This is a genomic window from Streptacidiphilus cavernicola, assembly GCF_042510955.1.
Lineage (GTDB): Bacteria > Actinomycetota > Actinomycetes > Streptomycetales > Streptomycetaceae > Streptacidiphilus > Streptacidiphilus cavernicola.
Genome location: NZ_JBHFAB010000005.1, coordinates 137071 through 192303 on the forward strand (window position 1 = coordinate 137071; position 55233 = coordinate 192303).

53 protein-coding genes, 1 pseudogene and 2 riboswitches (1 of these 56 only partly in view) are annotated in these 55233 nt (G+C 72.4%); of the genes and pseudogenes, 30 read left to right on the forward strand and 24 right to left on the reverse strand.

What is annotated here, in order from left to right:
- Positions 1–461 precede the first annotated feature (461 nt).
- Entirely contained in the window at positions 462–1388 is a 927-nt protein-coding gene (locus ACEZDE_RS08780) for a TIGR01777 family oxidoreductase (protein WP_380534231.1), read from the reverse strand.
- Between the two features lie 84 nt (positions 1389–1472).
- Here ACEZDE_RS08780 and ACEZDE_RS08785 point away from each other — a divergent pair, with 84 nt between their 5' ends.
- On the forward strand, positions 1473–1985 hold the full coding sequence (locus tag ACEZDE_RS08785; RefSeq protein ID WP_380534233.1) for a GNAT family N-acetyltransferase: 513 nt from the start codon (positions 1473–1475) through the stop codon (positions 1983–1985).
- 81 nt (positions 1986–2066) lie between these two features.
- Here ACEZDE_RS08785 and ACEZDE_RS08790 read toward each other — a convergent pair whose 3' ends face one another.
- The 7 genes and pseudogenes from ACEZDE_RS08790 to cobU form a co-directional block, all read right to left on the reverse strand.
- Positions 2067–2585 carry a DUF4240 domain-containing protein gene (locus tag ACEZDE_RS08790; protein WP_380534234.1) on the reverse strand — a complete coding sequence of 173 codons (519 nt, stop codon included), beginning with the start codon at positions 2583–2585 and terminating at the stop codon, positions 2067–2069.
- 173 nt (positions 2586–2758) lie between these two features.
- Positions 2759–4525, reverse strand: a complete 1767-nt coding sequence (gene sucB, locus ACEZDE_RS08795; RefSeq protein WP_380534236.1) for a 2-oxoglutarate dehydrogenase, E2 component, dihydrolipoamide succinyltransferase — start codon at positions 4523–4525, stop codon at positions 2759–2761.
- A 58-nt stretch (positions 4526–4583) separates the two neighbouring features.
- Positions 4584–5972 (reverse strand): dihydrolipoyl dehydrogenase, encoded by a 1389-nt coding sequence (gene lpdA / locus ACEZDE_RS08800; protein WP_380534238.1) that lies wholly within the window; start codon positions 5970–5972, stop codon positions 4584–4586.
- Between the two features lie 322 nt (positions 5973–6294).
- Positions 6295–7812, reverse strand: a complete 1518-nt coding sequence (locus tag ACEZDE_RS08805; protein ID WP_380534240.1) for a leucyl aminopeptidase — start codon at positions 7810–7812, stop codon at positions 6295–6297.
- 175 nt (positions 7813–7987) lie between these two features.
- Entirely contained in the window at positions 7988–8833 is an 846-nt protein-coding gene (locus tag ACEZDE_RS08810; protein WP_380534241.1) for an adenosylcobinamide-GDP ribazoletransferase, read from the reverse strand.
- A gap of 2 nt (positions 8834–8835) precedes the next feature.
- Complete coding sequence (cobT, locus tag ACEZDE_RS08815; protein ID WP_380534242.1) at positions 8836–9933, reverse strand: nicotinate-nucleotide--dimethylbenzimidazole phosphoribosyltransferase; 1098 nt, start codon at positions 9931–9933, stop codon at positions 8836–8838.
- A gap of 10 nt (positions 9934–9943) precedes the next feature.
- Positions 9944–10498: pseudogene (cobU, locus tag ACEZDE_RS08820) on the reverse strand (bifunctional adenosylcobinamide kinase/adenosylcobinamide-phosphate guanylyltransferase); the annotation flags it as partial.
- Between the two features lie 202 nt (positions 10499–10700).
- Here cobU and ACEZDE_RS08825 point away from each other — a divergent pair.
- Both ACEZDE_RS08825 and ACEZDE_RS08830 read left to right on the forward strand, forming a co-directional pair.
- Entirely contained in the window at positions 10701–11249 is a 549-nt protein-coding gene (locus ACEZDE_RS08825; RefSeq protein WP_380534244.1) for an Ig-like domain-containing protein, read from the forward strand.
- Positions 11250–11295: 46 nt separating this feature from the next.
- Positions 11296–11502: a hypothetical protein gene (locus tag ACEZDE_RS08830; protein WP_380534246.1), complete on the forward strand. Its 207-nt coding sequence runs from the start codon at positions 11296–11298 to the stop codon at positions 11500–11502.
- 57 nt (positions 11503–11559) lie between these two features.
- On the opposite strand, the gene ACEZDE_RS08835 is transcribed toward ACEZDE_RS08830, so the two are convergent.
- The 3 genes from ACEZDE_RS08835 to ACEZDE_RS08845 form a co-directional block, all read right to left on the reverse strand.
- Positions 11560–12564 (reverse strand): aldo/keto reductase family protein, encoded by a 1005-nt coding sequence (locus ACEZDE_RS08835; RefSeq protein WP_380534248.1) that lies wholly within the window; start codon positions 12562–12564, stop codon positions 11560–11562.
- A gap of 48 nt (positions 12565–12612) precedes the next feature.
- Positions 12613–13383 carry a class I SAM-dependent methyltransferase gene (locus ACEZDE_RS08840; RefSeq protein ID WP_380534560.1) on the reverse strand — a complete coding sequence of 257 codons (771 nt, stop codon included), beginning with the start codon at positions 13381–13383 and terminating at the stop codon, positions 12613–12615.
- A 74-nt stretch (positions 13384–13457) separates the two neighbouring features.
- On the reverse strand, positions 13458–14054 hold the full coding sequence (locus ACEZDE_RS08845) for a DUF3043 domain-containing protein (protein ID WP_380534250.1): 597 nt from the start codon (positions 14052–14054) through the stop codon (positions 13458–13460).
- Positions 14055–14309: 255 nt separating this feature from the next.
- Between ACEZDE_RS08845 and ACEZDE_RS08850 the strand changes: the two genes are divergently transcribed.
- Positions 14310–15077 carry a PspA/IM30 family protein gene (locus ACEZDE_RS08850; protein WP_380534561.1) on the forward strand — a complete coding sequence of 256 codons (768 nt, stop codon included), beginning with the start codon at positions 14310–14312 and terminating at the stop codon, positions 15075–15077.
- Between the two features lie 14 nt (positions 15078–15091).
- Positions 15092–15370, forward strand: coding sequence for a PspA-associated protein PspAA (gene pspAA / locus ACEZDE_RS08855; protein WP_380534252.1), 279 nt, complete (start codon positions 15092–15094; stop codon positions 15368–15370).
- A gap of 58 nt (positions 15371–15428) precedes the next feature.
- On the opposite strand, the gene nadA is transcribed toward pspAA, so the two are convergent.
- Entirely contained in the window at positions 15429–16664 is a 1236-nt protein-coding gene (gene nadA, locus ACEZDE_RS08860) for a quinolinate synthase NadA (RefSeq protein WP_380534254.1), read from the reverse strand.
- Positions 16665–16838: 174 nt separating this feature from the next.
- On the opposite strand from nadA, the gene ACEZDE_RS08865 reads away from it, so the two are divergent.
- The 3 genes from ACEZDE_RS08865 (at position 16839) to ACEZDE_RS08875 (ending at position 20003) form a co-directional block, all read left to right on the forward strand.
- On the forward strand, positions 16839–18005 hold the full coding sequence (locus ACEZDE_RS08865) for a low temperature requirement protein A (RefSeq protein WP_380534256.1): 1167 nt from the start codon (positions 16839–16841) through the stop codon (positions 18003–18005).
- Between the two features lie 35 nt (positions 18006–18040).
- On the forward strand, positions 18041–18496 hold the full coding sequence (locus ACEZDE_RS08870) for an Lrp/AsnC family transcriptional regulator (RefSeq protein WP_380534258.1): 456 nt from the start codon (positions 18041–18043) through the stop codon (positions 18494–18496).
- A 142-nt stretch (positions 18497–18638) separates the two neighbouring features.
- Positions 18639–20003: a pyridoxal phosphate-dependent decarboxylase family protein gene (locus ACEZDE_RS08875; RefSeq protein ID WP_380534260.1), complete on the forward strand. Its 1365-nt coding sequence runs from the start codon at positions 18639–18641 to the stop codon at positions 20001–20003.
- A 43-nt stretch (positions 20004–20046) separates the two neighbouring features.
- Here the strand turns inward: ACEZDE_RS08875 and ACEZDE_RS08880 are convergent, their stop codons facing one another.
- Positions 20047–20925 (reverse strand): GNAT family N-acetyltransferase, encoded by an 879-nt coding sequence (locus ACEZDE_RS08880; protein WP_380534262.1) that lies wholly within the window; start codon positions 20923–20925, stop codon positions 20047–20049.
- A gap of 160 nt (positions 20926–21085) precedes the next feature.
- Here ACEZDE_RS08880 and erpA point away from each other — a divergent pair, with 160 nt between their 5' ends.
- The gene (gene erpA, locus ACEZDE_RS08885; protein WP_123495249.1) at positions 21086–21439 is read left to right on the forward strand and encodes an iron-sulfur cluster insertion protein ErpA; all 354 of its coding nucleotides are present in this window, start codon (positions 21086–21088) and stop codon (positions 21437–21439) included.
- 75 nt (positions 21440–21514) lie between these two features.
- On the opposite strand, the gene ACEZDE_RS08890 is transcribed toward erpA, so the two are convergent.
- Entirely contained in the window at positions 21515–22075 is a 561-nt protein-coding gene (locus ACEZDE_RS08890; protein ID WP_380534264.1) for a hypothetical protein, read from the reverse strand.
- A 135-nt stretch (positions 22076–22210) separates the two neighbouring features.
- Positions 22211–22429 carry a hypothetical protein gene (locus tag ACEZDE_RS08895; RefSeq protein ID WP_380534266.1) on the reverse strand — a complete coding sequence of 73 codons (219 nt, stop codon included), beginning with the start codon at positions 22427–22429 and terminating at the stop codon, positions 22211–22213.
- Between the two features lie 205 nt (positions 22430–22634).
- Between ACEZDE_RS08895 and ACEZDE_RS08900 the strand changes: the two genes are divergently transcribed.
- Complete coding sequence (locus tag ACEZDE_RS08900) at positions 22635–23609, forward strand: carbohydrate kinase family protein (RefSeq protein WP_380534268.1); 975 nt, start codon at positions 22635–22637, stop codon at positions 23607–23609.
- Positions 23610–23721: 112 nt separating this feature from the next.
- On the opposite strand, the gene ACEZDE_RS08905 is transcribed toward ACEZDE_RS08900, so the two are convergent.
- Positions 23722–25092: a cysteine desulfurase/sulfurtransferase TusA family protein gene (locus tag ACEZDE_RS08905; RefSeq protein ID WP_380534269.1), complete on the reverse strand. Its 1371-nt coding sequence runs from the start codon at positions 25090–25092 to the stop codon at positions 23722–23724.
- A gap of 336 nt (positions 25093–25428) precedes the next feature.
- Here ACEZDE_RS08905 and ctaC point away from each other — a divergent pair, with 336 nt between their 5' ends.
- The 4 genes from ctaC (at position 25429) to ACEZDE_RS08925 (ending at position 29892) form a co-directional block, all read left to right on the forward strand.
- On the forward strand, positions 25429–26298 hold the full coding sequence (gene ctaC / locus ACEZDE_RS08910) for an aa3-type cytochrome oxidase subunit II (RefSeq protein ID WP_380534271.1): 870 nt from the start codon (positions 25429–25431) through the stop codon (positions 26296–26298).
- Positions 26295–28070 (forward strand): aa3-type cytochrome oxidase subunit I, encoded by a 1776-nt coding sequence (gene ctaD, locus ACEZDE_RS08915; protein ID WP_380534273.1) that lies wholly within the window; start codon positions 26295–26297, stop codon positions 28068–28070. The genes ctaC and ctaD overlap by 4 nt, the downstream gene beginning before the upstream one ends.
- Entirely contained in the window at positions 28067–28465 is a 399-nt protein-coding gene (locus ACEZDE_RS08920) for a cytochrome c oxidase subunit 4 (protein ID WP_380534275.1), read from the forward strand. Before ctaD ends, ACEZDE_RS08920 begins: the two co-directional genes overlap by 4 nt.
- A gap of 161 nt (positions 28466–28626) precedes the next feature.
- The gene (locus tag ACEZDE_RS08925) at positions 28627–29892 is read left to right on the forward strand and encodes a L,D-transpeptidase (protein ID WP_380534277.1); all 1266 of its coding nucleotides are present in this window, start codon (positions 28627–28629) and stop codon (positions 29890–29892) included.
- 110 nt (positions 29893–30002) lie between these two features.
- Here ACEZDE_RS08925 and qcrB read toward each other — a convergent pair whose 3' ends face one another.
- From qcrB to ctaE, 4 genes are all read right to left on the reverse strand, one after another.
- Positions 30003–31688 carry a cytochrome bc1 complex cytochrome b subunit gene (gene qcrB, locus ACEZDE_RS08930; protein WP_380534279.1) on the reverse strand — a complete coding sequence of 562 codons (1686 nt, stop codon included), beginning with the start codon at positions 31686–31688 and terminating at the stop codon, positions 30003–30005.
- Positions 31689–31690: 2 nt separating this feature from the next.
- Positions 31691–32758 (reverse strand): cytochrome bc1 complex Rieske iron-sulfur subunit, encoded by a 1068-nt coding sequence (qcrA, locus tag ACEZDE_RS08935; RefSeq protein WP_380534281.1) that lies wholly within the window; start codon positions 32756–32758, stop codon positions 31691–31693.
- Positions 32755–33567: a cytochrome bc1 complex diheme cytochrome c subunit gene (qcrC, locus tag ACEZDE_RS08940; protein WP_380534563.1), complete on the reverse strand. Its 813-nt coding sequence runs from the start codon at positions 33565–33567 to the stop codon at positions 32755–32757. Before qcrC ends, qcrA begins: the two co-directional genes overlap by 4 nt.
- A 115-nt stretch (positions 33568–33682) precedes the next feature.
- Positions 33683–34303 carry an aa3-type cytochrome oxidase subunit III gene (ctaE, locus tag ACEZDE_RS08945; RefSeq protein WP_380534283.1) on the reverse strand — a complete coding sequence of 207 codons (621 nt, stop codon included), beginning with the start codon at positions 34301–34303 and terminating at the stop codon, positions 33683–33685.
- Positions 34304–34621: 318 nt separating this feature from the next.
- Here ctaE and ACEZDE_RS08950 point away from each other — a divergent pair, with 318 nt between their 5' ends.
- From ACEZDE_RS08950 to ACEZDE_RS08960, 3 genes are all read left to right on the forward strand, one after another.
- Positions 34622–35035 (forward strand): hypothetical protein, encoded by a 414-nt coding sequence (locus tag ACEZDE_RS08950; RefSeq protein WP_380534285.1) that lies wholly within the window; start codon positions 34622–34624, stop codon positions 35033–35035.
- A 76-nt stretch (positions 35036–35111) separates the two neighbouring features.
- Complete coding sequence (gene trpD / locus ACEZDE_RS08955) at positions 35112–36182, forward strand: anthranilate phosphoribosyltransferase (protein WP_380534286.1); 1071 nt, start codon at positions 35112–35114, stop codon at positions 36180–36182.
- A 58-nt stretch (positions 36183–36240) separates the two neighbouring features.
- A riboswitch (SAM riboswitch) is annotated at positions 36241–36359 on the forward strand.
- 52 nt (positions 36360–36411) lie between these two features.
- A complete protein-coding gene (locus ACEZDE_RS08960) occupies positions 36412–37779 on the forward strand; it encodes an aminotransferase class V-fold PLP-dependent enzyme (RefSeq protein ID WP_380534288.1) in 1368 nt (455 codons plus the stop codon).
- Between the two features lie 33 nt (positions 37780–37812).
- Here the strand turns inward: ACEZDE_RS08960 and ACEZDE_RS08965 are convergent, their stop codons facing one another.
- Together ACEZDE_RS08965 and ACEZDE_RS08970 are read right to left on the reverse strand one after the other, a co-directional pair.
- Positions 37813–38094, reverse strand: coding sequence for an Lrp/AsnC family transcriptional regulator (locus ACEZDE_RS08965; RefSeq protein WP_380534289.1), 282 nt, complete (start codon positions 38092–38094; stop codon positions 37813–37815).
- Positions 38091–38900, reverse strand: coding sequence for a rhomboid family intramembrane serine protease (locus ACEZDE_RS08970; RefSeq protein WP_380534291.1), 810 nt, complete (start codon positions 38898–38900; stop codon positions 38091–38093). The genes ACEZDE_RS08965 and ACEZDE_RS08970 overlap by 4 nt, the downstream gene beginning before the upstream one ends.
- 136 nt (positions 38901–39036) lie before the next feature.
- Here ACEZDE_RS08970 and ACEZDE_RS08975 point away from each other — a divergent pair, with 136 nt between their 5' ends.
- From ACEZDE_RS08975 to ACEZDE_RS09000, 6 genes are all read left to right on the forward strand, one after another.
- Complete coding sequence (locus tag ACEZDE_RS08975) at positions 39037–39318, forward strand: hypothetical protein (RefSeq protein ID WP_380534293.1); 282 nt, start codon at positions 39037–39039, stop codon at positions 39316–39318.
- 115 nt (positions 39319–39433) lie between these two features.
- On the forward strand, positions 39434–40996 hold the full coding sequence (locus tag ACEZDE_RS08980; RefSeq protein ID WP_380534295.1) for an NYN domain-containing protein: 1563 nt from the start codon (positions 39434–39436) through the stop codon (positions 40994–40996).
- A 188-nt stretch (positions 40997–41184) separates the two neighbouring features.
- A complete protein-coding gene (locus ACEZDE_RS08985) occupies positions 41185–42189 on the forward strand; it encodes a C40 family peptidase (RefSeq protein WP_380534297.1) in 1005 nt (334 codons plus the stop codon).
- Positions 42190–42429: 240 nt separating this feature from the next.
- A riboswitch (cyclic di-AMP (ydaO/yuaA leader) is annotated at positions 42430–42605 on the forward strand.
- Between the two features lie 58 nt (positions 42606–42663).
- A complete protein-coding gene (locus ACEZDE_RS08990; protein WP_380534299.1) occupies positions 42664–43644 on the forward strand; it encodes a C40 family peptidase in 981 nt (326 codons plus the stop codon).
- Between the two features lie 306 nt (positions 43645–43950).
- Complete coding sequence (locus tag ACEZDE_RS08995; protein WP_380534301.1) at positions 43951–45024, forward strand: C40 family peptidase; 1074 nt, start codon at positions 43951–43953, stop codon at positions 45022–45024.
- Positions 45025–45036: 12 nt separating this feature from the next.
- A complete protein-coding gene (locus ACEZDE_RS09000) occupies positions 45037–46380 on the forward strand; it encodes a hypothetical protein (protein WP_380534303.1) in 1344 nt (447 codons plus the stop codon).
- 12 nt (positions 46381–46392) lie between these two features.
- Here ACEZDE_RS09000 and ACEZDE_RS09005 read toward each other — a convergent pair whose 3' ends face one another.
- Positions 46393–47625: a glycosyltransferase 87 family protein gene (locus ACEZDE_RS09005; protein ID WP_380534305.1), complete on the reverse strand. Its 1233-nt coding sequence runs from the start codon at positions 47623–47625 to the stop codon at positions 46393–46395.
- A 182-nt stretch (positions 47626–47807) separates the two neighbouring features.
- On the opposite strand from ACEZDE_RS09005, the gene ACEZDE_RS09010 reads away from it, so the two are divergent.
- Positions 47808–48938, forward strand: a complete 1131-nt coding sequence (locus tag ACEZDE_RS09010) for a glycosyltransferase family 4 protein (protein ID WP_380534307.1) — start codon at positions 47808–47810, stop codon at positions 48936–48938.
- 22 nt (positions 48939–48960) lie between these two features.
- On the opposite strand, the gene ACEZDE_RS09015 is transcribed toward ACEZDE_RS09010, so the two are convergent.
- Positions 48961–50757, reverse strand: coding sequence for an AMP-dependent synthetase/ligase (locus tag ACEZDE_RS09015; RefSeq protein ID WP_380534308.1), 1797 nt, complete (start codon positions 50755–50757; stop codon positions 48961–48963).
- 173 nt (positions 50758–50930) lie between these two features.
- On the opposite strand from ACEZDE_RS09015, the gene ACEZDE_RS09020 reads away from it, so the two are divergent.
- The 6 genes from ACEZDE_RS09020 to ACEZDE_RS09045 form a co-directional block, all read left to right on the forward strand.
- Complete coding sequence (locus tag ACEZDE_RS09020; RefSeq protein ID WP_380534310.1) at positions 50931–51698, forward strand: metallophosphoesterase family protein; 768 nt, start codon at positions 50931–50933, stop codon at positions 51696–51698.
- Between the two features lie 77 nt (positions 51699–51775).
- Positions 51776–52249 carry an SRPBCC family protein gene (locus ACEZDE_RS09025; protein ID WP_380534312.1) on the forward strand — a complete coding sequence of 158 codons (474 nt, stop codon included), beginning with the start codon at positions 51776–51778 and terminating at the stop codon, positions 52247–52249.
- Positions 52249–53469 carry an ArsA family ATPase gene (locus tag ACEZDE_RS09030; protein WP_380534313.1) on the forward strand — a complete coding sequence of 407 codons (1221 nt, stop codon included), beginning with the start codon at positions 52249–52251 and terminating at the stop codon, positions 53467–53469. Before ACEZDE_RS09025 ends, ACEZDE_RS09030 begins: the two co-directional genes overlap by 1 nt.
- 91 nt (positions 53470–53560) lie before the next feature.
- On the forward strand, positions 53561–53971 hold the full coding sequence (locus ACEZDE_RS09035; protein ID WP_380534315.1) for a DUF5304 family protein: 411 nt from the start codon (positions 53561–53563) through the stop codon (positions 53969–53971).
- Positions 53972–54126: 155 nt separating this feature from the next.
- Positions 54127–55068: an ROK family glucokinase gene (locus tag ACEZDE_RS09040; RefSeq protein WP_380534317.1), complete on the forward strand. Its 942-nt coding sequence runs from the start codon at positions 54127–54129 to the stop codon at positions 55066–55068.
- Positions 55069–55199: 131 nt separating this feature from the next.
- Positions 55200–55233, forward strand: the beginning of a protein-coding gene (locus ACEZDE_RS09045; RefSeq protein ID WP_380534319.1) for an endonuclease/exonuclease/phosphatase family protein. 722 nt of this gene lie beyond the right edge of the window; 34 of the gene's 756 nt are visible here — the first part of the coding sequence; it begins with the start codon at positions 55200–55202; its stop codon lies beyond the right edge, outside the window.

Sequence of the window (55233 nt, forward strand, 5' to 3'; positions counted from 1 at the left end):
TGGAATCCGCGCGTCCGCGCACGGGGGGTGACGTCAGCGCGGTGCTGGGGCGCGAGCGGGCGCGGAGGGTGAGGATCGCCCGCGCGTGCGCCCCCTCCGTGCGCCTGTACGCCTCGGTACCCGCCGTCTGCGCGGGTACCGAGGCGTACAGCGCCCGGCGTCCGTGTCCGGCGCCCTACTGTCCGCCGCCAGGTACCAAACGCTGGCGCCCGGCGTCCAGCGCCCCGGTGTCCAGCCCAGCGCCCAGGGGACAGCCCCGGCGGTCCGGCACCCTGGTGTCCGGTGCCCGCTACCGGGGACCGCCGCAGGTGGCTGCCGCCGTCCCCCCGGGTGTCCAGCCCAGTGCCCAGCGCCCGCTGCCGGGGACCGCCGCAGATGGCTGCCGCCGTTCCGTGCCCTCTGGCCCAGCGCCCTGCGCCCTGCGCCTCAAAGGCCCGCCGTCAACGCTCGCCGCAGGCGGGTTATCCCAGGGCGGCTTCGATGGCGTCGTCGATGGTCGGGTGGGTGTAGCGGAACCCTGCCTCCAGCAGGCGGGTCGGGAGGACCCGGTGGCTGCCGGTCACCTCGACGGCCATCTCGCCCAGGGCCGCCTTCAGGGCGAACTCCGGCACCGCGGCCACCGTCGGTCGCCGCAGTGCCCGGCCCATCGCCGCGGTGACCTCGGCGTTGGTCACCGGGGTCGGCGCGGTCAGGTTGAACGGCCCGCTCAGGGTCTCGGTCTCGTCGTCGATCAGGAACCGCAGCGCGGCGACCTCGTCCCGCAGCGAGATGAAGCTCCAGTACTGCCGCCCGTTGCCGAGCCGGCCGCCCAGGCCCACCCGGAACAGCGGGAAGAGCCGCCCCCACGCCCCGCCGTTCCCGGCGACGACCAGCCCGGTGCGCGCGTGGGCGACCCGGACGCCGGCCTCGGCTGCAGGCGCCGCGGCCTCCTCCCACTCCACGCAGACCCGGGCCAGGAAGTCGCCCCCGGCCGGGGCGGTCTCGTCGATCACCTCGTCGCCGGTCTGCCCGTAGATGCCCACAGCTGAGCCGCTGACCATCACCTTCGGCGGCTGGTCGAGCCCGGCGACGGCTGCCGCCAGGGTTCCGGTGCCCTGCACCCGGCTGGCGTGGATCTCCCGCTTGTACGCGGTGCTCCAGCGCCGGTCGGCGACCCCCGCGCCGGCCAGGTGCACCACGGCGTCCAGCGGGGCCCCGTCCGGGCCCTCGGCCAGCCCCTTGCGGTCGATCTGCCGGAGCCGGGGGTTCCAGCGGACCTCGGTGCTCCCGTCCAGCTGCGGCGCGGGTGGCCGCCGGACCAGGCGGACCACCTGGTGGCCGTCGTCGAGCAGCGAGCGGACCAGGGCGGAGCCGATGAGGCCGGTCGATCCGGTGACAGCGATGCGCATGCCTGACATCCTCTCAGGCCCGCCCGTCCACGTCCGTCAGGCGTGGCTTCCGGCGGCCTTCGGGCACGGCCTAAGCTGGGCGCCATGTCCAGTGCCGCCGCTGCCCTCCGCCCCGTCATCCGCACCGCCGAGCCGACCGACGGCCCGGCCCTCGCCGAGCTCGACCACCGCTGCTGGTCCTGGCTCAGCGATGTACGGGAGCGGTCCGCGCCACCCGGACCCGACACGGTCTTCTTCGACGAGCGGCACCAGTCCGAGGACTACCAGCTGGCCCTGCTGGACGGCGAGCTGGTCGGCTACATACGCCTGGTGCGGCCGACCTCGCTGCTCAGCAATGCGCATATTCGCATGATCCAGGGCCTGGTGGTGGACCCCTCCGCGCGCCGCTGCGGGGTGGGCCGGACCCTGGTCGAGGCCGCGGTCACCCGGGCCCGCCGGATCGGCGCGCGCCGGGTGACCCTCCGGGTGCTGGGCCACAACGCCCCGGCCCGCGCGCTCTACACGTCGCTGGGCTTCGCGGTCGAGGGCCTGGCTCCCGACGAGTTCTACCTCGACGGGAAGTACGTGGACGACGTCAGCATGGGCCTGACCCTGTGACCCGGTGACCGGTGACCCCGTGAACCGGTGCCCCCCGCCACCGCCACCGCCCCCGCCCGTGAACGACGAACTGCCGGCCCGTCAGGAGCCGTAGCGCTCCCACAGGCGGGGGAAACGTTCCTCCATGATCCGCGCGTTGTCGAAGTCGATGGTCTCGCCCCCGGGCTCGCCCGACTTGGTGCGGATCCCCAGCTCCGGCAGCGGCAGACCGGTCAGCTGCTCGTAGGCCTGCGCGGCGGCGTCGCCCAGTTCCTCGGCGTCGCCGTCGTCCTCCTCGTCGAAGTCCGGGACCAGGTCCGCCAGCTCGTCCGGATCGGCGAGCGCGCCCTCGAAGACCTCGCGGCCCTGGCCGACCAGCCAGCAGCAGAAGTAGTCGAAGGCGTCGTCGCCCGCGCCTCCGAGCAGCAGGTCGGCGGCCCCCCACAGCTCCCAGCGCCAGGCCCGGAGCAGCCGCGCCTCGAACAGCCGGGCGAAGTCGATCACCTCGTCCGGCGTCCGCTCCACGAGCCGCTCGACCAGCAGGTCCGCGTGCTCGACCGGGTCGCCCTGGGCCCCCTCGCGTGTGTCGTCGATCAGCTGCCAGAAGTCCGTCTCGTCCATGACCTGATCCTCGCAGGTATTTCAGGCCATTGCTGACAACCCCTTCCCGGTGGCATGAACCGCCGCTGCCCCGGCCTCCGCCGAAGCGGGGACCGGGGGCAGCGGGGTTGGCAGCGGGCTTGCCCGCGGGCAGCGGGGCTGCCGGCGGACGGTGCCGGTGGAGCAGCCTGCGGCTAGAGGCCGAGGTCACCCTCGAAGGCGCCCTCTTCCAGCCGGGCCTTGACGGTGCCCAGGAACCGGGCCGCGTCGGCGCCGTCGACCACGCGGTGGTCGTACGACAGGGCCAGGAAGACCATGTCGCGGACGGCGATGGTCTCGCCCAGCTCCGGCGTGGTGACGACCACGGCGCGCTTGACCGTCGCGCCGATGCCGAGGATCGCGACCTGCGGCGGCGTGAAGATCGGGGTGTCGAACAGCGCGCCGCGCGAACCGGTGTTGGTGATGGTGAAGGTGCCGCCGGACAGCTCGTCCGGCTTGACCTTGTTGTCCCGGGTGCGGGCGGCCAGGTCGGCGGTCTTCTTGGCGATGCCGGCGATGTTGAGGTCGCCCGCGTCGTGGATGACCGGGACCATCAGGCCCTTCTCGGTGTCCACCGCGATGCCGACGTGCTCGGCGGCGTGGTAGGTGATCGTGCCCTCGGCGTCGTTGACGGTGGAGTTCACGATCGGGTGGGCCTTGAGCGCCTCGGCCGCGGCCTTGACGAAGAACGGCATCGGCGAGAGCTTGACGCCCTCGCGCGACTGGAAGCCGGACTTGGCCTGGTTGCGGAGCCGCATCACCTTGGTGACGTCGACCTCGACCACCGTGGTCAGCTGCGCGGTGGTCTGGATCGCCTTCAGCATGTTGTCGGCGATGACCTTGCGCATCCGGGTCATCTTGACGGTCTGTCCGCGCAGCGGGGACGCCTCGGCGATGGTCGTCGGCGCCTTGGCGGCCCCGGCCGAAGCGGCCGGTGCGGCAGCGGCGGCGCGGGCGGCCTCGGCCGCGGCGATGACGTCCTGCTTGCGGATCCGGCCGCCGACGCCGGTGCCCTGCACCGAGGCCAGGCTGACGCCCTGCTCGGCCGCGAGCTTGCGGACCAGCGGGGTGACGTAGGCGTCAGCGGACTCGGCAGCGGGCTGCTGCAGCGGGGCCGCGGGCGCGGCGACCGGAGCGGGGGCGACCGGAGCGGGGGCAGCCGGGGCGGCGACCGGCGCCGGGGCGGCAGCCACCGGAGCCGGAGCCGCGGCGGGAGCAGCCGGAGCCGGAGCAGCGGCAGCCGGAGCCGGGGCGGCCACCGGGGCCGGAGCCGCGGGAGCGGGGGCAGCCGGGGCGGCGGCACCGGGGGCGCCGATGACGGCCAGCTCGGCGCCGACCTCCACGGTCTCGTCCTCGGCGACGGTGATCTTCAGCAGCACGCCGGAGACCGGGGCCGGGATCTCGGTGTCGACCTTGTCGGTGGAGACCTCGAGCAGCGGCTCGTCGGCCTCGACGGTGTCGCCCTCGGCCTTGAGCCAGCGGGTGACCGTGCCCTCGGTCACGCTCTCGCCCAGCGCGGGCAGCAGCACCGGGGTGCCGGAGACCGCGCCGCCGGCGGGGGCGGCCGGGGCCGCGGGCGCCGGAGCGGCCGGAGCCGCGGGGGCCTCGGCGACCGGGGCGGGGGTCGCGGCGGGCGCGGGGGCGGCAGCAGCCGGGGCCGCAGCAGCGGGCGCCGGCGCCCCGGTGCCGTCGTCGATGATCGCCAGCTCGGCGCCCACCTCGACGGTCTCGTCCTCGCCGACCTTGATCGAGGCCAGGATGCCGGACGCGGGCGCCGGGATCTCGGTGTCGACCTTGTCGGTGGAGACCTCCAGCAGCGGCTCGTCGGCCTCGACACGCTCGCCCTCGGCCTTGAGCCAGCGGGTGACGGTGCCCTCGGTCACGCTCTCGCCGAGAGCGGGCAGTGTTACTGAGACTGCCATGAGTTCAGGTACTCCTACTTGGTGCGTACGGATGGATGGCGGCGTATACCGGGGGAGGTCAGTCGTGATTGTGCAGCGGCTTCCCGGCCAGCGCCAGGTGCGCCTCGCCGAGGGCCTCGGACTGGGTCGGGTGGGCGTGGATCAGCTGGGCGACCTCGGAGGGCAGCGCCTCCCAGTTGTAGATCAGCTGCGCTTCGCCGACCTGCTCGCCCATCCGGTCGCCGACCATGTGCACGCCGACCACGGCGCCGTCCTTGACCTGGACCAGCTTGATCTCGCCGGCCGTCTTGAGGATCTTGCTCTTGCCGTTGCCGGCCAGGTTGAACTTGGCGGTGACGACCTTCTCCGCGCCGTAGAGCTCCTTGGCCTTGGCCTCGGTGATGCCGACCGAGGCGACCTCGGGGCTGCAGTACGTCACGCGCGGCACGCCGTCGTAGTCGATCGGGACGACCTTGAGCCCGGCCAGCCGCTCCGCGACGAGGATGCCCTCGGCGAAGCCGACGTGGGCCAGCTGCAGGGTCGGCACCAGGTCGCCGACGGCGGAGATGGTGGGGACGTTGGTCTGCATGTACTCATCGACCAGGACGTAGCCGCGGTCGGTGGCGACGCCGGCCTCCTCGTAGCCCAGGCCCTGCGAGACCGGGCCGCGGCCGACGGCGACGAGCATCAGCTCGGCCTCGACCTGCTTGCCGTTCTCCAGCGAGGCGCGGACGCCGGTCGCGGTGTACTCGACACCGGAGAAGCGGGCGCCCAGCTCGAACTTGATGCCGCGCTTGCGGAAGGCGCGCTCCAGCAGCTTGGAGGAGTTCTCGTCCTCCAGCGGGGCCAGGTGCGGCAGCGCCTCGATGATGGTGACCTCGGCCCCGAAGGACTTCCAGACCGACGCGAACTCGACGCCGATGACGCCGCCGCCGAGCACGATCACGCTGTTCGGCACCCGGTCCAGGGTGAGCGCGTGGTCCGAGGAGATGACCCGGTCGCCGTCGATGGCCAGGCCCGGCAGCGACTTCGGCACCGAGCCGGTGGCCAGGACGATGTGGCGGCCGGTGTAGCGCTCGCCGTTGACGTCCACGGTGGTCGGGGAGGAGAGGCGGCCCTCGCCGGACACGTAGGTGATCTTGCGGCTGGCCACCAGGCCCTGCAGGCCCTTGTAGAGGCCGCCGATGACGCCGTCCTTGTAGGCGTGGACGCCGTTGATGTCGATGCCCTCGAAGCTGGCCTTCACGCCGAAGCCCGCGCTCTCGCGGGTCTGGTCGGCGATCTCGGCGGCGTGCAGCAGCGCCTTGGTGGGGATGCAGCCGTTGTGGAGGCAGGTGCCGCCGAGCTTGCCCTTCTCGATGAGGGCGACCTGGAGGCCCAACTGGGCCGCCCGCAGCGCCGCGGCGTAGCCGCCGCTTCCGCCTCCGAGAATGACTACGTCGAAAACGGTGCTGGCGTCGTTCGCCACGTCACGTCCTCCATACACATGGGTGCGGATCGTCCCGGTCGATACCCGGCCGGGGAGCGGTTCCCCCTTGTGGGGAGAACCAGTCATGCCGGAGATACATCCTCGCACTTGTTCCGGGCGACTGACGTCCGGGGCCGCTGTGTGGACATACCGGGATCGCCCGATGATCCGCGCGACGGCTCGAATAAAGGTCCGGTTGCGCTCATGGCGAACGCCGGGGTGCCCACCTCCTCAACGGAGACGGGCACCCCGGCGTCACGGTCCTGCGGTCGGTCGGCGGTCGTCCGGCGGTCGGCCGGTCGGTGGTCGCCGACGTCGGGCGTCAGGCCTTGAGCGCGCCCTCGGCGGCCGTCTCGGCCAGCCGTACCAGGGTGCGGACGGCAGTGCCGGTGCCGCCCTTGGGGGTGTAGCCGAACGGCGCGCCCTCGTGGAAGGCAGGCCCGGCGATGTCCAGGTGCGCCCAGGGGGTGCCCTCGGTGACGAACTCCTGCAGGAAGAGGCCGGCCGCCAGGCCGCCGCCCATCCGGTCGCCGACGTTGGCGAGGTCGGCGGTCGGCGACTCCATCGCCTTCAGCAGCTCGGCCGGGAGCGGCATCTGCCAGGCGGGCTCGCCGGTCGCGGTCGCGGCGGCGTGCACGGTCTCCCGGAAGCCGTCCTGGTTGGACATGATCCCGTACAGGCGGGGGCCGAGCGCGACCACCATGGCGCCGGTCAGCGTCGCCACGTCGACGATCGCGTCCGGGTTCTCCTCGCCGGCCCTGACGATGGCGTCGGCCAGCACCAGTCGGCCCTCGGCGTCGGTGTTGAGGACCTCGACGGTCTTGCCGCCGTACATCTTCAGCACGTCGCCCGGGCGGGTCGCCGAGCCGGAGGGCATGTTCTCGGCCAGCGCCAGCCAGCCGGTGACGTTGACCTGCAGCCCGAGCCGGGAGGCGGCGACCACCGAGGCGAACACCGCGCCCGCGCCGGCCATGTCGCACTTCATGGTCTCGTTGTGGCCGGCCGGCTTGAGCGAGATGCCGCCCGAGTCGTAGGTGATGCCCTTGCCGATGAAGGCGAGGGTCTGCTTGGCCTTGGGGTGCGTGTAGGCGACCCGGACCAGCCGCGGCGGGCGCTGCGAGCCGACGCCGACGCCGAGGATGCCGCCGTAGCCGCCCTTGGTCAGCGCCTTCTCGTCCAGCACCTCGACCTTGAGCCCGTGCTCCTTGCCGACCGCGGTGACCAGGTCGGCGAAGGACTTGGGGAAGAGGTCGTTCGGCGGGGTGTTGACCAGGTCGCGGGTGCGGTTGATCTCCTCGGCGAGGACGGTCCCGCGCTCGACCGCGGCCTTGCCCGCCTTGTCCGCGCGCTTGGCGCCGACCAGGGCGACCTCGGCGACCGGCGCCTTGGCGGCGGCCTTGGCCTCGTCGCCGCGGAAGGCGGTGAAGGCGTAGGCGCCGAGGAGCGCTCCCAGGGTGACCGCCTCGACCGCGTCGGCGTCGGCGAGCGGCAGCGCGAACGCGGCCTTCTTGGTGCCCTGCAGGGCACGGGCGGCGACACCGGCCGCGCGGCGCAGGGCCTCGGCCGGGTACACGCCGTTGTCGGCGGCGTCGCCCAGGCCGACGGCCAGGACCAGTGCGGCCTTGACGCCCGCGGGGGCGGGGAGCTTCACGGCCTCGCCCTCGGCGCCGGTGGCGCCCAGGGTGGCGAGGACGTCGGTCAGCTTGCCGTCGAACGCTTCGTCGACCGTCTCGGCGCCCGGGGCCGGCACGAGGCCCTTGGGGCCCTTGGCCACGGCCACGACGACGGTGTCCGCGCGCAGCGCGTTGGCCGCGGAGGTGCTCAGAGACACTGATGTCACGTAATGCGTCCTGTTCTGTATGCGGTCCTCGGCCGGGTGCCGAGAAAGGCGAAAAAGTGCGGGGAACGTGGAAAGCACAGGCCCGTTGAGCATCGTAGTCCGCATGTCGGACTCCCGCGCCCCTCTGGGCCGGGTTAGTCACCCCGGCTTGTGGTGGCACCCTCGGAAACCCTGCTCAGGCGGCTGCGAACAGGGCCCACAGCACCAGCGCGGCGGTCGCCGAGGTTTCCACCATGGCACCCAGCACGTCTCCGGTGATGCCGCCGAACCGGCGCACGCAGTGTCGGAGCAGCAGCGCGGCGCAGCCGGCGCCGCAGCCGAGGGCCAGCACCGCGCCCGCGGCGAGCCGCAGCCCGTCCGCCCCGGCGCCGCCCGCGGGGAGCACTCCGACGGCCCAGCCGCCGCCCGCCGCCGCGGCGGCCAGGAGCAGCGCCGCCAGTAGGCCGGGACCGGGCCGTACGGTCCCGGCGACGGTCGCGCCCAGCCCGTCCGGACGGGCCGAGGGGGTGCCCGCGAGACAGCCCCTGAGCAGCGCGGCCCGCCCGGCCACGGCCGCCAGCACCACTCCGGCGCAGCCGGGCCCGAGGCCGCACGCGAAGGCCCGCTCCAGTGCCGCCACCTGGGTGAGCAGCACCAGCAGCAGCACCAGTACGCCGAACGGGCCGATGTCCGAGGCCTTCATCACCGCCAGCGCGGCGGCCGGGGGCTTGTTGCTGCCGAGGCCGTCGGCGACGTCGGCCAGGCCGTCCAGGTGCAGCCCGCGGGTCAGCGCGGCGAGCGCCGCCACGCCCGCCACCGCGGCCAGCAGCGGACCGCCGTGCAGCCACCGCAGCCCGCCGCCGAGCAGCGCGGCGAGCAGCCCGAGCACCGCGCCGACCAGCGGCGCGCAGAGCATCGCCCGGCCTGCCGTCGGCCGGTCCCAGCGGCGGACCCGGACCGGTAGCACCGACAGCGTCCCGAAGGCGAAGCGCAGCCCGTCCGCCGCCGCGGCCCGGGGCGCCGGGTCCGGCGGTCCCGGCACCCTCAGTCCTTGCCGGGTTCGGGCGCGGGCTCGGCGGACGCCGCCGGGGCGGCCAGCGGCAGTTCCGCCAGCAGTGTGGACGCGGCCTGCAGCATCGGCAGCGCCAGCAGCGCGCCGACCCCCTGGCCCAGACCCACCCCCTGGTCGAGCAGCGGTTCCACGCTCATCCGCTCGTACGCCTTGGCCTGGGCCGGCTCGCCGCTGGTCTGCCCGGCCCGCCACCACTCCGGCGCGCGGAACGCGATCCGCTGCGCCACCAGCGCGCAGGCGGCCGAGACCACGCCGTCCAGCAGCACCGGGGTGCGCCGGACCGCGGACTGCAGCAGGAAGCCGGTCATCGCGGCGAAGTCCGCGCCGCCGCTGGTCGCCAGCAGGTCCATCTGGTCGCCGAGCACCGGGCGGGCCCGCCGCAGCGCGTCGCGGACCGCCGCGCACTTCACCATCCAGACCCGGTCGTCGATGCCCGAGCCGCGCCCGGTCACCGCGGCGGCGTCGGTCCCGCACAGCGCGGCGACCAGGACCGCGGCCACGGTGGTGGAGCCGGTGCCGAGGTCGCCCAGCACCACCAGGTCGGTGCCCGTGTCGGCCTCCTCGTCGGCCAGCGCGACCCCGGCCCGGAACGCGGCCTCGGCCTCGTCCCTGGTCAGCGCGTCCTCGGTGTCGATCCGGCCCGAGCCGCGGCGGATCCGGTGCCGGACCACCTCGGCCGGGAAGTCCTCGGGGTCGGCGTCCACGGCCAGGTCGACCACCCTGACCTGGGCGCCGTACTGCCGTGCCAGCAGGCTGACCGGGGCGGTGCCGTCCAGCGCGGAGCGGACCCGGCGGGCGGTGCTGCCGGCCGGGAGCACCGAGACCCCCGCCCCGGCGATGCCGTGGTCGGCGGCGAACAGCAGCACCTTGGCCCGGCGCACCGGCGTCGGCGGGCACTGTCCCTGCACCGCGGCGAGCCAGCTGCCCAGCTGCTGCAGCCCGCCGAGGGCGCCGCGCGGCAGGTCCAGCGCGGCCCAGCGCTCCTCGGCCGCCAGCCGGTGCTCGTCGTCGGGGCGCGCCACCAGGGCGGAGAACTCGTCGAGGTCGATCGCACTGTCGAAGGTACTCACCGGCGGAACGTTACCGTCCCGGCCCTTTCAGCCGCACCGGTTGCCCGGCCACCACCAGCAGCACCTGCTCCGAGGCGGACGCCACCGCGGCGTTCAGCCGCCCCAGCTCGTCCCGGAACCGCCGCCCGGACACGGTCGCCGGGACGACGCCGCTGCCCACCTCGTTGCTGACGCCGACCACCGGCCGCGGGCTGTCCCGCCAGGCCGCGACCAGGCCGGCGGTGCGGTCCCTGAGCCGCTGCTCGCCGCGGGCGGCCCACTCGGCGTCGTCCCAGGCGCCGACCTGGTCCATCGCCGCGGTCAGCCACAGCGCCAGGCAGTCGACCAGCAGCGGCGCCCGGTCGTCCGGGTCCCCGAGCAGCGGCTCCAGCGCGCAGGTCTCGGCGGTGCGCCAGCCGGCCGGGCGCCGGTCGCGGTGCAGCCTGACCCGCTCGGCCCACTCGGCGTCGCCGTCCCTGCTGCCGCCGGTGGCGACGTAGAGCACGTCCTGACGGTCCGCCAGCAGCCGTTCGGCGGTGACCGACTTGCCCGACCGCGCGCCGCCGAGCACCAGCGTCCGCCGGGGGGTCCGGGCCCGGCGTCCGAGTTCGAGGCCGAGGCGCCGGGCGCCGGTGGGGGAGAGCTCGGTGAAGATCCGCATGGCGTCATTCTGCCGGGACGGTGGAGTCGGGCCGTCAGATGGGCATAAAAGTGTGATTTGGTACGAGCGGATGCTCCTGAGAGGTTGGTATCCAGCCAGTCCTGGATGCCCGGGAAAGGGGACCCGTATGAACGCAGTCACCCGGCAGCGCCGTACCAACGCCCGCAGGATCGCCCAGGCCACCGCCGCCACCGCGGCCGTGGTGGTGCTCAGCGGCGGAGTGGCGCAGGCGAGCACCTCGACCGACCTGCGGGCCCGCCCCGGCAGCGGCAGCAGGGCGGAGAACGGCCGGCCCGGCAGCGCCCGCCCGGACCTCGCCGTGCGGGCCGCCACCGCGCTGCCCTCGGCCGCCGCGGTGCTGAGCCTCCCGGTCACCGCGGCGGACCGGCTCGACGCGGTCTCCGGCGTGACCGCCACCGTCGACCTGCTGAGCGGGGAACTGCCGACCGACCGCGCGCTGGTGGCGCTCACCGCCACCCCGGCGCACGGCCGGGTGGTGCTGTACGACGACGCCACGGCCGGCTACACCTCGACGCCCGGCTACACCGGCCCCGACTCCTTCGGCTACCGCTTCACCGACGAGCGCGGCCGGACCTCCCGGGTCACCGTCGCGGTGACCGTCTCCCACGGCACCGTGCCGGCCGACCGCTACGCCGCGCCTGCGCACGCGGCCTGACGGGTAACCTGCGCTGGGACGAGTCAGCGCGGTGAAGGGAGCCAGCATGGTGTGGACGTGGCGGTTCGAGAAGGCCGACGGTTCGTCGGTGCCCGCCCCGGACGGGACCGAGGAGTTCCCCACCCAGGGCGACGCCGAGTCCTGGATCGGCGAGTTCTGGAAGGGCCTGCTCGACGCCGGGATCGACCAGGCGGTCCTGCTGGACGACGGCGAGAAGGTCTACGGCCCGATGAGCCTGCACGACGCCGAGTAGCGGCGGAACGCCGGAGCGGGCGGCCCCCCGACCGGTGGACCGCCCGCTCCGGTACTGCTACGGCCGGGCCTTCGGCGAGTTCTCCGCCGTCTTCGCCGGGTCGAACTCGGCGACCGGGGCCAGGATCGCGTCCATCTGCTTCAGCAGCTCGGCGTCCAGCTTCACCCCGGAGGCCTTCACGTTCTCGGTGACCTGCTCCGGGCGCGAGGCCCCGATGATCGCCGCCGAGACGTTGCTGTTCTGCAGCACCCAGGCCACCGACAGCTGGGCCAGGGTCAGCCCGGCCTGCTCCGCCAGCGGCTTCAGCTGCTGCACCCGCTCCAGCACGTCGTCGCGCAGGAACCGAGTGACGAAGTTGGCGCCGCCCTTGTCGTCGGTCGCCCGCGAGCCCTGCGGCAGCGGGGCGCCGGGCAGGTACTTGCCGGTCAGCACGCCCTGCGCGATCGGGGACCAGACGATCTGGCCCAGCCCCAGCTCCTCGCAGGCCGGCACGACCTCGGCCTCGATCACCCGCCACAGCGCGGAGTACTGCGGCTGGCTGGAGACCAGCGGGATCTTCAGCTCCACTGCTAGCGCGTGCGCGTTGCGGATCTGCTCGGCGGTCCACTCGGACACGCCGATGTAGTGCGCCTTGCCCGCGTGCACGATGTCGGCGAAGGCCGTCATGGTCTCCTCCAGCGGGGTGGAGACGTCGTAGCGGTGGGCCTGGTAGAGGTCGACGTAGTCGGTCTGCAGTCGGCGCAGCGAGCCGTCGATCGACTCCATGACGTGCTTGCGGCCGAGGCCGCGGTCGTTGCGGCCGGGCCCGGTGGGCCAGTAGACCTTGGTGAAGATCTCCAGGCCCTCGCGCCGCTCGCCCTTGAGCGCGCGGCCCATGACCGCCTCGGCCCGGGTCTCGGCGTAGACGTCGGCGGTGTCGAAGGTGGTGATCCCGGCGTCCAGGGCGGCGCGGACGCAGGCCGTGGCGGCGTCCTCCTCGACCTGGGAGCCGTGGGTGAGCCAGTTGCCGTAGGCGATCTCACTGATGATCAGGCCGCTGCGGCCCAGATGACGAAACTCCATGTCGCAGACCCTACGCCGCCCGCGGCCCGGCCACCGCCCGGACCCGGCTCAGGGCCTGGTGCCGACCAGGTGCAGCAGCGCCGCGACCGCCCGGTACGGGTCGGTGCGCCCGGCCTGCTCCTCGGCGTCCAGCAGCTGCGCCAGCTGCCGTCCGTCGGCCGGCGGCGGCGCGTGCTCGGGGGCCTGCTCGGTGAACACCCGGACCCCGTACCAGCGGCGCAGCGGGACGTCGATCTCGGCGAGGGTGCGGGTCAGCGGTTCCAGCCGGTCCGCGCGGGTGGGCTGGCCCCGGTGGTCGGTGTAGCGGTCGCCGTGGAACGCCGCGGCGGCCCCGGCCCAGTCCCCGGCGCAGCCGGGCCGCATCGCCAGCGCGTCCCCGTTGCGGACCACGACGGAGAGCATCCCGCCGTGCGCGAGCACCCGGGCCAGCGAGGCGAGCATCGGCTCGGCCTCGGGCAGGTACATCAGCACGCCGTGGCAGAGCACCACGTCGAAGGTGCCGGGGCCGAACCAGCGCCCGCAGTCGCCGCCCTCGCCGGTCAGCAGCGAGACCCGCTGCCGCACCTCCGGCGGCTCCTGCTCCAGGGCGGCCTGGGCGGCGCCGAGGGTCGCCGGGTTGGGGTCGAGGCCGGTCACCAGGTGCCCGGCGCGGGCCAGCCGCACCGCCTGGACGCCCTGGCCGCAGCCCACGTCCAGCACCCGCAGCGGCGGCCCGGTGATCCGGCCGGTGGCGTGGAAGTGCTCGGTGACCTGTTCGGCCAGCTGCCGCGCGACCAGCTCCTGGCGGACGATGCCGCGGACCCCGACCGGGCCCGACAGCCAGCCGCCTCCGGCCGCGCCGAACGCCGCCTGCCGTTGCTCCGGCAGTCGGCCGCGGTGCGCGAAGGTCTCGATCAGGGCTTCTGCCCCCGCTTGACCTGGGGCTTGGGCAGCCGCAGCCGACGCATCTGCAGGGTGCGGATCAGCATGTAGGCGATCGCCCCCTTGTGGCTCTTGTCCGGGAAGCGCAGCCGGAGCTGCTTGCGCAGGCCGAAGGCGAGCACGAAGGAGTGCACCACCATCACCGCGATGATCAGGACCCAGAGCACCAGCGACAGCGACTGCATCGCGCTGTTCCTGGTCACGCTCAGCAGCAGGATGACCACGGCGAACGGCAGGAACCACTCGGCGGCGGTCCACCGGGAGTCCACGTAGTCCCGGGCCAGCCGGCGGACCGGGCCCTTGTCGCGGGCCGGCAGCCCGGCCTCGTCGCCGGACATCAGCGCGGCGCGGGCCTTCTCGCGGGCGGCGCGGTCCCGGGCCCTGGCGTCCTTGGCGGCCTCCTTGCGGTCCTTGGGCACATAGGCGCGGCCGCGGCGGTTGGCCTCGGCCTCGCTGCGCTTGGGGGTGGGGCGGCCCTTCTTCGCCTCGGCGTCGGGTCGCTCGGGCGCGTCAGGCTTCTCGAGCGTGACGGCGTCTGCGGGGGCATCCTGGGAGCTTCGTCGGAACACACGGTAAGAGTACGTGGTCAGGGCGACTATTCCCTAGCCCCACCGGGAACACTCGCTCCTCGGGGTCCTGCTCCGCCCTGGGAGCGAGGCCGCCGCGGAGCGGATCCCCCGCACGGATGACGTTGTCGCGGCGCGGCTGTAGCACTCTTGTTGCAGGCAGGTGCGCTGCGGTGGACGCCCCGAGCCCCGTAGTCTTGGGTACGAGAACCGGCAGGCCGGAGAAGGGGGCGCGCGAGGCCCATGAGCGACGGAATCATGAAGCGGATGTCCTTGATCTTCCGCGCCAAGGCGAACAGCGCCTTGGACCGTGCGGAGGACCCACGGGAGACACTCGACTACTCGTACCAGAAGCAGCTCGAACTGCTGCAGAAGGTGCGTCGTGGGGTGGCCGATGTGGCGACGTCCCGCAAGCGCCTGGAGCTCCAGCTCCAGCAGCTTCAGAAGCAGTCCTCGACGCTGGAGGAGCAGGGCCGCAAGGCGCTCTCGCTCGGCCGCGAGGACCTGGCCCGTGAGGCGCTCACCCGCCGCTCCGGGATCCAGCAGCAGGTCTCCGACCTGGAGACGCAGTACCAGGCACTGCAGGGCGAGGAGGAGAAGCTCACGCTGGCCTCCCAGCGGCTGCAGGCCAAGGTCGACGCCTTCAGGACCAAGAAGGAGACCATCAAGGCCACCTACACGGCCGCGCAGGCGCAGACCCGGATCGCCGAGTCCTTCTCCGGGATCTCGGAGGAGATGGGCGATGTCGGCCTGGCGATCCAGCGGGCCGAGGACAAGACCGCGCAGATGCAGGCGCGGGCGGGCGCGATCGACGAACTGCTCGCCTCGGGCGCGCTGGACGACCCGTCCGGCATGCGCAAGGACGACATCACGGCCGAGCTGGAGCGCATGTCCAGCGGCTCGGACGTGGAGCTGGAGCTCGCCCGGATGAAGGCGGAGCTCTCCGGCGGCGCTGCCCCGACCCCGGCGATCGAGCCGGGCCAGCCGGGCAGCACCCCCACCGACCAGCCCCGTTTCGACAAGTAGCCAAGGAGAACCACGTGATCGTCAGGATCATGGGGGAGGGGCAGTTCGAGGTCCCGGACAGCCTTGTGGACCGGCTCAACGAGCTGGACAACGCCGTGCTGGCCGCCCTCGACTCCAGCGACGAGACCGACTTCCGGGTCAGCCTCGCCGCGTTGCTCGCCGCGGTGCGGGCCGGCGGGACGGCGGTCGACCACGACACGCTGGTGCCCTCGGACGCCACGCTGCCGTACGACGAGGCGACGGTGGACGAGGTCAGGGCGCTGCTGCGGGAGGACGGGCTGATTCCGGGCTAGCGCAGAGGCTGTGACGACGATGAGGGGCGCCCCGAGGGGCGCCCCTCATCCGTTCGGGCTACGGCAGGGCCAGCATCTGGTCCAGTGCCAGTTTGGCGAACTTCTCGGTCTCCGGGTCGACCGTGATCACGTTCGGGACCCGGCCCTCGACCAGCGACTCCAGCGTCCAGACCAGATGCGGCAGGTCGATCCGGTTCATGGTCGAGCAGAAGCAGACGGTGCGGTCGAGGAAGACGACCTCCTTGTCCGGGTGCGCCTTGGCGAGCCGGCGGACCAGGTTCAGTTCGGTGCCGATCGCCCACGTGCTGCCGGGCTCGGCCGCGTCCAGGGCCCGGATGATGTACTCGGTCGAGCCGACCAGGTCCGCCGCCTCGACCACCTCGTGCTTGCACTCGGGGTGCACCAGCACGGTCACGCCGGGGACCCGCTCGCGGACCTCGTTCACCGAGTCCAGCGAGAAGCGGCCGTGCACCGAGCAGTGGCCGCGCCAGAGGATCATCTTGGCGTCCCGCAACTGCTCGGCGGTGAGGCCGCCGTGGGGCTTGTGCGGGTTGTAGACCACGCACTCGTCCGGGCTGATGCCCAGGTCGCGGACGGCGGTGTTGCGGCCCAGGTGCTGGTCCGGCAAGAACAGCACCTTGCCTGCCCCCCGCCCGCCACCGCCCTTGTCCGAGGCGCTGCGCGCCGCCCCTGCTGTCTGCTCGAAGGCCCAGGTCAAGGCGCGCTCGGCGTTGGAGGAGGTGCAGATGGTGCCGCCGTGCCGCCCGGTGAACGCCTTGATGTCGGCCGAGGAGTTCATGTAGGCGACCGGGACCACGGTGTCGGCCACGCCCGCGTCGGTGAGCACGTCCCAGCACTCGGCGACCTGCTCGGCGGTGGCCATGTCGGCCATCGAGCAGCCGGCCGCCAGGTCCGGGAGGATCACCCGCTGGTCGGCGGAGGTGAGGATGTCCGCGCTCTCGGCCATGAAGTGCACGCCGCAGAAGACGATGAACTCGGCGTCAGGACGGTCGGCGGCGTCCCGGGCCAGCTTGAAGGAGTCGCCGGTGACGTCGGCGAACTCGATGACCTCGTCCCGCTGGTAGTGGTGGCCCAGGATGAACACCCGGTCGCCGAGGGCGGCCTTGGCGGCGCGGGCGCGGGCGACCAGGTCCGGGTCGGAGGCGGCGGGCAGGTCGCCGGGGCAGTCGACGCCGCGCTCGCTGGCGGTGTCGGCCTCGCGGCCGAGCAGCAGCAGGGCCAGCGGGGTGGGCGCGGGCTCGGCGAGAGTGCCGTTCAAAGGCGTGGTGGTCACGGGCGTACTGCCCTCCTGTGGGGGCGGGGCAGCGGCGCCTCGCCCTTTTCGTCTATCTGACGTTATCTATCATAACGCCCTTGCCCTGCGTTGACGACGGGGGCTGTGGGAGTGTGACGTACACCGCTCTGTGTCAAGGTCGCAGGTGGGGGCGCACGGGAAGGGTACGCGGACGTGAGCGACAGGTCGATCGCGGTACGGCGGATGGTGCACCGGGAGCGCGACGAGGAGCACCGGGCGTCCACCCCGCTGGAGTGCTTCTTCGACCTCTGCTTCGTGGTCGCCGTCGCCCAGGCCGGCAGCCAGCTGGCGCACGCCCTCGCCGAGGGGCGGCTGTGGGGCGCGCTGCCGCACTACTTCTTCGTGTTCTTCGGGATCTGGTGGGCCTGGGTCAACTTCACCTGGTTCGCCTCCGCCTACGACACCGACGACGTCCCGTACCGGCTGGCGACCTTCGTCCAGATCACCGGGGCGTTGATCTTCGCGGCCGGGGTGCCGCGGATGTTCGCCGGGCACCTGGCGATCGGCGTGCTCGGCTACGTGGTGATGCGCACGGCCATGATCACCCAGTGGCTCCGGGTGGCCGCGGCGGCGAGCGGGACGGAGCGGACCATGGCGCTGCGCTACGCCTGCGGCGTCGCCCTGTGCCAGTCGCTGTGGGTGGCCGCGCTGTTCCTGCCGTTCCACCTGCAGCAGTGGGCGCTGCCGGCCATCGTCCCGCTGGAACTGCTGGTCCCGGCGTTCGCCGAGCACCACTACAGCACCACCTGGCACCCGGAGCACATCGCCGAGCGCTACGGCCTGTTCACCCTGATCGTGCTCGGCGAGACGGTGGCCGCCGCGACCGTCGCGGTGCAGTCCGGGGTGAACGGTCACGACGAACTGGCCCGGGTGCTGCCGATCGCCGCGGGCGGCCTGCTGGTCTGCTTCTCGGCCTGGTGGATCTACTTCGCCCGGCCGATCCACGGGTACCTGCGGTCCAACCGGCAGGGCTTCCTCTGGGGCTACGGCCACTACCTGGTGTTCCTCAGCGCGGCGGCGATCGGCGCGGGCCTGGAGGTGGCGGTGCAGTACGCGGTCGGCGAGACCCGCCTCTCGGCGGTGGCCGCCGCCCGGGTGGTGACCGTGCCCGCAGCGGTGTTCCTGTTCACGGTCTGGGCGATCCACGCCCGGCACAACAAGCACGGCGCGGCGCAGGCGGTGCTGCCGCTGGCCGCGGTCGCGGTGCTCGGCGCGACCTTCCTCGGCGGCGGGGCCGCGGTGCTGGCGGCGGGCCTGGTGTGCGCGGCGGCGGTCGGCGTCGGGCTGCTGCTGCACCTGCGCGAGGAGGCCGCGGGCTGACCGGTCCGGCGCCGCGGTGTGCTAATCCTGTACCCGTGCCCGCACCGCTGAACTCCGCCGCCCGCCTGGACGAGACCGACCACCGGGTCCTCGAACTCCTCGGCCGGGACGGGCGCGCCTCCTACGCGGAGATCGGGCTGCTGGTGAACCTCTCCGCCACGGCGGTCCGGCGCCGGGTGGACCGGCTGCGGGAGCGTGGCGTGGTCCGCGGCTTCACCGTGGTGCTCGACCCGGACGCGCTGGCCTGGCGCACCGAGGCCTTCGTCGAGGTCTACTGCCGCGAGCGGACCTCCCCGGAGGAGATCCTGGCGACCCTGCGGCAGTTCCCCGAGGTGGTCGCCGCCTGGACGGTCACCGGCGACGCCGACGCCCTGGTCCACCTGCGGGCGGCCGACACCGGCCACCTGGAGGCCGTCATCGAGCGCATCCGCAGGGAACCGGGCGTCCAGCGCAGCCGCAGCCAGGTGGTCCTGAGCCGGTTGATCGGCTAGGGCCGACGGGCTGCGACGGCTTCCTGCGCGCGGGGTGGGAAGACGCACGAAAGCTGCGTGCGGGCTGCGGTTCGGACAGGGCCGGGAAGGCCCCCGCTGCCTAGGGTTGATCGTGCCGTCAGCCCTGCGAGAGGACCCTCCCGTGACCCAGAGCATGCACCGCTACGACGCCCGCACGGTCGACCTGGTCTTCGACTACATGCGGGAGCGGCTGCAGTACGACCCGGTCCCGCTGGACCACCCCGGGGACGGCGAGCGGCTGTCCGGCGCGCTGGACGGGCTGCTCAACGCCGTCGGCAACGACCCGGCGGACGTGCTGAAGCTCTACGACCACGAGCTGTCCCGCGCGGTGATCTCCGCCGACAGCCCGCGCTACCTGTCCTTCATCCCCTGCGCCCCGACCAAGGCCGCGCTGCTGTTCGACATGGTGGTCTCCTGCGCCTCGCTGCAGGGCATCTCCTGGCTGGAGGCGGCCGGGGCGATCGCCGCCGAGAACCAGGTGCTGCGGCTGATCTCGGACCGGGCCGGGCTGCCCGACACCGCCGGGGGCTGCTTCGTCTCCGGCGGCTCGGCCGGGAACCTGTCCGCGCTGGTGGTCGCCCGCGACACCGCCCGGCACCGGCGCGGGCTCGCCCCCGGGGCCCGGCTGCGGATCGCGGTCAGCGACCAGACCCACTCCTCGGTCACCAATACCCTCAACATCATCGGGGTGGACAAGCTGCTGGTCCCGACCACCGGGCACCGGCTCACCGGCGCGGCGCTGCGGGCCGCGCTGGAAGCCGACGGCGACCCGGGCTCGGTGATCGGCGTGGTCGGCACGGCCGGCACCACCAACGCCGGGATCGTCGACGACCTGGCCGGCCTCGCCGAGGTCGCCCGCGCGCACGACCTGTGGTTCCACGTGGACGGCGCCTACGGCGGTGCGGGCCTGTTCGCCCCGTCCGTCCGGGCGAAGTACGACGGCATCGAGCACGCCGACTCGTTCGTGGTGGACCCGCACAAGTGGCTGTTCGCGCCGTTCGACTGCGCCGCGCTGATCTACCGCAGGCCCTGGCTGGCCAAGGGCGTGCACACCCAGGACGCCTCCTACCTGGACGTGCTGCACACCGACGACAACGACGGCTGGAACCCCACCGACTACGCCTACCACCTCACCCGCCGGGCCCGCGGCCTGCCGCTCTGGTTCTCGCTGGCGGTGCACGGCACCGACGCCTACAGTGCGGCGGTCGAGGCCGGGATCGCGTTGGCCGCGGACACCGCCGCGCTGATCCGGGCCGAGTACCCGGAGCTGGAGGTGGTCCGCGATCCCGAGCTGTCCTGCCTGGTCTACCGGCGTCGGGGCTGGGCCGCGCAGGACTACTACGCCTGGTCGCAGCGGCTGCTCGCGGAGCAGACCGGCTTCGTCACCCCGACCGGCTGGGAGGGCGAGGTGGTCGCCCGGTTCGCCTTCCTGCACCCGGGCACCACCATGGACATGGTCAGGGAGATCCTCGACACCATGCGCTGAGCGGGCCGGAGGTAGCTGAGCAGGCCAGAGACAGCCGAGCAGGTCAGAGGTAGGAGCCGGACGGCAGGTAGGGGGCCGGCGGGCGCATCCCGCGCAGCGCCAGGAAGCCCCTGGTCCGCACGCTCAGGCCGCCGGCCAGGGCCACGTCCACCGCCCAGTCCTGCTCGGCGGTGGCGTGCCCGACCACCGCCTCCCGGTCCGGCGGGATCCGGGCCAGCACCCCGGTCAGCAGCCGCCCGGCCAGCCGCTTGGAGGTGGCCGCGAGCAGCACCACCTCGCCGCCGTCCCGGTAGCAGTAGCCGCTGCCGCTGAGGGTGTCCACCACCAGCAGCTCCTCGGTGGTGCGCAGCAGCGCCTCATGGTCCGGGCCGCGCCCGGCGCCCCGGGTGGCGCGGTCCACCGAGTCCAGCAGCGGACGGTGCGAGGCGTCGCCGAGGTGCACCGGGATCCCGCCGGGATCGGGCAGCGCGGCGACGTCCACCCGGCCGGTCAGCGCCATCGTCGGGTGCAGTCTGAACCCGGCGGCGTGGTAGCGGCGGGCGGCCCTCGGGTCCCGGGAGACCACGATCATGCCGCGCAGGCAGCCGTGGCCGTGGGCGAGGGCGTGGTCCAGCAGGGTCCGGCCGACCCCCTTGCCCTGGGCCGAGGGCAGCACGCAGAGCAGGGCGAGCCCCCACAGCCCCTCCCGCCGCAGCGACAGCGCCGCTCCGACCGCCTGGCCGCCGTCCTCGGCCAGCCAGCAGCCGCCGGGGTCGGTCCTGGCCAGATGCCGGGTCCTGGCCAGGTGCCCGGCGATCCGGTCCTGGTCCCAGGGGCGCGGCGGTTCCCCCAACTCCCGTTCCAGCGCGCCGAACGCGGCGCGGTGCAGCTCCCTCACGGCGTCGGCGTCGGCGGCTGAGTCACGTACCGGGCGCAGGATCATCGGGCCAGTCTTCCGTCCCGTACCGGCTGGGAACAGTGACCCTGGTCGGGCGGTGTGCGAGCATGGGAGGCGATACGAGTGAGGTTCCGGAATACTCCGGGACCGCCGCCGGTTAGCCGCTGGTAGCAGCAGTACGTCGTCACAACCCGGGAGTATGCAGATGACCGTCCAGGACGAGACCAACGTCGAGAGCGGACTTCTCCTCAGCGATTCCGCCGCGGCCAAGGTCAAGAGCCTGCTGGAGCAGGAGGGCCGCGAGGACCTCGCGCTGCGCGTCGCCGTGCAGCCGGGTGGCTGCTCGGGCCTGCGCTACCAGCTGTTCTTCGACGAGCGCTCGCTCGACGGCGACGTGGTGAAGGACTTCGACGGCGTGAGCGTCGTCACCGACCGGATGAGCGCCCCGTACCTGGGCGGCGCCACCATCGACTTCGTCGACACCATCGAGAAGCAGGGCTTCACGATCGACAACCCGAACGCCACCGGGTCCTGCGCCTGCGGCGACTCGTTCAGCTAGTCGCACCACGACGGTCCCCCTGCCCGGAGCTCCGGGCAGGGGGACCGTCGTCGTGTCCGGCTGCTGGTCGTCCGACTACTGGGTGACCGGGCCGTGGGTGACCTTGCCGCCGCCGGACACCGGGATCTGGGCCGGGAGCTTCTGGCCGCCGGCGGTGTCGACCACGCTGCGGCTGCCCAGCGGGGAGCCCAGGTCCGTGCTCACGGTCTGCTCCTTGACCAGCATCGGGCAGACCTGCCGGGCCGGTCCCTTGGGCGCCTCCAGGATGGTCACCTGGACCGTCCCCGGGGTGGACTGGTTCGCCTCCAGCGAGTAGACCGCGCAGATGCCCGCGACGAACTGCACCGTCAGGGTGTTTCCGCTGGTGGAGTAGCTGTCGGCCTTGATGCCGCTGGCGCGGGCCGAACCGGTGCCGGTCGGACCGGCGGGGCCCGCGGGGGAGGACGGGGCCACGGTGGGCGTGCCGGGCGAGGGGAGCGGCACCAGGGTCGGGGTGGGCGTGGCGCCCGCGCTCGGCGAGCCGGCCGTCGAGCCCGCGCCGACCGGGGTGGTCGCGGAGGACGCGCACGCGCTGGTACCGCCCAGGGCCACGAGTCCGAGGACCGTGAGCGCGGCCAGTCCCCGCGCCGACGACACCCGGACCGATGCCCTTGCTGATGGACTGCGAGTCATTGCTGCTGCCTCCAGTGCTGTCCTACATCTGAACGACGATGGGACGCGGAGGGCACGCTGCCGGTTCCCGGAACTGACAGGTTAGCTTCAAAAGCTGCGTCAGGAACCGTACTCGGAGAGGTCCCGGACCAGCGAGGCGGTGTGCGCGCTCACCGGAAAGCCCAGGTGGTCCGGGGTGGGCGCGGGCTCGGACGACGCCAGCAGCGGCCAGAACAGCCCCAGCCGCCGGGAGGTGCGCACCAGACCGTCCAGGGTGTCCTGGTCGGCGTCCCCGCGCAGGTGGGAGGGGATCTGGATCGGGTTGCTCCTGGGCATCATCGGGGGCTCCACAAGGTGAGAGGGCGGTAGGAGAACCGCCCGTCTTTCGACCCTAGGTCCGGATTCCGGCGCATTCCAGTCCTACCCCACGGTAACCGTCGACCCCTGATGCGGTCACCCTGTGCGAGGGGCCGGTACGGTAGGCCGGTAAGCCCCGGTTCGCATCCCTTCCGCACCCGTTCGTGCATTCCCTAGGAGCCTTCCCGTGCGCATTGCCGTCGCTGGATCGATCGCCACCGACCACCTGATGACCTTCCCCGGTCGTTTCGCCGAGCAGTTCGTGGCGGAGCAGCTGCACACGGTGTCGCTGTCCTTCCTGGTCGACACCCTGGACGTCCGGCGCGGCGGGGTCGCTCCCAACATCTGCTTCGGCATGGGCCTGCTCGGCCTCAACCCGGTGCTGATCGGCTCGGCCGGCGAGGACTTCGCCGAGTACCGCTCCTGGCTGGACCGGCACCACGTGGACACCCGCGCGGTGCGGATCTCGGAGACCCGGCACACCGCCCGCTTCGTCTGCACCACCGACACCGACCACAACCAGATCGCGTCCTTCTACACCGGTGCGATGAGCGAGGCCAGGAACATCGAGCTCAAGCCGATCGTCGACCTGGTCGGCGGACTGGACCTGATCCTGATCGGCGCGGACGACCCGGACGCGATGATCCGGCACACCCAGGAGTGCCGCACCCGCGGCTACGCCTTCGCGGCCGACCCGTCGCAGCAGCTGGCCCGGTTGGACGCGGAGGACATCAAGACCCTGGTGGACGGCGCGCAGTACCTGTTCACCAACGAGTACGAGAAGGCGCTGATCGAGTCCAAGACCGGCTGGACCGAGGAGGACATCCTGGACCGGGTCGGCGTGCGGATCACCACGCTGGGCGCGAAGGGCGCCCGGATCGACCGCAAGGGCGAGCCGCCGATCCTGGTGTCCTGCCCGGCCGAGACGGTCAAGGCCGACCCGACCGGCGTCGGCGACGCCTTCCGGGCCGGCTTCCTGGCCGGGCTGACCTGGGGCCTCGGCCTTGAGCGGTGCGCGCAGGTCGGGTCGATGCTGGCGACGCTGGTGATCGAGACCGTCGGCACCCAGGAGTACGAGCTGCGCCGCGGGCACTTCCTGGACCGCTTCGCGGGGGCGTACGGCGAGGAGGCCGCGGCGGAGGTGCGGGAGCACCTGCGGTAGCGGGTGCGTGCGGGTCGGTGGGTGGTTGCTGTTCGCGCAGTTCCCCGCGCCCCCAGGTGTTGCCTGGTCGCCCAGGTGCAGCACCCCGGGGGTAAGGGGGACTGTGCGGAGCTCAGCTGAGACGGCGGATCAGGTACCGGTGCGGCTCGGGTTCGCCGACGTACTCCTGCTCGCGCATCTCGCACCAGGCCGGGATGTCCAGCCGGGCCGCCTCGTCGTCGGAGAGCACCGCGATCAGGCTCCCGACCGGCACCGAACCGATGTGCTTGGCCAGTTCGATCACCGGGATCGGGCAGCGCCGCCCCAGCGTGTCCAGCACCAGCGGCCCCGACGTCCCGGCCGGCTCCGTCGACGGCGGGTCCAGCCGGGAGCGGACCTCCGCCACCGCCCGGGGCAGCACCTCCAGGAATCGGTCGAGGTCCGCGTCGCTGCTGCCCCGCGGCAGCGACACCCGGACGTTGCCCTCGGTGAGCACCCCCATCGCGGCCAGCACATGGCTGGGCGTCAGCGTGCTCGACGAGCAGGAGGAGCCGGAGGAGACCGCGAAGCCGGCCCGGTCCAGCTCGTGCAGCAGCGCCTCGCCGTCCACGTAGAGGCAGGAGAAGGCGAGCAGGTGCGGCAGCCGCCGCTCCGGGTCGCCGAGTACCGCCAGATCCGGGACCAGCCGCGGCAGTTCGGCCCGCAGCCGGTCGATCCGGCTGCGCTGGACCGGGTTCAGCGCGGCAGCCTCCTGCCGGACCGCCCGCAGCGCCACCGCCGCCGCGACCACCGCGGGGACGTTGACCCGCCCCGGCACTCGCCCGGCCTCGCGCTCGTCGGCCGGCAGCGGCGAGCGGTAGCGGACGCCCTTGCGCACCGCCAGCACGCCGACCCCGGGCGGGCCGCCCCACTTGTGCGCCGAGGCGGTCAGCAGCGACCAGCCCGCCGGGACGTCCAGCCGTCCGGCCGACTGCGCGGCGTCGACCAGCAGCGGCACCCCCGTCTCCGCGCACAGCGCGGCGGCCTCGGCGACCGGTTGGAGCGTCCCCACCTCGTGGTTCGCCGACTGCAGCGCGGCCAGCGCGGTGCCGGGACCGCGCACCGCCTCGGCGAACGCCTCGACGGAGACCCGTCCCTGACGGTCCACCGGCACAGCCGCGACCGTCCCGCCGGAGGCCTCGTGCTGCTCCGCGGCATGGAGCACGGACGAGTGTTCGACGGCGGAGTGTACGAGGTGACGCCCGTTCCGGTGATTTCCGGCGAGTGCGCCCAGCACGGCGAGGTGGTTGGCCTGGGTGCCCGAGGCGGTGAAGGAGACCTCGTCAGGACGCGCGCCCAGCTCGGCGGCGACGGTCTCCCTGGCCGCATCCAGCAGCATCCGGGCCCGGCGGCCGTCCCGGTAGAGCCTGGCCGGGTCGGCCCAGCCCTCGTCGAGCGCGGAGAGCAGCGCCTGCCGGGCGAGCGGGTGCAGCGGGGCGGTCGAGGCGGCGTCGAAGTACGGCACCTGCCCACGGTAGTCGGCGCCCGGCTGGCGAGTCGTCAGGGGGCGGCCCGAAGGGTGATCGTTTGGTGGCTTATGGTGTGTCAGCCGGGTGGTTCCGGCGTGTCGCCCGGAGGTCGGCCAGATGGCTGAAGTGCCCATCTGACCTGCGATTCCATCCTTTCGGGGGCCATCCGGGGGCCAGTTCGGCGCGTTAGTCGGACCTGCCCGCGAAGCGCCATCACGGCTGGAGTAGGGTTTGGCCCGCATAAACATCCAAACCCTGCCCGCTGACCGGGCCACCGGGACCACGGTTACCCGAGTGGCGCGTGAGCGGGCGAGACTTCGGGAAGGCGCTACGTGAGTCCCAACGGCTCCGACCGCTCGCCGCGGCGCTCGATGCGGCGGATGCTGCTCTCAGCGCTGACGCTGGGCCTCGTCCTTGCCACCGCCACCGGCTGCACGTCCTCGCAACTGCCCCGGCTCGGCCTGCCCACTCCGCGTGACGAGCAGGGCAAGACGGTTCTCTTCATCTGGCAGAGTTCGTGGATCGCGGCTCTGGCGGTCGGCGTCCTCGTCTGGGGGCTGATCCTGTGGAGCGTGTTCTTCCACCGGCGCAGCCGCTCCAAGATCGAGGTGCCGCAGCAGTTCCGCTACAACATGCCGGTGGAGGCACTGTTCACGGTGGTTCCGCTGATCATGGTGTCGGTGTTCTTCTTCTACACCGCGCGTGACGAGAACTACCTGCTCAAGAACGACAAGCCGCAGCACGTCATCAACGTGGTGGGCTTCCAGTGGAGCTGGGCGTTCAACTACGAACACCAGGTCGACCCGCAGAAGCAGTCCTCCACGGCGGGCCCCGCGGACGGCGCCTACGACGTGGGCACCCCCGAGGCGGTTCCCACGCTGTGGCTTCCCAAGGGTGAGTCGGTCGAGTTCGAGCTCACCTCGCGCGACGTGATCCACGGCTTCTGGCCGGTCGACTTCCTGATGAAGATGGACGTCATCCCGGGCGTCGTGAACAAGTTCACGGTGACCCCCACCGAACTGGGCACCTTCCGCGGGAAGTGCACCGAGCTCTGCGGCGTGAACCACTCGCAGATGCTGTTCAACGTCAAGGTGGTCACGCCGGCCGAGTACCAGGCCCACCTCGCCGACCTCAGGGCGAAGGGCCAGTCGGGCTTCGCTCCCGCCGGCATCACGACCACCGGAGTGGACAACGCCAAATGACGATCCTCAACGAACCCCAGGGGTCGACCGTCGGGGCGTCCCGCACGGTACGGAAGCCCGCGCTGGAGCGGAAGTCCGGGACCCAGATCATCAAGTGGATGACCACCACTGACCACAAGACGATCGGCACCCTGTACCTGGTGACGTCGTTCGCGTTCTTCATCATCGGCGGCATCCTGGCGCTGACGATGCGTGCGCAGCTGGCCCAGCCCGACGGCGGCGTGCTGACGAACGAGCAGTTCAACCAGGCGTTCACCATGCACGGCACGATCATGCTGCTGATGTTCGCCACCCCGCTGTTCGCCGGCTTCACCAACTGGATCATGCCGCTGCAGATCGGCGCGCCCGACGTGGCGTTCCCGCGGCTGAACATGTTCGCCTACTGGCTCTACCTGTTCGGCTCGCTGATCGCGGTGGGCGGCTTCCTCACCCCGCAGGGCGCGGCCGACTTCGGCTGGTTCGCCTACTCGCCGCTCTCGGACGCGATCCACTCGCCGAGCGTCGGCGCCGACATGTGGATCATGGGTCTGGCGCTCTCGGGCTTCGGCACCATCCTCGGCTCGGTGAACTTCATCACCACCATCCTCTGCATGCGCGCCCCCGGCATGACCATGTTCCGGATGCCGATCTTCGTCTGGAACGTGCTGCTCACCGCGGTTCTGGTGCTGCTCGCGTTCCCGGTCCTGGCAGCCGCGCTGCTGGCACTGGAAGCGGACCGGAAGTTCGGTGCGCACATCTTCGACCCGGCCAACGGCGGGCCCATCCTCTGGCAACACCTCTTCTGGTTCTTCGGCCATCCAGAGGTGTACATCATCGCGCTGCCGTTCTTCGGCATCATCTCCGAGATCGTCCCGGTGTTCTCGCGGAAGCCGATGTTCGGCTACCAGAGCCTGATCGCGGCGACCATCGCCATCGCCGGCCTCTCGGTGACGGTGTGGGCCCACCACATGTACGTGACCGGCGCGGTGCTGCTGCCGTTCTTCTCGTTCATGACCTTCCTGATCGCGGTGCCCACCGGGGTGAAGTTCTTCAACTGGATCGGCACGATGTGGAAGGGCTCACTGAGCTTCGAGACACCGATGCTGTGGACCGTCGGCTTCCTGGTGACCTTCCTCTTCGGCGGTCTCACCGGGGTGCTGCTGGCCTCCCCGCCGATCGACTTCCACGTCTCGGACTCCTACTTCGTGGTGGCGCACTTCCACTACGTGGTGTTCGGCACGGTCGTCTTCGCGATGTTCGCGGGCTTCCACTTCTGGTGGCCCAAGATGACCGGCAAGATGCTGGACGAGCGGCTCGGGAAGATCACCTTCTGGATGCTGTTCGTCGGCTTCCACACCACCTTCCTGGTCCAGCACTGGCTGGGCGCGGAGGGCATGCCGCGCCGCTACGCGACGTACCTGCCCACCGACGGCTTCACCACGCTGAACCTGATCTCGACCATCGGCGCCTTCGTGCTGGGCGCGTCCATGCTGCCGTTCTTCTACAACGTGTGGAAGACCGCCAAGTACGGCGAGAAGGTCGAGGTGGACGACCCGTGGGGCTACGGCCGCTCGCTGGAGTGGGCCACCTCCTGCCCGCCGCCGCGGCACAACTTCCTCACCCTGCCGCGGATCCGCTCGGAGTCCCCGGCGTTCGACCTGCACCACCCGGAGATCGCCGCGCAGGACTACCTGGAGAACCACGGCGAGGTGCCCCCGCACCTGACCGCGGTCCTCGAGGCCCGCGCCGCCGCGAAGTCCGGCGAGACCACCGAGAAGGAGGGTGACCGATGAAGGAACAGGGCAAGATCTTCGCGGGCTTCGCGGTCTTCGTCCTCGGCATCGCCATCTGGTACGGCATCTGGTCCAAGGACCCGACCGGCACCACGGCGCTGTTCATGGCCTTCGGACTGGGCGCCTTCATCGCCTTCTACCTGCTGTTCACCGCCAAGCGGGTGAACACCGGCGCGGGCGACAACCCGCAGGCCGAGGTGTCCGACGACGCCGGCGTGCAGGGCTTCTTCAGCCCGCACAGCTGGCAGCCGCTGGCCCTGGGCATCGGCGGGGCGCTGGCCTTCAGCGGGGTCATCTTCGGCTGGTGGCTGCTGTTCTTCTCGCTCCCGATCATCGGCATCGGCTTGTTCGGCTGGGTGTTCGAGTACTACCGCGGCGAGAACCAGACCCAGTGACGGTCTGACAGCGGGGACCGAAGGGGTCGGACACGGTGTCCGGCCCCTTCGGCGTACCCGCGTCACCCGTCCGCGCGTGCCGGAATGTGCGGTTTGCGAGTTCTTCCTAGGATGTGACGGTACGTCGGTACACGACGGGGCGGCCTTGGAAGGACACGGCAATGAGGATTCGGTTTCTCGCGGCGGCAGTGGCGCTGACGGCCCCGCTGGCGCTCTGCGGATGCAGCGGGGGCTCCGGCAGTGACAACGGTGCGCCGGGGCCGGAGACGCCCGTCGACACGGCTTCCATGGTCAGCGTGAGCGCGGCCGGGAAGACAGCGGTGGACCCCTCCGTCCCGCTGGTGGTGACCGCGGCCAAGGGCACCCTCACCGACGTCACGGTGACCGCGGCCAACGGCCGGATGGTCGGCGGCGCGGTCGCCGCCGACGACCGCAGTTGGAAGTCCACCACCCCGCTCAGCGCCGGCCAGCACTACACCGTCCGGGTGAGCTCGGACGACGGCGACGGCGGGCGCGGGACCACCGTGGAGCAGTTCTCCACCCTCCCGGCCAGCAAGACCCTCACGGTGACCCTGGCGCCCGGCAACAAGACCGTCTACGGCGTCGGCGAGCCGATCACCGCGACGCTGAACCTCCCGGTCCACGACAAGGCCGCGCGGCAGGCGGTGGAGCGCGGACTGACCGTCAGCTCCAGCCCGTCCGTGCTCGGCGGCTGGTACTGGGTGGACGACAAGACGCTGCACTTCCGCCCCGAGGGCTACTGGCCCGCGCACGCCCAGATCAGCGCCTCCTTCGACATGGAGGGAGTCCAGGTCGGCAACGGCGTCTACGGCGGCGCCCCCAGCACCGTCTCCTTCGGCACCGGCGACTCGCTGCTGGCGCTCACCGACGCCGGCTCCGACTACATGACGGTCTACCGCAACGGCAAGGTGCTGCGGAAGATCCCGATCACCACCGGCAAGCCCGGCTTCTCCACCCGCAACGGCATCAAGGTGGTGCTGGAGCAGGCGCAGACGGTGTTCATGAACTCCAGCACGGTCGGCATCGCGGCCGGCAGCTCCAACGCCTACGCCATGAACGTCTACTGGGACACCAGGGTGACCTGGAGCGGCGAGTACGTGCACGCCGCGCCCTGGTCCGAGGGCTCGCAGGGGGTGTCCAACGTCAGCCACGGCTGCACCGGGATGAGCACCGACAACGCGCACTGGTTCTATGACACCTTCCACGTCGGCGACCTGGTCCAGGTGATCAACAGCCAGGGCCACGAGATGGAGCCGTTCGGCAACGGCTTCGGCGACTGGAACCTGTCCTGGAGCGCCTGGCAGAAGGGCAGCGCGCTGGGCAAGCCGGTGCAGACCTCGGCGCTGAAGGCGGCCGTGGGCGCGCCCGGCAGCATGCAGGTCGGCCTGATCCGCCCGCAGGCCTGACCCGGCCTCAGCAAGCCCGCTCAGCGGCCCGCGCGGCCCCTCCGCGGCCCGGAGCCCGGAGACGGGCCCCCAGCCTAGGCTGGGGGCCCTTCTCCGGTGGAGCGGGTGGATCAGTGGTGGCCGTGGCCGCTGGTGATCTCCGCGTGCTCCTCCGGGGTCGGCTTGGGGATCTGCGCCGCCTCCCCGAAGTAGCTCTGCGACAGCTTGGCCCTGACCTTGGTCAGCACCGGGATCTTGGCCTTGACGCCGTTCTCGTCCACCGCGGCCGGCAGCTCGATCGGCTTGAACTGGTCGTGCGCGGTGATGGTGTGCAGCGCCGCCGCGTCGAGCGGGGCGTGCACCTCGATGAACTCACCGTGCGGGAGCCGCTTGATGGTGCCCGACTCGCGGCCGTGCAGCACCTTCTCGCGGTCGTTGCGCTGCAGGCCGATGCACCAGCGCTTGGTGATCGTGAAGGCGATCACCGGGCCGACGAAGAAGAGGATCCGGCAGGCCCAGGTGATGGTGTTGATGGACAGGTGGAAGTGCGTGGCGAACAGGTCGTTGCCGCCCGCCACCAGCAGGATGATGTACTCCACGATCCAGGCGACGCCGAACGCGGTGCGCATCGGCGCGTTGCGCGGGCGGTCCAGGATGTGGTGCTCGCGCTTGTCGCCGGTGATCCAGCCCTCCAGGAAGGGGTAGACCGCGATCACGATCATCACCAGGCCGAACACCGTCAGCGGGATGAAGACGCCGAGCACCAGAGTGTGGCCCCAGGCCCGGATCTCCCAGCCCGGCATGATCCGGATCAGCCCCTCGGAGAAGCCCATGTACCAGTCCGGCTGGGCGTCGGTGGACACCTGGTCGGGGCGGTACGGGCCGTAGGCCCAGATCGGGTTGACCGAGGCGACCGCGGAGACCATCGCGATGACGCCGAACACCAGGAAGAAGAACCCGCCGGCCTTGGCCATGTAGATCGGCATCAGCGGCATGCCGACGACGTTCTTCTCGGTCCGGCCGGGGCCCGCGAACTGGGTGTGCTTGTGGTAGAAGACCAGGATCAGGTGGGCCACCAGCAGGCCCAGCATGATGCCCGGGATCAGCAGCACGTGGATCGTGTAGAAGCGCGGGATGATGTCGTTGCCGGGGAACTGGCCCCCGTACAGGAACATCGCGATGTAGGTGCCGACCACCGGGGTCGCCAGGATGGCGCCCTCCATGAAGCGGATACCCGTGCCGGAGAGCAGGTCGTCCGGGAGCGAGTAGCCCATGAAGCCGTCGAACATGCCCAGGAACAGCAGCAGGAAGCCGAACAGCCAGTTGATCTCGCGGGGCTTGCGGAACGCGCCGGTGAAGAAGACGCGCATCATGTGCACCAGCATGGCCGCCACGAAGACGATGGCCGCCCAGTGGTGGATCTGACGGATCAGCAGGCCGCCGCGGACGTCGAAGCTGATGTCCAGCGTCGACTTGTAGGCCTCCGACATCCGGATGCCGTTCAGCGGCACGTAGGAGCCGTGGTAGACGACCTCGCCCATGCTGGGCTGGAAGAACAGCGTCAGGTAGACGCCGGTCAGGATGATGATGATGAAGCTGTAGAGGCAGATCTCGCCCAGCATGAAGGACCAGTGGTCCGGGAAGATCTTCCGCATGTTGGCCTTGGCCAGGCCGTAGATGCCGAGGCGTCCGTCGGCCCAGTCCGCGGCCTTCTCGCCGATGTGGGCCTGCTCGACCCCGGCCTCGCTGTGGCCGATCTGCTCGTGGCCGTCGTGCGCGTCGCCGGCGGAGTGCGGGGTGTCCGCGTGAATGGTCATGGTTAGCTGCGCTCCCAGAAGCCGGGGCCGACGGGCTGGCTGAAGTCGCCGAGTGCCTCGAAGTAGCCCTGGTCGTTCACCGAGACCCGAAGCTGCGGCAGCGGGTGGCCGGCCGGACCGAAGATCACTCGACCGCCGTCGGACAGGTCGAAGGTCGACTGGTGGCACGGGCAGAGGACGTGGTGCGTCTGCTGCTCGTAGAGGCTGATCGGGCAGCCGACGTGGGTGCAGATCTTGGAGAAGACGAGGACGCCCTCGTAGCCCCAGGACGCCGACTTCTTGTCCTTGATGTCGTCGGGCTGCATCCGGACCAGCATCACCGCGGCCTTGGCGATGACTTCCTGGAAGTCCTCGTCGCTCTCCTTCACGCCCTCGGGCATGGCGAAGGTCAGCGAGCCGACGGTGATGTCCGAGGCCTTGATCGGCTCGGTGGTGTTCATGTTGACCAGGAGCTTGCCCTTGGCCCAGTCGGTGCTGTCGAGCTTCTTCTCCGGCAGCGGACCGAGGTCGCGGAACAGCACCACCGCGGACAGCGGGACCATCGCCATGGCGCCGATCATCGTGGTGCGGATCAGCTTGCGACGGCCGAAGCCGCTCTCCTTGGCGCCCTGGCGGAAGTCCGCGAAGACCTGCTCGCGCACCTCGGGGGTGGACTCGATCGGGTGCCGCTCGGCGATGTGCTCCTCGTCCGACATCAGCGTGCGGGCCCAGTGGACCGCGCCGACGCCGATGCCGAGCAGGGAGACGCCCAGGCACATGCCCAGCGCGAAGTTGAGCTTGCTGACGTGCCCGATCGGCCAGATGTAGACCGTGTTGCCCAACTCGGGCCCCGGCTTGAACAGCACGTAGGACGCGATGAAGCCGATCGTGGCGACCATCGACAGCAGGAACCAGAACGCCACCTGGCGCTCGGCCCGGGCCGCGGCCCGCTCGTCGATGTCGGTGCGGCGGGGCTCGTGGTGCGGCAGCCCCGGGTCGGCGAAGGAGGCGCCGACATGGGCGACCTCTCCGCCGTGGGCCCCGTGGGGCACCGGCAGGTTCTCTTCAGACATGTTGTCCTGGCTCGTCATGACTTCTTGGCCTTGGGGGTGCGGGCGGCGATCCAGATCGCGATGCCGATCAGGGCGCCCAGCGCGAAGATCCAGCCGAACAGGCCCTCGGTGACCGGGCCGAGGGCGCCCAGGGTGAGGCCGCCGTAGCTGGGGTTCTTCGCCGGGTTCGTGGTGTGGGTGACGTACGCGATGATGTCCTGCTTGTTCTGCTGGGTCATCGTGCTGTCGGGGAAGTTCGGCATGCTCTGCGGGCCGGTCTGCATGGCCTCGTAGATGTGCTTCGGGCTGACCCCGTCCAGCGGGGGCGCGAACTTGCCCTCGGAGAGGGCACCGCCGGAGCCTGCGAAGTTGTGGCACATCGCGCAGTTGGTCCGGAAGAGCTCTCCGCCGCGGGCCACGTTGCCGGGTGCGTACTGGTCGGCGGTGGGGATCAGCGGGCCGGCGCCGAGCGAGCCGACGAAGGCCGCCATGTGGTCGATGTCGGCCTGCGAGTAGATGACCTTCTTCGCCGGGATCTGGGCTCCGGGCTGCTGGGCCGGCATCCGGCCGGTGCCCACCTGGAAGTCGACGGCGGCCTGGCCGACGCCCACCAGCGTGGGGCCGTCCTTGGTGCCTTCGCCGTTCAGGCCATGGCAGCTGGAACAGCCGACTGCGAACAGCTTCTTGCCCTGCTCGATGGACAGGGACGTGCTGGAGTCCGCCTGCGCACTGCTCGCCGGAGCGAAAGCAGCGTAGATCCCTCCCGTCGCCGCCAGCGCAAAGAGGAGGACGACGATCGCTGCCAGCGGGTGGCGTCGTCGTGAGGAGAGCTGCTTCGGTTGGAAGATCTGGAGCACGGATTAACCCCGGTGTGAGGATCTGGAGCGTCTGGAGTCTGGTTGACCGTCAGGTCGGTCTGCGGGGACCGCCCGGCGGTGAGCCGAGAGGACGGTCCGACCCTGCCTACTTGATCAGATAGATGGTCGCGAAAAGGCCGATCCAGACCACGTCGACGAAGTGCCAGTAGTAGGACACGACGATCGCCGCGGTCGCCTGCTCGTGCGTGAACCGCTTGGCGGCGTACGTCCGGGCCAGGACAAACAGGAACGCGATCAGACCACCCGTCACGTGCATGCCGTGGAAGCCGGTGGTCAGGTAGAACACCGAGCCGTACGGGGAGGAGGACAGGGACAGGCCGTCGTTCCTGACGAGGTCCGTGTACTCGAAGATCTGACCGCCGATGAACATCGCACCCATGATGAAGGTGACGATGAACCAGGCCCTCAGCTTCTTCACGTCGCCGCGCTCGGCGGCGAAGACACCCATCTGGCAGGTGAACGAGGAGAGCACCAGGACGGTGGTGTTCACCGACGCGAAGGGGACGTTGAGGGCGTCGTTGAGGGAATGCCAATAGTGCGTCCCGGTCACCGAGCGGAGCGTGAAGTACATCGCGAAGAGGGCCGCGAAGAACATCAGCTCGGATGCGAGCCAGACGATGGTTCCGACGCTGACCAGGTTCGGCCGGTTGACCGATCCGTGAGCGTGTCCGGTTTCTACTGCAGTTGCTGTCGCCACGACCGTCATTATGTCGGTCGCTTATTCCGTCTTCACTCCGGGGGGTGTTCCTCGGTGTGTCCGCACCGTGACGTACCCTCCGCCGACCGGCGGACCCCTGACGACCAGGCAGGTAGCCCGAATGGCCGGACCGCCCCCGGCCCGTGCCCCGCGCGCGACAGGCCGGGGGGTCCCCCTAAATGGTGAACCGCTCGCGCCCGTACGGCTGCCCAGTGGATCTCCGCGGTACGCACCGGTGCTGCCGGGCCCCCTTCGGGAGTAGCATCCGCGGAAGCGAAGTGACGCCGATCACCTGCACGCCTGACCACCTCCCAGGGGGACACGACGATGGCACTGAACGTCCTGGTCTACAGCGACGACCGCAGCACCCGCGAGCAGGTGCTGCTGGCGCTGGGGAAGAAGCCCGCCGCGGATCTCGCGGAGCTCCAGTACCTGGAGTGCGCCACCTCGCCCGCCGTGGTCAAGGCCCTGGACGCGCACGCCGGGGGCGGCCGTCGGATCGACCTGCTGGTGCTGGACGGCGAGGCCGCCCCGGTCGGCGGGATGGGCCTGTGCCGCCAGCTCAAGGACGAGGTCTACGGCTGCCCGCCGGTGCTGGTGCTGATCGGCCGGCCGCAGGACTCCTGGCTGGCCGCCTGGAGCCGGGCCGACGCCGCGGTCGCCGCGCCGGTCGACCCGGTGGCGCTGGCGGAGACCGCGACCGCCCTGCTGCGCAGCGGAACGGCACATCTCGTCGGTTGAGATCCGGGCTCTCGGCGCCGCCGCCGGTCGCTAGGCTTGGCCTCTTCCCGACCACTCCGGCGAGAGGCCCACGGCCATGGCACACGTGTTTCCTGCGAACGGCGGCGGCGACCCCGTGCAGGCGCGCTCCTGGCCGGACGTCCTGACCGCGCTGCTCGGGGGGGCCGACCTGTCGGCCGCCGAGACCGGCTGGGCGATGCAGCGGATCATGACCGGGGAGGCCACCCCGGCCCAGGTCGCCGCGTTCATGGTGGCGCTGCGGGCCAAGGGCGAGACGGTGGAGGAGATCACCGGCCTGGTCGAGGAGATGTACCGGCACGCCGCGGTGATCGAGGTCCCCGGACGGGCCGTGGACATCGTCGGCACCGGCGGGGACCGGGCCAAGACCGTCAACATCTCCACCATGTCGGCGATCGTGGCGGCCGGGGCCGGCGCCCTGGTGGTCAAGCACGGCAACCGGGCCGCCTCCTCGGCCAGCGGCGCCACCGACGTGCTGGAGCAGCTGGGCGTCAATCTCGGGCTGACCCCGAAGCGGGTGGCCGAGGTCGCCGCGGAGGCCGGCATCAGCTACTGCCCGGCCCCGGTGTTCCACCCCTCGATGCGGCACGCCGGCCCGGCCCGGAGCGAGCTGGGCATCCCCACCTTCTTCAACCTGCTCGGCCCGCTCACCAACCCGGCGCAGGTCCGGGCCAACGCGGTCGGCTGCTTCGACACCCGGATGGCCGGGCTGATCGCCGGGGTGCTGGCCAGGCGCGGCGCGTCGGCGCTGGTCTTCCGCGGCGACGACGGCCTGGACGAGCTCACCGTCACCGGGACCTCCACGGTGTGGCGGGTGCGCGACGGCGAGGTCGAGCGGACCAGCTTCGACCCGCACGACGTCGGCATCGAGTACGCCGGGATCGAGGCGCTGCGCGGCGCCGACTCCGCCTACAACGCCGCGGTGGCCCGCCGGGTGCTGGCCGGGGAGCACGGCCCGGTCCGGGACGCGGTGCTGCTCAACTCGGCCTCGGCGCTGGTCGCCCTGGACCAGACCGCGGCCCCGCTGGCGGAGCAGCTCGCGGCGGCGATGAAGCGGACCGCGGAGTCGATCGACTCGGGCGCCGCGGAGGCGGTGCTGGCCCGCTGGGCTGCGGCGACGCACGCGTAGTTCCAGATACTGGACAGGTGTTCGCTCAAGGGGCGGACCCCTGTCATACTGCTGTCCAGGTCACGAGTGACAGCGTGAAAGCCCCGGCTTGCTGTCCGGCAACCCTCCTTCCGTGGCGGGGTGCTTCCGGGTGACGACCAGGCCCTTCGGCAGACGCCGCGAGGGCAAGCGCGGATCCTCATGACGTTCGGGCGAGCCCCGGGGATCCACTGGATGCCCTGGAGGCGTTATGTCCACGTACCCCGCTGTCGCCGTCTGCGCTCCGCTGCCCGTCCTCGGCCGTGACGTCGAGGTGCCGCTGGTCGGCGGCGAGAAGGTGACCTACGCCGCGCTGGACTACGCCGCCAGCGCCCCGGCGCTGCAGCGGGTCTGGGACGACGTCGCCGCCTACGCCCCGTACTACGGCAGCGTGCACCGCGGGGCCGGGTACCTGTCGCAGCTGTCCACCGACCTGTTCGAGCAGAGCCGGGCCACCGTCGCCGAGTTCCTCGACCTGCGCGACGGCGACCAGGTGGTCTTCACCCGGGCCACCACCGACTCGCTGAACCTGCTGGCGAGCGTGCTCCCGGCGGGCACCCGGGTGTTCGCCTTCGAGACCGAGCACCACGCCTCGCTGCTGCCTTGGCGCCGGGACGACCTCACCGTCGGCTACCTGCGCGCGCCGCGCTCGCCGGAGCAGGCGGTGGCGGCGCTGGAGGAGGCGCTGGCCGGGTCCGGGGACGGGCCGAAGCTGGTGTGCGTGACCGGGGCGTCCAACGTCACCGGGGAGATCTGGCCGGTCCGCGAGCTGGCCGCGGCGGCGCACCGGCACGGCGCCCGGATCGTGCTGGACGCCGCCCAGTTGGCCCCGCACCACCCGGTGTCGGTGCGCGACCTGGACGTGGACTGGGTGGCCTTCTCCGGGCACAAGCTCTACGCCCCCTTCGGCGCGGGCGTGCTGGCCGGGCGCGGTGACTGGCTGGACGCGGCCGAGCCGTACCTGGCCGGCGGCGGGGCCAGCCGTACCGTCGCCCGGGAGCTGGACGGCTCGGTGGCGGTGGAGTGGCAGCAGGGGCCGGCCCGGCACGAGGCGGGGTCGCCCAATGTGATCGGCGCCTACGCGGTCGCCTCGGCCTGCCGGGCGCTGACCGAGGCCGGGTTCGACCGGCTGGTGGACCGCGAGCAGTACCTGATCGAGCGGCTGCGGGCCGGTCTGGCCGGGATTCCGCAGGTGCGGGTGCTGACCCTGTTCGGCGAGGAGCACCCGCGGGTCGGGGTGCTGTCGTTCGTGGTGCGGGACTGGAACAGCTCGCACTTCTCCGCCGCGCTGTCGGCCGAGTACGGCATCGGCGTCCGGGACGGGCTGTTCTGCGCGCACCCGCTGGTGCGGACGCTGCTGGGCGGCGAGACGGCCGCGCCGTCCGAGTGCGGGGCGCCGGAGGCGTCGCTGCCGGGGGAGCGCAGCCTGAACGCGATCCGGGTCAGCTTCGGCGCGGGCACCCCGGACGAGCACGTGGACCGCTTCGTCGCGGCGGTGCGCGAGCTGGTCAGCGACGGCGCGCAGTGGGCCTACCGGACCGAGGGCGGGCGCTGCGTGCCCGACACCCGGCGCCGGTAGGCCAAGGGGGCCTCCGGCGCCTCCGGCGGGCGCTCAGTCGTCCAGGCCGATGGCGAAGGCCGCATCCAGGTCGTGGCGGGAGTAGGTGCGGAAGGCGATGTGGGTCTCGGTGGACTCCACCCCGGGCACCTTGTTGACCTGACCGGGGATCACCTCGGCCAGGTCCTCGTGGGCCCGCACCCGGACCATCGCCACCAGGTCGTGCTGCCCGGTCACCGAGTACACCTCGGTGACGCCCTCGATCGCGGCGATCGTCTCGGCGATCTCGGGGATCCGGTCGACCTGGGTCTTGATGAGCACGATCGCGGTGATCACGGGGGTTCTCCTGAGGGGAGGACGGACGGCTGGGCACGGCCAGGGTATCCACGCCCGCGGCAGTACAGCAGCCAGGCGAACACGAAGCCGCCGGCGAAGCCGATCAGGTGCGCGGTGTAGGCCACTCCGGTGACCGCCGCGGAGGGGGCCCCGACGGAGGCCCACTGGATCGCGAACCACAGCCCCAGCACCACCCAGGCCGGGAAGCGCAGCGGCAGGAACAGCAGGAACGGCAGCAGGCTGGTCACCCGGGCCTTGGGGTAGAGGCAGAGGTACGCGCCGAGCACCCCGGCGATCGCGCCGGAGGCGCCGACCAGGGTCTGCGTGCCGCTGCCGCCCCCGCCGTGCACGGCCAGCAGGGCGTAGCCGTAGGTGGCCAGGTAGCCCAGGCCGAGGTAGCCGAGCAGGTAGCGCAGCCGTCCCATCCGCTCCTCGACCATCGCGCCGAAGACGTAGAGGAACAGCATGTTCCCCAGCAGGTGCAGCCAGCCGCCGTGCACGAACATCGCGGTCAGCACCGACAGCGCCGGGATCTTGGGGAAGCCGTCGCTCGGGGCGGGGCAGCCGGGGGAGGCGACGGCCGGCAGCGGCCGGTTGTCCACCAGTTCGCCGGGGATCACCCCCCAGTGCTGGTAGTAGGCCAGTTCGGCGCAGGCCCGGTCGTTGCCGGAGCCGTAGAGCGGGTCGAGTCCGGAGACCGGGCCGACCAGGAACACCAGGGTGCAGAGCGCGATCAGCGCCCAGGTCGCCACCGGGACGAACGGGGCCGGACAGTCGTCGCTTACCGCGCGTACCGGGTTCACCATGGACTTAGCATTCCTTGCTGGGGCAAATCTGACACCGGCCGGTCGGTCCGTACGGGGGACGGTGTTCCCGCCGGTCAGCGAGGCCCTAGGGTTGACGGCGCAGGAACTTCAGCGGAACGAGCCGAGAGGACCGCCCATGTCAGTCCCGCTTCCCACCGAGGCGACCCGGTGGCGCTGCCAGCTGTGCGGCAACCTGACCCGCTTCGACGTGACCCGTTCCTCGCGGGTGGTGGAGTTCATCCACCTGGACCTGGCGGGGGAGCCCCGGGTGGAGGAGCGGGAGGTGCTGAGCGAGGCCGTGGAGTCGGTGCGGTGCCGCTGGTGCAACGCGGTGGACCAGGTCGAGCTGGTGGACCGTCCGGGCGCGGAGGCCGAGGCGGCTGCGCAGGCCGCGCGGGCGGCAGTGGCCGAGGGTTGACCGGCGGGGCTGATGGCGTGGTGACGAGGTAGGGGGAGGCGCGGCGGGCGAGAATGGCCTTCCGGAGTCTTGAGGCCGGGCGAAGAGGGCCGGGGACCGGATCGGAGCACAGGACATGGTGGAGCGAGACGACAGGCCGAACGACGCCGAGCTCCCCTTCGCCACGCCCGCCGACGCCTCCGAGGCCGAGCCCGCCGCCGCTCCTGAGGCCGACGCCTCCGGGGGCGAGCCCGCCGCCGCTTCTGAGGCCGCGCCTGCCGACCCCGCTGAAGGCGAGTCCGCCGACGTTCCTGAGGGCGAGCCCGCCGACGTGTCTGAAGCCGAGCCCGCCGCCGACGCCGACCCCGCCGCCGTAGGCGGCTCCGCGGAGCGGTTGGGGCGGCCCCTCCCGGAGGGCGTGCGGCGGCGGGTGGTCGGGTTGGCCGCGGACGGGCTGACGGCCGTGCCCGCCGGGGAGCTGCCGCACCGGCTGCGGCCGTATGCCAAGTTCACCCCGGTGCAGCGGGCCCGTCGCGGGGCCACCGCCATCGCCGCCGCGCTGGAGACCGAGCCCGGCTTCCGGTCGCGGATAGCGGAGCGGGTGCGCCTGGGCCAGCCGGACCTGGTCGCGGCGCTGGAGAGCGGCCAGGTCCCGGCCGCCGCCGACCCGCAGGACGTCGCCGCGGTGGCGTACCTGCTGCGTCCGCCGGGCTGGAGCCGCCTGGTCGGCGACGCGGGCGACGAGGTCGAGCGGGCCGAGTCCGAGGGGGCCGCGGCCGAGGCGGCCCGGCTGGTGGAGAAGCTGCAGGCGGAGCTCGCCGCGCTGCGCGAGACCAGCAGGACCGAGGCCGAGCGCGGCCGGGCCGAGCTGGACGAGGTCAAGAAGGAGCGGGACTCGCTCCGCCGCAGGCTGCGCAGCCTGGAGGCGGACACCAAGCGCGCCGAGGCAGCGACCCGCAAGGTCGGGGCCGAGCTGGAGGCGCTGCGCTCGGCCGGCGCGACCGAGCGCGGCGCGGTGGACAGCGAGGTGCGCCGGCTCAAGCACCGGGTGACCGAGGCGGAGGCGGCGCTGGAGACCGCCAGGCGGGCGTCCCGGGAGGGCCGCAGCGCGGAGGAGATGCGGCTGCGGCTGCTGCTGGACGTGGTGCTGCAGGGAACCCAGGGCCTGCAGCGCGAGTTGGGTCTGCCGCCGCTGTCCGGGAGCCGCCCGGCCGACGCGGTGGAGGCGGTGCTGCCGGCCACGGCGTCCCCGCACGACGTGGCCCGGCGCGCGCTGGACGCGGACGACCCGGCGCTGCTGGACCAGTTGCTCGCGCTGCCGCACACCCATCTGCTGGTGGACGGCTACAACGTGACCAAGAGCGGCTATCCGACGCTGCCGCTGGAGAAGCAGCGGGCCCGGCTGCTGAACGGCCTCTCGATGCTGGCCGTGCACAGCCGCGCCGAGGTCACCTGCGTCTTCGACGGCAAGGACCTGGACGCGCCGGTGCCGATGGCGCCGACCCGCGGGGTGCGGGTGCTGTTCAGCCGATCGGGGGAGACCGCCGACGAGTTGATCCGCCGTCTGGTCCGGGCCGAGCCGGAGGGGCGTCCGGTGGTGGTGGTCTCCACCGACCGCGAGGTGGCCGACGGGGTGCGCAAGGCGGGGGCCAGGCCGGTGCCCTCGGCGATGCTGCTGAAGCGGCTGATCCGCACCTGAGTAGCCGCTTCAAACCTCTTACCTGCACCAGACATTGAGGACAATTCCGCCCAGCACCCCCGGCGGGGGCGACAAGTTCACGGATTCATCACTAGTGTCTCCCTTCGAACTTCTGTACCTGGCCTGCCCGAAGGGAACCCGGCTCCGTGGTCTCACACCGTCGTACGAAGCAGCCGAGCCGTGCACGCGTGACGATCCTCACGGCAGCCGCCGCGACCGCGGTGGCGCTCTCGGCGCAGACCGCGGCCAGCGCGGCGCCCACCACGACCGGCCAGGCCAAGGCCGAGGTGAACGCGGACCGCACCGCCGCCGCGGCGGCGTCGGAGAAGTACGACGGCGCGCAGGCCCAGGAGCAGGCGCTGCAGCACCAGGTGAACATCCTCCAGGACGAGATAGCCCGGCAGCAGGCCGTGATCAACACCGAGACCACCACCCTCGGCGCGGTGGCCAGCGCGCAGTACCGGGACGGCTCGGTCGACCCGACGGTGAAGCTGATGCTCTCCGCGAACCCCACCGAGTTCCTGACCCAGGCGTCCTCCGAGAACCAGGTGGACAGCAACCAGGCCGCGCTGATCGCGCAGCTGGTGGCCCAGCAGCACACCCTGGCCGCCGAGAAGGCCCAGGCCGCACAGGAGTTGAAGGCCCAGCAGGCGCTGCTGAAGCAGATGCAGCAGGCCAAGGCCTCCATCAACGCGAAGCTCAAGCACGCCCAGGGCATCCTGGACGCGCTCACCCCGGCCCAGCGGGTGGTGGTGAACGCGCCGGCCGGCGGTGGCGGCTACACCCCGCCGTCGTCCGGCAGCAGCTACATGTCGGTCTCGCAGATCGACCTCTCCGGGATCTCCGCGGCGGCCCGCACCGCGATGCTGGCCGCGATGAGCAAGGTCAACGTCGCCCCGTACGTCCCCGGCGGCTCCGGGCCGAACCAGTTCGACTGCTCGGGCCTGGTGATGTGGGCCTACGCCCAGGCCGGGATCTCGCTGCCGCACTACTCCTACTCGGACGAGACGGTCGGCACCGCGGTGCCGTTCTCGCAGATGCGGGTCGGCGACATCGTGGTGAACGAGAGCGGCGACCACGTCGGCCTCTACGCCGGCAAGGGGATGCTGCTGAGCGCGCCGCGGCCGGGCCTGACCGTGGATATCCAGCCGCTGTCCTACTTCGGCACGATCGTGGCGGTCCGGCGCTTCTGACGCCCCGTCTCGACCATCTGTGACTCACGTCACACGGGCCCCGAAAGCCTCGGGCGTATGTCCGATTTGAGCGCCATGTCGATCTGATGCGGTCATCCAATGACTACGTTCGGTCGTGCAGTTGATGCATCATCGAAACCTAAAAGAGTTTTTACTTACAGGGATTTGAATAGATCACGTTCGGGTCACTAGTGTCATCGATCGAACCACCGCGAAGTCGATCACCCACCAGGGTGGCAGCGGAGGTTTCCGCCGAGTCCGACCGTACGGCCCCCGGCCGTCAGTTCGGAGCCGGGGAACCATGTTTCCTCGGGGTGAATCGACGCCAGGCCGGCCCCCGCCGGTGAAGCGCCGTAGGGCACGTCTTCCAGCCCGAACCCGTCAGCTCACCCGGTAGGCGGCCGTAGGAAGAAGGAGCTCGCCTTCGTGGCGTCCCATCGTCGACCGAAGAGTCCGACCCGTGCACGGATAACCGTGCTCACCGCCGCCGCCGCCACGACCGTCGCGCTCGCCGCGACCGCTACCCAGTCGGCGCAGGCAGCCCCCACCCAGACCACGGCTCAGCTGAAGGCCCAGATCGACAAGCTGAACCAGGACGCCGACGCCGCCGTCCAGAAGTACGACGCGGCCCAGTCCCAGCAGCAGACCCTGCAGAAGCAGGTGACCACCCTGCAGGACCAGGTCGCGCGCCAGCAGGCCTCGGTGACCGCGAAGTCCGCCGTGCTCGGCCAGGTCGCCAGCGCGGAGTACCGCAGCGGGTCGATCGACCCCTCGGTGCAGCTGATGCTCTCCGCGAACCCCACCGAGTACCTCAACCAGGCCTCCACCATGGGCCAGGTCACCGACAGCCAGGCCGCCCTGCTGGACCAGCTCAGGTCCGACCAGAAGACCCTGGACCGGGAGAAGGCCGACGCCGAGGGTAAGCTGAAGCAGCTCGACGCCACCAGCAAGCAGCTCTCCGCCTCCAAGGCCGACGTGCAGAAGAAGCTCGCCGCCGCCAAGGCCAAGCTCGCCTCGCTGACCGCCTCCCAGCGCGCCGCGGTCACCCACGCCGAGAACAGCGGCTCCAGCAGCAGCTACCACCCGGGCTCGGTCAAGGCCGGTTCGGCCGCCGAGGCCACCGCCTTCGCCGCCGCGCAGACCAAGCTGGGCGACCCCTACGTCTACGGCGCGACCGGCCCGAACTCCTTCGACTGCTCCGGTCTGATGCAGTGGGCCTACGCCCAGGCCGGCGTGTCGATCGGCCGCACCACCTACGACCAGGTGGACGTCGGCACCGCGGTCGCCTCCACCGCTGACCTCCAGGTCGGCGACCTGGTCTTCTTCAACAACGACTCGCACGTCGGGATGTACGCCGGCGGCGGCGAGATCCTGCACGCCCCGCACACCGGGACCGTCGTCAAGTACGAGAAGATGAGCGAGATCGGCTCGATCTACGCGATGCGGCACCTGTAGGCCGATAGGCCCGCAGCCACTCAAACGGCCGTACGGGCCCGACCCCTGACGGGGGGTCGGGCCCTTCGCGTTGTCCGGCGCCACCCCCGGCGACATGCCCTTTCGTTCAAATGTGCGTAATTGGTCCGAATATTCGTCATATCAGGGGTTTGGACTCGGTGTGTCCGACTCGCTAACGTCTGCGCTCGGCCCTCCGCGCCGTCGACCGCCCTCCCGGGTGGCACCGGAGGACCGCCGGACATCCTGGGCCGACGCAGCCGGCGTCGCGCGGGCGGGACCGGCACCGGACGAATGGAGTCCGCCCTCGTGGCGTCTCACCGACGGGCCCGACCACTGGGCCGGCACTCCGCAGTGACCACGCTCTCCCGCAGCGCCGCGACCGTGCTGGCGGCCACCGCCGCCGTCCTGGCCGGCGGCGGCAGCGCCCTGGCCGACCCCGCCGCCCCCGCCACCGCGGACCAGGTCCGGCAGCAGGTGCAGAGCCTGTACGCCAGGGCCGAGGTCGCCGGGCAGCAGTACGACGGGGCCAAGGAGCAGGAGCAGGCGCTGCTGCGCAGCTCCGGCCTGCTGCAGCAGCGGGTCGCGGTGGAGCAGCAGCACATCAACACCATGGAAGCGGGCATGGGCGAGCTGGCCAGCGCCCAGTACCGGCAGGGCGGCGGGATGGACCCGCTGGTGCGGCTGCTGTTCAGCGCCCACCCGGACCAGTACCTGGCCCAGGCCAGCAGCGCCGACCAGGTGGACGCCTCCACCGCGCAGACCCTGCACCAGGTCGAGGCCGAGCAGCGGCAGCTGGCCCAGGACCGCACCGAGGCGGTCGGCGAACTGGCCCGGCTGGAGTCGCTGCGCCGGTCCATCGCCGGCAGCAAGGCGCAGGTGCAGCAGCAGCTCGGCCACGCCAGGGCGCTGCTGGCCGGGCTGGACGGCGCCCAGCGCAGCGCGCTGGCGCAGGCCGAGCAGCAGGTCGAGGACGTCTCCGCGCAGGCCGCGGCGGCGGCCGAGTCGGTGCTGCCGGTCGGCGAGGGGCCCGCGTCGGCCAGCGCGGCGGTGGCGCTGGCCGCCGCCCGCAGCGCGCTGGGCCGCCCGTACGTGTACGGGGCGACCGGGCCGGGCTCGTTCGACTGCTCCGGGCTGATGTACTGGTCCTGGCAGCACGCCGGGGTGCGGCTGCCGCGGACCTCGCAGGAACAGATGTACGCGGGGCGGCTGGTCCCGCTCTCCCAGGCCCGCCCGGGAGATCTTGTGATCTACTACAGCGACCACCACCACGTCGGGATGTACGCGGGCAACGGCATGGTCATCCATGCGCCCTACCCCGGCGCGAGGGTGCGCTACGAGCCGGTGGACTCCATGCCCGTGGCGGGGGTGGTCCGGGTCTGAGGGAGTGCGGTGATGGCGGCAGGCAGGAGGACGGTCCTCGCGGGCGGCGCCGTCGCGCTGCTCGCCGCCGGGGGCCTCGGCGGCGCGGCGTGGCACGACCACCGCCGCGACCAGGAGGAGGACGCGTCGGCCGCCGCGTCCGGTTCCGCGGCGTCGGCCGGGAGTTCCGGGAGCGCCGCCGACGCCGAGGCCCGCGCCGGCATCCAGCGGCTGCTGGACGCCCGCGCCGCCGCCGTGCTGGCCAGGGACCAGCAGGCGCTGGCCGACACCGTCCCGGACGCCGCGCAGGCGCTGCGGGACAGCCAGGCGGCGATGCTGGCGAACCTGGCCCAGGTGCCGGTCGCGAGCTGGAGCTACACGGTCCAGCGGCTGGACGCGTTCCCGCTGCCGCCGGTGCTGACCGGCGTGGGCGGGACCGACCCGCGGCGGGCGGTCCAGGTGGAGTTCGGCTACCGGCTCTCCGGCTTCGACTCGGTGCCGGTCACCGCCACCCAGTACCTGACCGCCGTCCGGCAGCCGGACGGCGGCTGGCTGCTGTCCTCCGACAGCGACCGCCCCGGCGGCGCGGTCCAGCTCTGGGACCTCGGCCCGGTCACCGTCGTGCACGGCCGCAGCTGCCTGGTGCTCGGGCTGCGCGGGCAGAGCACACTGCAGGCGGTCGCGGACCAGGCGGACCGCGCGGTACCGGCGGTCAGCGCGGTCTGGGGGCGGTCCTGGGGCGAGCGGACGGTGCTGCTGGCCCCGCTGGCCTCGGACCAGTTCGGCCGACTGCTCGGGGTGGACCCGCTCGCCTACGCCTCCATCGCCGCCGTCACCACCGGGGAGCTGGGCCCGGCCGAGGCCGGGCGGACCGAGCGGATCACCCTCAACCCGCAGGTCTGGGACACCCTCAACGCGCTCGGCCGACGGGTCGTCACCACCCATGAGACCACCCATGTGGCGACCAGGGCGATCACTGAGCAGTGGACCCCGCGCTGGCTCTCCGAGGGCGCGGCCAACTGGACCGGCTACCTCGGCACCGGCCGGACGCCCCGTCAGATCGCCCCCGAGCTGTTCGCCGACCTCGCGGCCGGGCGGGTCCCCGACGCGCTCCCGGCCGACGCCGCCTTCGACGGCTCGGCCACGGGCCTGCCGCAGGCCTACGAGCAGGCCTGGTTCGCCTGCCGCAGCGTGGTGCAGCGGCACGGCGAGCCGCGGCTGGTCGCCCTGTACGCGGCGGTCGCCGCGGCCGGCGGCAGCGGCGGCCAGGACGCCGCGGTGGACTCCGCGCTGCGCCGCACCATCGGCCTCGGCCTCACCGCGTTCACCGCCCAGTGGCGCGGAGACCTGCTCACCGCGGCCAGGGCGAAGGCCTGACGTTCCGGGCGGCTACCGGCCGTCGGCGCGGACGGTCTCCCGCCAGAGCCTGCGGCAGGAGACCGCCGTGGCGGTGGCCAGCAGCAGGTTCCGGACGCACAGGACGACCACGCCGAGCGGTCGGAACTCCGCCAACTGACCGAACAGCAGCGGGAACTCCAGGTAGGTGCACAGGGTCGCGGCGGCGATCAGCCAGGCCGTCGGCCGCTGCGTGGTCCGGGCCGAGGTCAGGCACACCGCCGCCGCGCCGATCAGCCAGAGCAGGTACTGCGGGCTGATCACCCGGCTGGTGACGGTGAACAGCAGCAGCGCCGCCAGCGCCGCGTCGAACGGGGTGGCCGCGGTCCAGCGCCGGGCCCGGACCCGCCACAGCAGCAGCCAGCCGAAGCCGGCCACCGTGCACAGCACCATCAGCCGGCCGACCGTCGGCACCCCGGTGCCGAGGAACTCGGTGGAGCCGTAGTGCATCTCGGCCCGGCCGCCCCAGCCGAACAGGTGCGCGAGGTAGAACGGGAGCGCGCCCAGCGACTCCACCTCGACCCCGCGGTTCTCCTGGAAGCCGAGGAAGGAGAACGCGCCGACCATGGTCACCGCGTAGCAGAAGCCGACCGCCAGCGCGGACACCGCCGCCGCGGCCCAGGCGTCCCTGGTCCGCGGGCCGCGCGGGGCGCCCAGTACGGTCAGCGCGGGCCACACCTTGAGCATCGCACCCAGCCCGGCCAGCACCCCGCCGAGCCGGGGCCGCGCGGCGGACGCCAGCAGCCCGGTCACCGCGACCGCGGTCACCACCAGGTCGAACCGGCAGTACGCGGTCGGCCCGAGCAGCGGCACCGCGCCGGCCCAGAGCCAGGCCCCGGCCAGCGGCCCGCCCCGGCGCGAGGCACGCAGCAGCAGCCCGAGCACCAGCGCGTCGCTGACCGCGACCAGCACCAGGAAGCCGGTGAAGTAGGACCACGGCAGCCAGTGCGGGACGACCATCACCAGCGCCGCCAGCGGCGGGTACTGCCAGGTCACGTCGTCCAGCGGGAAGGTGCCGGTGGACAGCAGCTGGGCCCAGCCCTGGTAGATCACCTTGACGTCGCTGCTGACGTCCTGCCGGGCGAACGGCAGCAGCCCCAGCACCGCCGCCAGCACCAGCGCCCGGCCGAGGGTCCAGGCCACGACCGGCCCGGCCCAGTCCCGCCGGAACGCGGGCCGCCCCGGGCGCAGGGGCTGCGGCGTCCGCCGCCCGGACGGCGCGGGCACGGACCCGGCGGGGGAGCGGGGGAGCAGGGAGTGCGGAGTGCTGATGGAAACCTCGCCCGGGACGGGAGATGGGCAGGGGCGCGCCCGCGGGGACGCCGATACCCGTGCGGCTGCCGCACTGGCCTATCGTACTGAGCAAGTACCGCCGCACCGAGGACGCCGGACCGAGGCCGAAGAAGGCAATGAACAAGACGCTCATCGTCACCAACGACTTCCCGCCCCGGCCCGGGGGGATCCAGACCTTCGTACACAGCATGGCGCTGCGGATGCCCCCCGAGAAGATCGTGGTGTACGCCTCGACCTGGCGCGACGGCGCCGAGGTGGCCAGATTCGACGCCGAGCAGCCGTTCCCGGTGGTCCGCGACCGGACCACGATGCTGCTGCCCACGCCCGGGGTCACCCGGCGCGCCGCGGAGGTGCTGAAGGCGGAGGGCTGCGGCTCGGTCTGGTTCGGCGCGGCGGCCCCGCTCGGCCTGGCCGCCCCGGCGCTGCGCCGGGCCGGGGCGGAGCGGCTGCTCGGGATGACGCACGGTCACGAGGCGGCCTGGGCCCAGCTCCCGGCCTCGCGGCAGCTGCTGCGGCGGATCGGCGCGGGCACCGACACCCTCACCTACCTCGGCGAGTACACCCGGTCCAGGATCGCCGCGGCGGTCGGCCCGGCGGCGGCGGCGCGGATGCGCCAGGTCCCGCCGGGGGTGGACGAGAAGACCTTCCACCCGGACTCGGGCGGCGCCGAGGTGCGGGCCCGGCTGGGGCTCAGCTCGCGTCCGGTGGTGGTCTGCGTCTCCCGGCTGGTGAAGCGCAAGGGCCAGGACACGCTGATCCGGGCGCTGCCCGGGGTGCTGGCCGCGGAGCCGGACACGGTGCTGCTGATCGTCGGCGACGGCCCGTACCGGGCGGACCTGGAGCGGCTGGCCCGGGAGACCGGGGTGGCCGACGCGGTCCGCTTCACCGGATCGGTGCCCTGGGCCGAACTCCCGGCCCACTACGGCGCGGGCGACGTCTACGCGATGCCCTGCCGGACCCGGCGCGGCGGCCTGGACGTGGAGGGCCTGGGCATCGTCTACCTGGAGGCCTCGGCCACCGGGCTGCCGGTGGTCGCTGGGGACTCCGGCGGCGCGCCGGACGCGGTGCTGGAGGGCGAGACCGGCTACGTGGTCCCCGGGCGCGACCTGGTCCAGCTCACCGACCGGCTGCTGACCCTGCTTCAGGACCCGGCCCTGCGTGCCCGGTTGGGCGCACGGGGCCGGGACTGGGTGGAGCACAGCTGGCGCTGGGACCTGCTGGCCGGGCGGCTGGCCGAGCTGCTCTGAGCCGGGCTCAGCGGCTGGTGGCTCAGCGGCTGGTGTAGAGCGCCTCGATCTCGGCCGCGTAGTCCTTCAGCACCACCGCGCGCTTGAGCTTCAGCGAGGGGGTGAGGTGGCCCGAGTCCTCGGACAGCACGGTGTCGAGGATGTGGAACTTCTTCACCGCCTCGGCGTGCGAGACCGCCGCGTTGCCGTCGTCGACCGCCGACTGCACCGCGCCGAGCAGGTCGGCGTCCTGGAGCAGGTCGGTGACGGTGGCGGCGTCCGGCTTGCCGTTGAGCTTCTTCCAGGTCGGAAAGAACTCCGGGTCCACGGTGATCAGGCAGGCGATGAACGGTCTGCGGTCGCCGACCACCATGCACTCGCCGATCAGCGGGTGGGCCCTGATCCGGTCCTCGATCACGGCCGGGGCGACGTTCTTGCCGCCCGCGGTGACGATGATCTCCTTCTTCCGGCCGGTGATGGTGAGGAAGCCGTCGGCGTCCAGCGAGCCCAGGTCGCCGGTGGCGAACCAGCCGTCCGTCAGCGCCTCGGCGCTGGCCGCCGGGTTCCGCCAGTAGCCGGTGAACACCTGCGGGCCCTTGAGCTGCACCTCGCCGTCGTCGGCGATCCGGAACGAGGAGCCGGGGACCGGCCGTCCGACGCTGCCGATCCGCGGCTTGTCGTACGGGTTGACCGCGATCGCGGCGCAGGTCTCGGTCAGGCCGTAGCCCTCCAGGACGGTGAAGCCGATGCCCCGGTAGAAGTGGCCCAGCCGCTCGCCCAGCGGCGCCCCGCCGGAGATGGCGTGGGTGGCCCGGCCGCCCAGCGCGGCCCGCAGCTTGCTGTAGACCAGCACGTCGAACATCTTGTGACGCAGCTTCAGCCCGATCGACGCCCCGCCGTCGTCCAGTGCCTTGCTGTAGGCGACGGCGGTGTCCGCGGCCCGGTCGAAGATCTTGCCCTTGCCCTCGCTCTGCGCCTTGGCCCGCGCCGAGTTGTAGACCTTCTCGAACACCCGGGGGACGCCCAGGATCAGCGTCGGCCGGAACGCACTCAGCTCCGCCACCACGTCCTTGATGTCGGGCAGGTGGCCGATCCTGATCGGCGCCAGCGCGGCCGAGACCTCGGCGATCCGGCCCAGCACGTGCGCCTCGGGCAGGAACAGCAGCACCGAGGACTCGCCGGTCCGGAACAGCGGGCCGAGCAGCGCGACCACGTTGCCCAGCTCGCCCAGGAAGTTGCCGTGGGTCAGCTGGCAGCCCTTGGGGCGGCCGGTGGTGCCGGAGGTGTAGACGACGGTGGCGAGGGTGTCCGGGGCCAGGGCGGAGCGGCGCTCCTCCACGGCGGCGTCCGGGACGTCCGCACCGGCCGCGGCCAGCTCGGCCAGCGCGCCGTTCTCGATCTGCCACAGCTGCTTCAACTCCGGCAGCCGGTCCCGGACCTGGCCGACCACCGTCTCGTGCCTGGGCAGTTCGACGAGGCAGGCGACCGCGCCGGAGTCGCCGAGGATCCACTCCACCTGCTCGGCCGAGGAGGTCTCGTACACCGGGACGGTGACCGCGCCCGCGCACCAGATGGCGAAGTCCAGCAGGGTCCACTCGTAGCGGGTCCGCGACATCAGCCCGACCCGGTCGCCGGGGCCGATGCCGGAGGCGATCAGGCCCTTGGCGGCGCGGCGCACCTCGGCCAGGAACTGCACCGAGGTGAGGTCCTCCCAGTGCCCGTCCGCCTTGCGGCTGACCACCGCGACCGCGGGGTGCCGCTCCGCGTTGGCGTGGATGAGATCGGTGAGGTTTGCGCCGCTCGGCACCTCGTAGAGTGCCGGAAGGCTGAACTCACGCAAGACTGCTCCTCGGTCTGCGACGCTGCGGGACGCCAGGATGTTACTTCCCGGTAGCATAAGTGCGGTAGAGGGACGGCGTGTCTGCAGTGTCACACCGCCCGCCGGTACCCGAACAGTACGGCAGCGCCGAGGTGACCCGCAGGTAGGGGCGGCCCGGTGGATAGGGTGGCGGCATGCGGGTGCATGTAGTGAGCGACGTCCACGGCAACAGCGAGGCCCTCGCCCGAGCGGGGGACGGCGCGGACGCCCTGCTCTGCCTCGGCGACCTGATCCTGTTCCTGGACTACGCGGACCACTCGCGCGGGATCTTCCCCGACCTCTTCGGCGCGGAGAACGCCACCCGGATCGTCGCGCTGCGCAACGCCCGCCGCTTCGAGGAGGCCAGGGAGTTCTCCCGGCAGCTCTGGGCCGGTCTGGACACCGACCGGGAGACCGCCACCGAGCAGGCGGTCCGGCGCCAGTACGCGGAACTCTTCGCCGCCTTCCCCGACCCCACCTACGCCACCTACGGCAACGTCGACCGTCCGGACCTCTGGCCGGACTTCGCCCGCGAGGGGGTGACCGTGCTGGACGGCCAGGTGGTCGAGCTGGGCGGACGCACCTTCGGCTTCGTCGGCGGCGGGCTGCCGTCCAGGATGCGCACCCCCTACGAGGTGGACGAGGAGACCTACGCCGCCAAGGTCGCCGCGCTGGGCAGCGTGGACGTGCTGTGCAGCCACATCCCGCCGGCCGTCCCCGACCTCACCTACGACACCGTCGCCCGGCGGTTCGAGCGCGGCAGCGAGGCGATCCTGGAGGCGATCCACCGCACCGCGCCCGGCTACGTGCTGTTCGGCCACGTGCACCAGCCGCTGGCCCGGCGGATGCGGATCGGGCGCAGCGAGTGCGTCAACGTCGGACACTTCCGTTCCACCGGGCGGCCCTGGGTGCTGGAGTGGTGAAACGGTAGCCTTCAGACCCTGTCAGCCAGCACGTCCAGCCCGCACGTTCCAGCACGTCGATACCCGGAGGCCACCCGATGGCGGAGCACACCAGGTCGAGCACCACCATCGACGCGACCCCCGCGCAGATCATGGCGGTGATCGCGGACTTCGCCGCCTACCCGGCCTGGACCGGCGAGGTCAAGGAGATCGAGGTGCTCGGCGAGAGCGGGGGCCGCGCCGACCGGGTGCGCCTGCTCCTGGACGCCGGCGCCATCAAGGACGAGCACGTCCTCGCCTACACCTGGGACGGCGACCGCCAGGTCAGCTGGACCCTGGTGCAGAGCCAGATGCTGCGCGCCCTGGACGGCTCCTACATCCTGGCCCCGGCCGGCCCCGGCCGGACCGAGGTGATCTACCAGCTGGCGGTGGACGTCAAGATCCCGATGCTGGGCATGATCAAGCGCAAGGCCGAGAAGGTCATCATCGACCGGGCCCTGGCCGGGCTGAAGAAGCGGGTCGAGTCCCAACAGGGCGCCGCCGACGGGGGCGCCACCGGCGCCGGGGCCTGATGCCGCAGGGCACCAGGGTCGTCCTGGTCAGCGGCGCGGGCGGGAGCGGGCGCAGCACCCTGGCCGCGGCCACCGCGCTGGCCGAGGCCGCCGCGGGCCGGCGCACCCTGCTGCTGGCCGTGGACGACCCGCACCGCACCCTGGACCGGCTGCTGGACACCGGGCTCGGGCCCGAGCCGCGCCAGGTCGAGGCCGCCGGGGCCCTGCACGCGGCGCGGCTGGACCCGCAGGAGGCGTTCCGGGACGCCGCCGCCCGGCTGCTCGGCCGGGCCAAGCCGCTGTTCGACCTGCTCGGCGTGGACCCGCTGGACCGGGACGAACTGAGCGCCCTCCCCGGCGCGGTGCACCTGGCCCTGCTGGACGCGCTGCGCACGCACGGCGGCTCCGGCCGCTGGGAGGTGCTGGTGGTGGACGCGCCGCCGGTGCCCGAGCTGCTCGCCGCGCTCGCCCTGCCGGAGCAGCTGGACCGCTACCTGGGCCGGCTGGTCCCGGAGAACCGGCAGGCCGCGCGGGCGCTGCGGCCGGTGCTGGCGGCGGTGGCCGGGGTGCCGATGCCGGGCGACTGGATCTTCGAGGCCCGCGGCTGGGCCGCCGCCGAGCTGGCCGAGGTGCGCGCGGTCACCGACGCCCCCGGCACCAGCCTGCGGCTGGTGGTCGACGCCCCGGCCGGGCCGGCCGCGACGGCCGCGCTGCGCGGCGCCAGGGCCGGTCTCGCCCTACACGGTCGGCGGGTGGACGCGCTGCTGGTGAACCGGCTGCTGCCGGACTCCGCGGAGCCCTTCCTCGGCGCGCTGCACCGGTCCCAGCAGCGGCAGTTGGCCGTGCTGCGGGAGGAATGGGACGCCCCGGTGCTGGAATTCGGCCACCTCGGGCGGGAGCCGGAGGGCCGCGCCGACCTGGCCGCGCTGGCCGGGCCCGACCCGGCCGCCGCGGGCCCGCTCCCGGAGTGGACCGTCGAGCAGCTGCCGGACGGCGACGCGGACGCCGCCGCGGACGCCGCCGGGCAGGTACTGGTCTGGCGGATCCCGCTGCCCGGCGCCGAACGCGGGGAGCTGGACCTGATCCGGCGCGGGGACGAGCTGGTGCTCGGCGTCGGCGCCTACCGCCGCACCCTGCTCCTGCCGTCCGCGCTGCGCCGCTGCACGGTCGCGGGCGCGGCGCTGCGGGACGGGGTGCTCGCGGTCCGGTTCAGCCCGGACCCGGCGCTGTGGCCGCGCTGAGTAGCCGTCCAGGTTCGTCGAGTCAGAACGCCGACGCCGCTGGAACCTTGGGGTAGCGTCGGAAGCAACTTCGGAGAAGGAGCGGAACCCTATGACGACTGCCGACGACCGCGATCAGGACGTCTGGGCCCAGGCCGTGGCCGAGGGCGCGGGGGCGTCGATCCCCGGGCCCGGCTCGGAGCCGGTGCCCGAAGCCGCCCCGACCGCCGGGTCCGAGCTGTTCGGGCCGGAGTTGGGCCCGCTGGTGGAGGAGGTGCGCAAGTTCGCGTCGTCCCTTGGCGAGAAAGTTACCGCGGTTTCTTCCGCCGTTGGCGGCGGCGACAGCCTGGGGGCCCTGCAGAACCTGGCCGCCCCGCTCCGCAGCAAGCACCCCGAGGTCTACGGCCACCTCATCGCAGCAGGTGGGGAGCTTCTGGCCGCCTACCGTTCGGCGGTGCAGTCGTCCGAGCGGCGCTGGACCGCGGAGAAGCCGGCCGCCTCGGAGCAGATCGACCTGGATTGAGGGAGCGCTCTCATCCTTGGCTACGACTCCTGAAGGCTGTCCGACGTCACCTATCCCGTCTGTCTTCGGCTAATGTACGCACAGGTGTGTGCACGGGCCCGTCCGGGCAGGTACGGTACCGGCCAGCGGGGAAGCCAGCGGAGACTGAGGGACACATGGGACTGACCATCGGCGTCGACGTCGGGGGTACCAAGATCGCAGCCGGGGTCGTCGACGAGAGCGGCGCGATCCTGGCCCGTACGCGGGTGCCCACGCCCGCCGATCCGCAGTGGGCCGTCGGCGCCATCGCGGACGCGGTCCGGGAACTGAGGGAGCAGCACGACGTCACCGCCGTCGGTGTCGGAGCCCCCGGGTACATCGACCGGGACCGCTCCACCGTCATCATGGCTCCCAATATCGACTGGGAGAACGAGCCGCTCAAGGCCCGCATCGAGGACCTGGTGCACCTCCCCACGGTGATCGAGAACGACGCCAACGCGGCGGCCTGGGGCGAGTTCCGCTTCGGCGCCGCGGCCCGGCACAACGACATGATCATGATCACCGTGGGCACCGGCATCGGCGGCGGCATCGTCCTCGACGGCCGGATGTACCGGGGCAGCTTCGGCGTGGCCGGGGAGATCGGCCACCTCAACATGGTGCCGGACGGCATCCCCTGCGGCTGCGGCTCCAAGGGCTGCTGGGAGCAGTACGCCTCGGGCCGCGCGCTGCGCCGCTACGGGCGGGACCGGGCCGGCAGCGAACCGGTGCTGGGCAAGCGGCTGCTGGAGCTCAACGAGGGCATCGCCGACACCATCACCGGCAGTCAGATCACCCAGGCCGCCGAGGAGGGCGACCCGCTCGCCCTGGAGGTCTACGACGAGCTGGCGGACTGGCTCGGCCGCGGCATGAGCGACCTGGCGTCGCTGTTCGACCCGGCCGTGTTCGTGCTCGGCGGCGGGGTCGCCGACTCCGGCAGCCTGCTGCTCGACCCGGTCGCCAAGGCGTTCGAGAAGCACCTGATCGGCGGGGTGCACCGGCCCCGTGCCGAGGTGGTGCTGGCCTCGCTGGGCTCGGCCGCCGGGATCGCCGGCGCGGGCGACCTGGCCCGCCAGGTCTGACCGCGGGCGGCCGGGGTCGGCGTCCCACCCGCCGCTGACGTCCCGGCCGTCACTTTGTGAAGCCCCTGTGCGCTGCGCGTACGGGGGCTTCCGCATGCCGGACACCGCCCGGCGGTGCCAGACTTGACGCCATGACGCCTGAACTCCCGGCCTCCGGCCCGCGGC

What these genes read in the sequence shown, in the direction of transcription:
- ACEZDE_RS08780 (WP_380534231.1), bottom strand. Translation starts at nt 1,388, where the DNA reads ATGCGCATCGCTGTCACCGGATCGACCGGCCTCATCGGCTCCGCCCTG.
- ACEZDE_RS08785 (WP_380534233.1), top strand. Translation starts at nt 1,473, where the DNA reads ATGTCCAGTGCCGCCGCTGCCCTCCGCCCCGTCATCCGCACCGCCGAG.
- ACEZDE_RS08790 (WP_380534234.1), bottom strand. Translation starts at nt 2,585, where the DNA reads ATGGACGAGACGGACTTCTGGCAGCTGATCGACGACACACGCGAGGGG.
- sucB (WP_380534236.1), bottom strand. Translation starts at nt 4,525, where the DNA reads ATGGCAGTCTCAGTAACACTGCCCGCTCTCGGCGAGAGCGTGACCGAG.
- ACEZDE_RS08825 (WP_380534244.1), top strand. Translation starts at nt 10,701, where the DNA reads ATGAACGCAGTCACCCGGCAGCGCCGTACCAACGCCCGCAGGATCGCC.
- ACEZDE_RS08830 (WP_380534246.1), top strand. Translation starts at nt 11,296, where the DNA reads ATGGTGTGGACGTGGCGGTTCGAGAAGGCCGACGGTTCGTCGGTGCCC.
- ACEZDE_RS08835 (WP_380534248.1), bottom strand. Translation starts at nt 12,564, where the DNA reads ATGGAGTTTCGTCATCTGGGCCGCAGCGGCCTGATCATCAGTGAGATC.
- ACEZDE_RS08850 (WP_380534561.1), top strand. Translation starts at nt 14,310, where the DNA reads ATGAAGCGGATGTCCTTGATCTTCCGCGCCAAGGCGAACAGCGCCTTG.
- ACEZDE_RS08880 (WP_380534262.1), bottom strand. Translation starts at nt 20,925, where the DNA reads ATGATCCTGCGCCCGGTACGTGACTCAGCCGCCGACGCCGACGCCGTG.
- erpA (WP_123495249.1), top strand. Translation starts at nt 21,086, where the DNA reads ATGACCGTCCAGGACGAGACCAACGTCGAGAGCGGACTTCTCCTCAGC.
- ACEZDE_RS08895 (WP_380534266.1), bottom strand. Translation starts at nt 22,429, where the DNA reads ATGATGCCCAGGAGCAACCCGATCCAGATCCCCTCCCACCTGCGCGGG.
- ctaD (WP_380534273.1), top strand. Translation starts at nt 26,295, where the DNA reads ATGACGATCCTCAACGAACCCCAGGGGTCGACCGTCGGGGCGTCCCGC.
- ACEZDE_RS08920 (WP_380534275.1), top strand. Translation starts at nt 28,067, where the DNA reads ATGAAGGAACAGGGCAAGATCTTCGCGGGCTTCGCGGTCTTCGTCCTC.
- ACEZDE_RS08925 (WP_380534277.1), top strand. Translation starts at nt 28,627, where the DNA reads ATGAGGATTCGGTTTCTCGCGGCGGCAGTGGCGCTGACGGCCCCGCTG.
- qcrB (WP_380534279.1), bottom strand. Translation starts at nt 31,688, where the DNA reads ATGACCATTCACGCGGACACCCCGCACTCCGCCGGCGACGCGCACGAC.
- qcrA (WP_380534281.1), bottom strand. Translation starts at nt 32,758, where the DNA reads ATGACGAGCCAGGACAACATGTCTGAAGAGAACCTGCCGGTGCCCCAC.
- ctaE (WP_380534283.1), bottom strand. Translation starts at nt 34,303, where the DNA reads ATGACGGTCGTGGCGACAGCAACTGCAGTAGAAACCGGACACGCTCAC.
- ACEZDE_RS08950 (WP_380534285.1), top strand. Translation starts at nt 34,622, where the DNA reads ATGGCACTGAACGTCCTGGTCTACAGCGACGACCGCAGCACCCGCGAG.
- trpD (WP_380534286.1), top strand. Translation starts at nt 35,112, where the DNA reads ATGGCACACGTGTTTCCTGCGAACGGCGGCGGCGACCCCGTGCAGGCG.
- ACEZDE_RS08960 (WP_380534288.1), top strand. Translation starts at nt 36,412, where the DNA reads ATGTCCACGTACCCCGCTGTCGCCGTCTGCGCTCCGCTGCCCGTCCTC.
- ACEZDE_RS08970 (WP_380534291.1), bottom strand. Translation starts at nt 38,900, where the DNA reads ATGGTGAACCCGGTACGCGCGGTAAGCGACGACTGTCCGGCCCCGTTC.
- ACEZDE_RS08975 (WP_380534293.1), top strand. Translation starts at nt 39,037, where the DNA reads ATGTCAGTCCCGCTTCCCACCGAGGCGACCCGGTGGCGCTGCCAGCTG.
- ACEZDE_RS08980 (WP_380534295.1), top strand. Translation starts at nt 39,434, where the DNA reads ATGGTGGAGCGAGACGACAGGCCGAACGACGCCGAGCTCCCCTTCGCC.
- ACEZDE_RS09000 (WP_380534303.1), top strand. Translation starts at nt 45,037, where the DNA reads ATGGCGGCAGGCAGGAGGACGGTCCTCGCGGGCGGCGCCGTCGCGCTG.
- ACEZDE_RS09010 (WP_380534307.1), top strand. Translation starts at nt 47,808, where the DNA reads ATGAACAAGACGCTCATCGTCACCAACGACTTCCCGCCCCGGCCCGGG.
- ACEZDE_RS09020 (WP_380534310.1), top strand. Translation starts at nt 50,931, where the DNA reads ATGCGGGTGCATGTAGTGAGCGACGTCCACGGCAACAGCGAGGCCCTC.
- ACEZDE_RS09025 (WP_380534312.1), top strand. Translation starts at nt 51,776, where the DNA reads ATGGCGGAGCACACCAGGTCGAGCACCACCATCGACGCGACCCCCGCG.
- ACEZDE_RS09030 (WP_380534313.1), top strand. Translation starts at nt 52,249, where the DNA reads ATGCCGCAGGGCACCAGGGTCGTCCTGGTCAGCGGCGCGGGCGGGAGC.
- ACEZDE_RS09035 (WP_380534315.1), top strand. Translation starts at nt 53,561, where the DNA reads ATGACGACTGCCGACGACCGCGATCAGGACGTCTGGGCCCAGGCCGTG.
- ACEZDE_RS09040 (WP_380534317.1), top strand. Translation starts at nt 54,127, where the DNA reads ATGGGACTGACCATCGGCGTCGACGTCGGGGGTACCAAGATCGCAGCC.